This window comes from Nocardia paucivorans NBRC 100373, from assembly GCF_000308675.1.
Lineage (GTDB): Bacteria > Actinomycetota > Actinomycetes > Mycobacteriales > Mycobacteriaceae > Nocardia > Nocardia paucivorans.
This window is the reverse complement of sequence record NZ_BAGE01000040.1, coordinates 1-56,565: the sequence shown is the minus strand read 5'-3', so window position 1 is coordinate 56,565 and position 56,565 is coordinate 1. Positions and strand designations below refer to the sequence as shown.

At 65.4% G+C, this 56,565-nt stretch carries 54 protein-coding genes, 2 pseudogenes and 1 CRISPR repeat array (1 of these 57 only partly in view); of the genes and pseudogenes, 31 read left to right on the top strand and 25 right to left on the bottom strand.

Translation table 11 applies throughout. The annotated features are described in order from the left end of the window. Both ON32_RS11340 and ON32_RS11335 read left to right on the top strand, forming a co-directional pair. A protein-coding gene (locus tag ON32_RS11340) for a DJ-1/PfpI family protein (protein WP_040790820.1) crosses the window boundary here: on the top strand, positions 1-149 show its final stretch. 580 nt of this gene lie to the left of the window's left edge; the window shows 149 of its 729 coding nt (coding positions 581-729); its start codon lies off the left edge, out of view; its stop codon occupies positions 147-149. A 399-nt stretch (positions 150-548) separates the two neighbouring features. Then, a complete protein-coding gene (locus ON32_RS11335) occupies positions 549-2,066 on the top strand; it encodes an acyl-CoA synthetase (RefSeq protein ID WP_040790819.1) in 1,518 nt (505 codons plus the stop codon). Positions 2,067-2,156: 90 nt separating this feature from the next. Here ON32_RS11335 and ON32_RS11330 read toward each other — a convergent pair whose 3' ends face one another. Then, positions 2,157-2,933, bottom strand: a complete 777-nt coding sequence (locus ON32_RS11330; protein ID WP_245550960.1) for a PP2C family protein-serine/threonine phosphatase — start codon at positions 2,931-2,933, stop codon at positions 2,157-2,159. A 459-nt stretch (positions 2,934-3,392) separates the two neighbouring features. Between ON32_RS11330 and ON32_RS11325 the strand changes: the two genes are divergently transcribed. From ON32_RS11325 to ON32_RS30030, 4 genes are all read left to right on the top strand, one after another. After that, the gene (locus ON32_RS11325) at positions 3,393-4,136 is read left to right on the top strand and encodes an SDR family oxidoreductase (protein WP_040790818.1); all 744 of its coding nucleotides are present in this window, start codon (positions 3,393-3,395) and stop codon (positions 4,134-4,136) included. Between the two features lie 23 nt (positions 4,137-4,159). Then, positions 4,160-4,417, top strand: coding sequence for a hypothetical protein (locus tag ON32_RS11320; protein ID WP_040790817.1), 258 nt, complete (start codon positions 4,160-4,162; stop codon positions 4,415-4,417). A gap of 82 nt (positions 4,418-4,499) precedes the next feature. Continuing rightward, positions 4,500-5,129: a TetR-like C-terminal domain-containing protein gene (locus ON32_RS11315; protein WP_051133140.1), complete on the top strand. Its 630-nt coding sequence runs from the start codon at positions 4,500-4,502 to the stop codon at positions 5,127-5,129. A gap of 48 nt (positions 5,130-5,177) precedes the next feature. Beyond that, the gene (locus ON32_RS30030; protein WP_245550959.1) at positions 5,178-5,435 is read left to right on the top strand and encodes a nuclear transport factor 2 family protein; all 258 of its coding nucleotides are present in this window, start codon (positions 5,178-5,180) and stop codon (positions 5,433-5,435) included. On the opposite strand, the gene ON32_RS30025 is transcribed toward ON32_RS30030, so the two are convergent. Both ON32_RS30025 and ON32_RS30020 read right to left on the bottom strand, forming a co-directional pair. Next, complete coding sequence (locus ON32_RS30025) at positions 5,423-5,638, bottom strand: hypothetical protein (protein ID WP_245550975.1); 216 nt, start codon at positions 5,636-5,638, stop codon at positions 5,423-5,425. The genes ON32_RS30030 and ON32_RS30025 overlap by 13 nt on opposite strands. Positions 5,639-5,768: 130 nt before the next feature. Then, positions 5,769-6,025 (bottom strand): annotated as a pseudogene (locus ON32_RS30020) (HIT domain-containing protein); the annotation flags it as partial. Between the two features lie 271 nt (positions 6,026-6,296). Between ON32_RS30020 and ON32_RS11305 the strand changes: the two are divergent. Together ON32_RS11305 and ON32_RS11295 are read left to right on the top strand one after the other, a co-directional pair. Then, positions 6,297-7,817 (top strand): FAD-binding oxidoreductase, encoded by a 1,521-nt coding sequence (locus tag ON32_RS11305; RefSeq protein ID WP_040790880.1) that lies wholly within the window; start codon positions 6,297-6,299, stop codon positions 7,815-7,817. A gap of 622 nt (positions 7,818-8,439) precedes the next feature. Continuing rightward, a complete protein-coding gene (locus ON32_RS11295) occupies positions 8,440-10,086 on the top strand; it encodes a (2,3-dihydroxybenzoyl)adenylate synthase (protein WP_083874330.1) in 1,647 nt (548 codons plus the stop codon). A gap of 958 nt (positions 10,087-11,044) precedes the next feature. Here the strand turns inward: ON32_RS11295 and ON32_RS11285 are convergent. The 4 genes from ON32_RS11285 to ON32_RS28820 all read right to left on the bottom strand — a co-directional run bounded on the left by ON32_RS11285 (position 11,045) and on the right by ON32_RS28820 (position 15,165). Continuing rightward, the gene (locus ON32_RS11285) at positions 11,045-11,662 is read right to left on the bottom strand and encodes a DUF8020 domain-containing protein (RefSeq protein WP_040790814.1); all 618 of its coding nucleotides are present in this window, start codon (positions 11,660-11,662) and stop codon (positions 11,045-11,047) included. Between the two features lie 713 nt (positions 11,663-12,375). Beyond that, the gene (locus ON32_RS11280; protein WP_051133139.1) at positions 12,376-13,101 is read right to left on the bottom strand and encodes a class I SAM-dependent methyltransferase; all 726 of its coding nucleotides are present in this window, start codon (positions 13,099-13,101) and stop codon (positions 12,376-12,378) included. Positions 13,102-13,750: 649 nt separating this feature from the next. After that, entirely contained in the window at positions 13,751-14,992 is a 1,242-nt protein-coding gene (locus ON32_RS11275; protein WP_040790813.1) for an NADH:flavin oxidoreductase, read from the bottom strand. Between the two features lie 14 nt (positions 14,993-15,006). After that, positions 15,007-15,165, bottom strand: coding sequence for a hypothetical protein (locus ON32_RS28820; RefSeq protein WP_157224164.1), 159 nt, complete (start codon positions 15,163-15,165; stop codon positions 15,007-15,009). Between the two features lie 1,162 nt (positions 15,166-16,327). On the opposite strand from ON32_RS28820, the gene ON32_RS11270 reads away from it, so the two are divergent. The 7 genes from ON32_RS11270 (at position 16,328) to ON32_RS11240 (ending at position 23,998) form a co-directional block, all read left to right on the top strand. After that, positions 16,328-17,086: an SDR family NAD(P)-dependent oxidoreductase gene (locus ON32_RS11270; protein ID WP_040790812.1), complete on the top strand. Its 759-nt coding sequence runs from the start codon at positions 16,328-16,330 to the stop codon at positions 17,084-17,086. Positions 17,087-17,383: 297 nt separating this feature from the next. Further along, a complete protein-coding gene (locus tag ON32_RS11265) occupies positions 17,384-18,331 on the top strand; it encodes an SMP-30/gluconolactonase/LRE family protein (protein WP_040790811.1) in 948 nt (315 codons plus the stop codon). A 34-nt stretch (positions 18,332-18,365) separates the two neighbouring features. Continuing rightward, on the top strand, positions 18,366-19,271 hold the full coding sequence (locus tag ON32_RS11260; protein WP_174361621.1) for an SDR family NAD(P)-dependent oxidoreductase: 906 nt from the start codon (positions 18,366-18,368) through the stop codon (positions 19,269-19,271). Positions 19,272-19,302: 31 nt separating this feature from the next. Then, positions 19,303-20,541 carry a cytochrome P450 gene (locus ON32_RS11255; RefSeq protein WP_040790810.1) on the top strand — a complete coding sequence of 413 codons (1,239 nt, stop codon included), beginning with the start codon at positions 19,303-19,305 and terminating at the stop codon, positions 20,539-20,541. A gap of 9 nt (positions 20,542-20,550) precedes the next feature. After that, positions 20,551-20,871 carry a 2Fe-2S iron-sulfur cluster-binding protein gene (locus ON32_RS11250; protein WP_040790809.1) on the top strand — a complete coding sequence of 107 codons (321 nt, stop codon included), beginning with the start codon at positions 20,551-20,553 and terminating at the stop codon, positions 20,869-20,871. A 3-nt stretch (positions 20,872-20,874) separates the two neighbouring features. Beyond that, positions 20,875-22,155 (top strand): NAD(P)/FAD-dependent oxidoreductase, encoded by a 1,281-nt coding sequence (locus ON32_RS11245; protein ID WP_083874328.1) that lies wholly within the window; start codon positions 20,875-20,877, stop codon positions 22,153-22,155. A 373-nt stretch (positions 22,156-22,528) separates the two neighbouring features. After that, on the top strand, positions 22,529-23,998 hold the full coding sequence (locus ON32_RS11240; protein WP_051133127.1) for an FAD-dependent oxidoreductase: 1,470 nt from the start codon (positions 22,529-22,531) through the stop codon (positions 23,996-23,998). A gap of 11 nt (positions 23,999-24,009) precedes the next feature. Here ON32_RS11240 and ON32_RS11235 read toward each other — a convergent pair whose 3' ends face one another. Genes ON32_RS11235 through ON32_RS11210 form a run of 6 tightly spaced genes read right to left on the bottom strand, consistent with a single transcriptional unit; the run spans position 24,010 to position 30,026 of the window. Continuing rightward, positions 24,010-24,975: an alpha/beta hydrolase gene (locus ON32_RS11235; RefSeq protein WP_051133126.1), complete on the bottom strand. Its 966-nt coding sequence runs from the start codon at positions 24,973-24,975 to the stop codon at positions 24,010-24,012. 9 nt (positions 24,976-24,984) lie between these two features. Then, the gene (locus tag ON32_RS11230; RefSeq protein ID WP_040790808.1) at positions 24,985-25,692 is read right to left on the bottom strand and encodes a GntR family transcriptional regulator; all 708 of its coding nucleotides are present in this window, start codon (positions 25,690-25,692) and stop codon (positions 24,985-24,987) included. Further along, positions 25,689-26,963 carry a CaiB/BaiF CoA transferase family protein gene (locus tag ON32_RS11225; protein ID WP_040790807.1) on the bottom strand — a complete coding sequence of 425 codons (1,275 nt, stop codon included), beginning with the start codon at positions 26,961-26,963 and terminating at the stop codon, positions 25,689-25,691. The genes ON32_RS11230 and ON32_RS11225 overlap by 4 nt, the downstream gene beginning before the upstream one ends. Continuing rightward, complete coding sequence (locus tag ON32_RS11220) at positions 26,960-28,066, bottom strand: acyl-CoA dehydrogenase family protein (protein ID WP_040790806.1); 1,107 nt, start codon at positions 28,064-28,066, stop codon at positions 26,960-26,962. Before ON32_RS11220 ends, ON32_RS11225 begins: the two co-directional genes overlap by 4 nt. Next, entirely contained in the window at positions 28,063-29,229 is a 1,167-nt protein-coding gene (locus tag ON32_RS11215; protein ID WP_051133125.1) for an acyl-CoA dehydrogenase family protein, read from the bottom strand. Before ON32_RS11215 ends, ON32_RS11220 begins: the two co-directional genes overlap by 4 nt. After that, complete coding sequence (locus tag ON32_RS11210) at positions 29,226-30,026, bottom strand: enoyl-CoA hydratase/isomerase family protein (RefSeq protein ID WP_040790805.1); 801 nt, start codon at positions 30,024-30,026, stop codon at positions 29,226-29,228. The genes ON32_RS11215 and ON32_RS11210 overlap by 4 nt, the downstream gene beginning before the upstream one ends. A 259-nt stretch (positions 30,027-30,285) precedes the next feature. Here ON32_RS11210 and ON32_RS11205 point away from each other — a divergent pair, with 259 nt between their 5' ends. After that, positions 30,286-31,851, top strand: coding sequence for an FAD-dependent oxidoreductase (locus tag ON32_RS11205; RefSeq protein ID WP_040790872.1), 1,566 nt, complete (start codon positions 30,286-30,288; stop codon positions 31,849-31,851). A gap of 81 nt (positions 31,852-31,932) precedes the next feature. On the opposite strand, the gene ON32_RS11200 is transcribed toward ON32_RS11205, so the two are convergent. Continuing rightward, positions 31,933-32,733 carry an IclR family transcriptional regulator gene (locus tag ON32_RS11200; RefSeq protein WP_040790871.1) on the bottom strand — a complete coding sequence of 267 codons (801 nt, stop codon included), beginning with the start codon at positions 32,731-32,733 and terminating at the stop codon, positions 31,933-31,935. Positions 32,734-33,045: 312 nt separating this feature from the next. Between ON32_RS11200 and ON32_RS11195 the strand changes: the two genes are divergently transcribed. The 10 genes from ON32_RS11195 to ON32_RS11150 all read left to right on the top strand — a co-directional run bounded on the left by ON32_RS11195 (position 33,046) and on the right by ON32_RS11150 (position 44,847). Further along, the gene (locus ON32_RS11195; RefSeq protein ID WP_040790870.1) at positions 33,046-34,230 is read left to right on the top strand and encodes a 3-ketosteroid-9-alpha-monooxygenase, oxygenase component; all 1,185 of its coding nucleotides are present in this window, start codon (positions 33,046-33,048) and stop codon (positions 34,228-34,230) included. Between the two features lie 41 nt (positions 34,231-34,271). After that, a complete protein-coding gene (locus tag ON32_RS11190) occupies positions 34,272-35,456 on the top strand; it encodes an acyl-CoA dehydrogenase family protein (RefSeq protein ID WP_040790804.1) in 1,185 nt (394 codons plus the stop codon). 25 nt (positions 35,457-35,481) lie between these two features. Further along, positions 35,482-36,423, top strand: coding sequence for a VOC family protein (locus ON32_RS11185; protein ID WP_040790803.1), 942 nt, complete (start codon positions 35,482-35,484; stop codon positions 36,421-36,423). A 346-nt stretch (positions 36,424-36,769) separates the two neighbouring features. Beyond that, positions 36,770-38,392, top strand: a complete 1,623-nt coding sequence (locus ON32_RS11180; RefSeq protein WP_245550958.1) for a flavin-containing monooxygenase — start codon at positions 36,770-36,772, stop codon at positions 38,390-38,392. Positions 38,393-38,463: 71 nt separating this feature from the next. Continuing rightward, on the top strand, positions 38,464-39,444 hold the full coding sequence (gene lipP1, locus ON32_RS11175; protein WP_040790869.1) for a LipP1 family hormone-sensitive lipase: 981 nt from the start codon (positions 38,464-38,466) through the stop codon (positions 39,442-39,444). A gap of 58 nt (positions 39,445-39,502) precedes the next feature. Then, positions 39,503-40,393 (top strand): SDR family NAD(P)-dependent oxidoreductase, encoded by an 891-nt coding sequence (locus ON32_RS11170; RefSeq protein WP_040790801.1) that lies wholly within the window; start codon positions 39,503-39,505, stop codon positions 40,391-40,393. Further along, on the top strand, positions 40,393-41,274 hold the full coding sequence (locus ON32_RS11165; RefSeq protein WP_040790868.1) for an SDR family NAD(P)-dependent oxidoreductase: 882 nt from the start codon (positions 40,393-40,395) through the stop codon (positions 41,272-41,274). Before ON32_RS11170 ends, ON32_RS11165 begins: the two co-directional genes overlap by 1 nt. Next, positions 41,271-43,244 (top strand): flavin-containing monooxygenase, encoded by a 1,974-nt coding sequence (locus ON32_RS11160; protein WP_040790800.1) that lies wholly within the window; start codon positions 41,271-41,273, stop codon positions 43,242-43,244. Before ON32_RS11165 ends, ON32_RS11160 begins: the two co-directional genes overlap by 4 nt. A 315-nt stretch (positions 43,245-43,559) precedes the next feature. Further along, the gene (locus tag ON32_RS11155; protein ID WP_051133124.1) at positions 43,560-43,820 is read left to right on the top strand and encodes a hypothetical protein; all 261 of its coding nucleotides are present in this window, start codon (positions 43,560-43,562) and stop codon (positions 43,818-43,820) included. Between the two features lie 160 nt (positions 43,821-43,980). Then, on the top strand, positions 43,981-44,847 hold the full coding sequence (locus ON32_RS11150) for an alpha/beta fold hydrolase (protein ID WP_040790799.1): 867 nt from the start codon (positions 43,981-43,983) through the stop codon (positions 44,845-44,847). On the opposite strand, the gene ON32_RS11145 is transcribed toward ON32_RS11150, so the two are convergent. Both ON32_RS11145 and ON32_RS11140 read right to left on the bottom strand, forming a co-directional pair. After that, positions 44,827-45,546, bottom strand: coding sequence for a Dabb family protein (locus ON32_RS11145; protein WP_051133123.1), 720 nt, complete (start codon positions 45,544-45,546; stop codon positions 44,827-44,829). The genes ON32_RS11150 and ON32_RS11145 overlap by 21 nt on opposite strands. Further along, complete coding sequence (locus ON32_RS11140; protein ID WP_040790798.1) at positions 45,539-45,886, bottom strand: hypothetical protein; 348 nt, start codon at positions 45,884-45,886, stop codon at positions 45,539-45,541. The genes ON32_RS11145 and ON32_RS11140 overlap by 8 nt, the downstream gene beginning before the upstream one ends. Positions 45,887-45,978: 92 nt before the next feature. Here ON32_RS11140 and ON32_RS11135 point away from each other — a divergent pair, with 92 nt between their 5' ends. Continuing rightward, on the top strand, positions 45,979-46,647 hold the full coding sequence (locus tag ON32_RS11135) for a PadR family transcriptional regulator (RefSeq protein ID WP_040790797.1): 669 nt from the start codon (positions 45,979-45,981) through the stop codon (positions 46,645-46,647). A gap of 15 nt (positions 46,648-46,662) precedes the next feature. Here the strand turns inward: ON32_RS11135 and ON32_RS11130 are convergent, their stop codons facing one another. Then, positions 46,663-47,442, bottom strand: coding sequence for an IclR family transcriptional regulator (locus tag ON32_RS11130; protein ID WP_051133138.1), 780 nt, complete (start codon positions 47,440-47,442; stop codon positions 46,663-46,665). 223 nt (positions 47,443-47,665) lie between these two features. Between ON32_RS11130 and ON32_RS11125 the strand changes: the two genes are divergently transcribed. Continuing rightward, positions 47,666-49,378: a 3-ketosteroid-delta-1-dehydrogenase gene (locus ON32_RS11125; protein ID WP_245550957.1), complete on the top strand. Its 1,713-nt coding sequence runs from the start codon at positions 47,666-47,668 to the stop codon at positions 49,376-49,378. Between the two features lie 112 nt (positions 49,379-49,490). Here the strand turns inward: ON32_RS11125 and ON32_RS11120 are convergent, their stop codons facing one another. The 4 genes from ON32_RS11120 to ON32_RS28815 all read right to left on the bottom strand — a co-directional run bounded on the left by ON32_RS11120 (position 49,491) and on the right by ON32_RS28815 (position 51,295). Further along, the gene (locus ON32_RS11120; RefSeq protein ID WP_040790795.1) at positions 49,491-49,760 is read right to left on the bottom strand and encodes a hypothetical protein; all 270 of its coding nucleotides are present in this window, start codon (positions 49,758-49,760) and stop codon (positions 49,491-49,493) included. Then, positions 49,757-50,905, bottom strand: coding sequence for a 3-ketosteroid-9-alpha-monooxygenase, oxygenase component (locus tag ON32_RS11115; RefSeq protein WP_040790794.1), 1,149 nt, complete (start codon positions 50,903-50,905; stop codon positions 49,757-49,759). Before ON32_RS11115 ends, ON32_RS11120 begins: the two co-directional genes overlap by 4 nt. Before the next feature lie 109 nt (positions 50,906-51,014). Then, the gene (locus ON32_RS30520) at positions 51,015-51,140 is read right to left on the bottom strand and encodes a hypothetical protein (RefSeq protein WP_281032226.1); all 126 of its coding nucleotides are present in this window, start codon (positions 51,138-51,140) and stop codon (positions 51,015-51,017) included. After that, a complete protein-coding gene (locus tag ON32_RS28815) occupies positions 51,137-51,295 on the bottom strand; it encodes a hypothetical protein (RefSeq protein ID WP_157224163.1) in 159 nt (52 codons plus the stop codon). The genes ON32_RS30520 and ON32_RS28815 overlap by 4 nt, the downstream gene beginning before the upstream one ends. A gap of 353 nt (positions 51,296-51,648) precedes the next feature. Here ON32_RS28815 and ON32_RS11110 point away from each other — a divergent pair, with 353 nt between their 5' ends. After that, the gene (locus tag ON32_RS11110; RefSeq protein ID WP_040790793.1) at positions 51,649-51,900 is read left to right on the top strand and encodes a hypothetical protein; all 252 of its coding nucleotides are present in this window, start codon (positions 51,649-51,651) and stop codon (positions 51,898-51,900) included. A 503-nt stretch (positions 51,901-52,403) separates the two neighbouring features. Then, on the top strand, positions 52,404-52,859 hold the full coding sequence (locus ON32_RS11100) for a hypothetical protein (protein ID WP_040790792.1): 456 nt from the start codon (positions 52,404-52,406) through the stop codon (positions 52,857-52,859). A gap of 147 nt (positions 52,860-53,006) precedes the next feature. Here the strand turns inward: ON32_RS11100 and ON32_RS30015 are convergent, their stop codons facing one another. Further along, on the bottom strand, positions 53,007-53,264 hold the full coding sequence (locus ON32_RS30015; RefSeq protein WP_245550956.1) for a helix-turn-helix domain-containing protein: 258 nt from the start codon (positions 53,262-53,264) through the stop codon (positions 53,007-53,009). 55 nt (positions 53,265-53,319) lie between these two features. Further along, positions 53,320-53,655, bottom strand: a pseudogene (locus ON32_RS30830) (recombinase family protein); the annotation flags it as partial. Between the two features lie 212 nt (positions 53,656-53,867). On the opposite strand from ON32_RS30830, the gene ON32_RS11090 reads away from it, so the two are divergent. Then, positions 53,868-54,158 carry a hypothetical protein gene (locus ON32_RS11090; RefSeq protein ID WP_157224162.1) on the top strand — a complete coding sequence of 97 codons (291 nt, stop codon included), beginning with the start codon at positions 53,868-53,870 and terminating at the stop codon, positions 54,156-54,158. A gap of 53 nt (positions 54,159-54,211) precedes the next feature. Here the strand turns inward: ON32_RS11090 and ON32_RS11085 are convergent, their stop codons facing one another. Then, the gene (locus ON32_RS11085) at positions 54,212-55,258 is read right to left on the bottom strand and encodes a tyrosine-type recombinase/integrase (protein WP_051133122.1); all 1,047 of its coding nucleotides are present in this window, start codon (positions 55,256-55,258) and stop codon (positions 54,212-54,214) included. Further along, the gene (locus ON32_RS28810; protein ID WP_157224161.1) at positions 55,255-55,701 is read right to left on the bottom strand and encodes a hypothetical protein; all 447 of its coding nucleotides are present in this window, start codon (positions 55,699-55,701) and stop codon (positions 55,255-55,257) included. Before ON32_RS28810 ends, ON32_RS11085 begins: the two co-directional genes overlap by 4 nt. 521 nt (positions 55,702-56,222) lie before the next feature. Beyond that, positions 56,223-56,524: a CRISPR direct-repeat array (repeat unit 31 nt; unit sequence GTTGCCAACCCTCGTAGGGCCGATGAGGACC). Positions 56,525-56,565: the final 41 nt, after the last annotated feature.

Here is a 56,565-nt window from a genome sequence, read left to right as displayed (position 1 = left end):
ACGACGGAAACTTGGTGACAGCGGGCGGGATCACCTCCGGGCTGGAACTGGCCATCTGGCTGACCCGCCGCGAACTCGGCGCCGACGTGGTGGCCGGATTGGAGGAGATGCTCGAGTACGAGGCACGCGGAACGGTATGGGCTGCATGAACCGCCGGCGAATCCCGGCACGACACCGACCGACCATTTCGCCGGTGGGAGGGCTTCGGCCGTGAAATCGGGCAGCTCTTCTGTTCGATATCGCGGCAGGCGTACCCGAGCACCACGAATACCGTGGTCGCCTCGGAACAGGATTCCGCTTCGAAGGAATCGCCACCCTGCAGCGGTTCCGACCGAAACACTCGAGGAAGATAGGCTCCTATTGAAACCGTGGCCGATCGGCGCAATGCCCGAACGGCGGCGATCGGCCATGGAGCAGCCCCACGCAGGACCGGTGCGGATCCCGGCGGTACCGATCTGTTCCGCCTGCTCGGCCGCGGTGGACGGTATATCGACCCTGGACTATTTAACCCTGGACTATTTAGTTGGACGCCCTATAACCTGCGCTGCATGAATATCGACCCGCGGCAGAGTACCGTCGACGGAATCCTGCGCCGCACCGCGGCGCGCTATCCGAACCGGGTTGCGCTCCGGTTCGGCGACCGGCAGTTCACCTATCGAGAGCTCGACGACTCCGTCACGCGCGCTGCTGCTCATCTGCTGTCCCGTGGCCTGCGCAAAGGCGACCGCGTTGCGGCCTACGGCACCAATTCCGATGCCTACGCCATCGGATATCTCGCGGCCGCGCGTGCCGGGTTGGTGCATGTGCCGATCAACTACGCGCTGCGCGGTGAGGAACTGTCGTACCTGCTCGGTCAGTCGGCGGCGCAGGCCGTCCTGGTCGATCCGGCCCTGACGGACAACCTTCGACAGATACTGGCCGACGTGCCCGCCGAGACCGTCGTGCCCCTTCGCGACGCCGACGGGTCCCTGCTGTCGGTGGCGCGGTCCGGCGATATACCGACGCTCGACGTCCCGGTGGCCGATACCGACCTCGTGCAGCTGCTCTACACCTCGGGTACGACCTCCAGGCCCAAGGGCGCCATGATGACCCACCGCGCCCTGATCTTCGAGTACATGTCGTCGATCGAGGCGCTCGACCTGGCCGCCGACGACGATCCGCTCGTGTGTATGCCGCTGTACCACTCGGCCGCGATGCACGTCTTCCTGCTTCCCTACTTCGCGGTCGGCGCAACCGTTCGGTTGCTGCCCGCTCCCGACGTCGCCGAGATCCTCCGGTTCGTGGAGGAGGAGCGCGTCGGGTCGTTGTTCCTCGCGCCGACCGTGTGGGTGCCGCTCGCCAATCACCCGGATCTCGACACCCGCGACCTGTCGTCTCTGCGTAAGGCACAGTACGGAGCATCGATCATGCCCGTCACCGTCCTCGAACGCCTCCGGAGCCGTTATCCCGAACTCGGCTTCTACAACTGTTTCGGTCAGTCCGAGATCGGCCCGCTCGCCACGGTCCTGCGACCCGAGGAACACGACGCACGTCCCGCATCGTGCGGGCGGCCGGTGCTGTTCGTCGAGACCCGGGTCGTCGACGCCGACGGCAACGATGTTCCCGACGGCGAACCCGGCGAGATCCTCTACCGTTCGCCGCAACTGTGCCTCGGGTACTGGGACAATCAGGACGCGACCGAGGAGGCCTTCCGTGACGGATGGTTCCATTCCGGCGACCTCGTCACCCGGGACGCCGAAGGTTTCATCACCGTCGTCGACCGAATCAAGGACGTCATCAATACCGGTGGCATCCTCGTGGCCTCGCGTGAGGTCGAGGACGCGATCTACACGCACCCGGCCATCGCCGAGGTCGCTGTTATCGGAACCCCCGACGAGAAATGGATCGAGGCCGTGACGGCGGTTGTCGTACTCAAGGACGGACACGAGCTCACCCAGAGCGAGTTGATCGATCACGTCAAACAGCGCTTGGCTCCGTTCAAGGTGCCCAAGGCGGTGCGGTTCGTGGACGCCTTGCCCCGTAACCAGAGCGGCAAGCTGCTCAAGCGCGAGCTACGCGGCTCCTGAACTCCTTGCCTCGGGCCGGTGTGGTGAGCAAGGCGCGCTCCGCTCACGCGCTGTCGGCCCACCCGGCATCGCCGGGTGGGCCGAACGCATTCATCCGTGCCTTTCGAGTGAACCGCTGTCCAGGCCGGTGAGGAGCGGTCCGCCGTCCACGATCAGTGCGGTGGCATTGTCGCTTCCGCCCCTCCGCAGTGCCGTGTCCACCAGGCTGTCTGCGGCGAAGCCGGTCGACCTGTCGTCCGCGAGTATTGCTTTGATCGTGGCGATACCAAGACACCTGTGCACCCCATCGGTGCAGAGCAGTAGCCTGCCGGTGCTCGATCCCGTGGCCGCGTACCCGATGTCGAACGGGCGTGCGGTGCGTATCGATGTGGTGACCATGTGCTCCATCCGGGGTTCGGGCGAGCGCGCGCGAGCCCGCCAGAGCTCGGCGACGGTGTGGTCGGTGGTGGTCTGGTGCAGCACTCGCCCGTTCCACCGGTAGGCGCGGCAGTCGCCGACCCAGGCGATGTCGCATGGTGCGTCGGGTCGACCGGGTGCCGGAAGCACGGCGACGACCAGCACGCTGTCTGCCTCCGGTTGCGGGAATTCTCGTAGCAATTCTTGTTGTGCCGCGAGGATTCCGGCCCGTGCGCCGGTACGGGCACCGACGCGCGCGGCGACCGCGGCACAAGCACGTGCTGCGCGCGCAGCCGTCAGATGGTCGCCGACACCATCGGCCACGACGCAGGCGATGCGGCCCGTCTCCGGGTCGGTCACTGCAGCCACCGCGTCGGCATTGACCGAGCGCGCGCCACGCCTGCTCGACGAACTCCACAAGGTTCCGGTGGGCCGCAGCATCTCGCGGCGGACCGATGCCGAAGTCGTCATCGCATGCATGGCCTGAGCTCCTCGGACCGGATCGTACTCGTGCTGCCGAGCGGCAGCCGTCTTCAGTTGACTCCACCAACCCGTGTACAACCTCAGGAGTTACCTTTGTACATCCTGTGATTTCTCCTCTGGGAACGGTGTACGGAGCCCCCGGGTCCGCCTTGCGATTTCGCCGTCCACGCCGGTATTCACCGATAGGCGGAGTTCGTCATGCCGTCTGCGCGCCGCGAACTGCGGAATCTGCGGTGGGACGTTATCTCACTACATCGCCGAATACATCGCCGAACCGGCCGAGTATTCATCGGTGAGCACACCGGACGGGCAGCTTCTCCATCCACCTGCGGCGGTCTGCCGGCTGCCCGAACGATGGTGGGGAAACAATCGAAAATTTTAATGGACGCATCGTTCATATTGTGCTTATATGGACTTATCGTTCATATAAGCGGACAGGAGTGGATCATGGCCTATGTCGACAGCAGCGCCCGCGTGGCCCTCGTAACCGGTGGTACCGGAGGTATCGGCCGGGCCGTGGTCGATCGGCTCGTCGCCGACGGCTTTGTGGTCGCCGTCCACTACGCCGGCAATGCCCAAAGAGCGCGGCAGATCGTCGAGAAGATCACCACCGGCGGTGGGCGGGCACTCGCGGTCGGTGGTGACGTTGCCGACGAGTCCGCGATGGCCGAGGTCTTCGACGTGGTCGAAGCCGAATTCGGCGGGATCGACGTCATCGTCAACACCGCGGGAATCATGGTGCTCTCGACGGTCGCGACCCTGGATCTGGCCGACCTCGACCGGATGTACCGCACCAATGTCCGCGGCACCTTCGTGGTCTCCCGACTCGCCGCCAACCGGCTTCGAAACGGGGGTGCGTTGATCAACGTCTCGACCAGTCAGACCCGCCTTCAGCACCCGACATACGCCCCGTACGCGGCAACCAAGGCCGCCGTCGAGAATTTGACGCTCATCCTGGCCCGTGAACTGCGTGGAAAGGGCATCACCGTCAACGCGATCGCGCCCGGTCCGACCGCTACCTCGCTGTTTCTCGACGGCAAGGACGAACAGACCATCGAACACCTCGCCGAGCTGGCTCCACTCGAACGTCTCGGCACCCCGGAAGACATCGCCGAGGTTGCTGCTTTCCTCGCCGGCCCGGCCCGTTGGATCAACGGTCAGGTCATCTTCCCCAACGGCGGAATCGTCTGACCGCGTGCCGCCTCCGTGTCGATATGGCGCAAAAACTGAGCGATATCTTCCCCGGGGGGCATACCGTCGACGAGGTCTCCGATGCGATCGTGCGTACCGCCGACCTCCCCGATGGCGAATGCCCCTTCCGGGTGACGATCGACCCGACGAATGATGGCAGCGAGGTCGTATCCGCGGTTTACGACCATATTCGCCACGACTTCTACCACCGGATCGGCATCCAAGAGCTGCTGTCCTCCGGGTCCGGCCGCCGAACCGGTCTCGTCCTGCGAACGCGATAGGAGCTTCCCCATGACCGAACACCAACGACCCCGAACGGGACAATCGAATCGAGAACCCGGAGATCAACTGATGGAAACCCCGATGCGGATTCCGACGAGCCGTGGCCGCGGGCGTCGTCCCGCCGAAGAAGTGCGTGCCGCCGTCCTGCACACCGTCGGGTCGATCCTTCTCGGCGAAGGCAGCGCAGACCTCACCTATGAGCGGGTCTCCCGCGAGGCCGGGGTGAGCAAGACCACCCTTTACAAGTGGTGGCCCTCCATGGGCGCGCTTGCGCTCGACGGCTACTTCCATGCCGTCGAGGAGACTCTCGCATTCCCCGACACCGGTGACATCCGCGCCGATCTTCTCGGTCAGCTCCACTCGTTCCGGAAGCTCATGACCACCACACCCGGCGGTCGGACGCTCCTCGAATTGATCGGCCGGTCCCAGACCGATCCCGAACTGGCAACCGCTTTCCGGCAACTGTATTCGTCCCAACGCCGCCGTCTCGCCGGTGAACGTCTGCAACGCGCCCAGGAGGTCGGGCAGATCCGCACCGACGTCGATGTGCGGATTCTCGTGGACCAACTGTGGGGAGCCGTCTACCACCGACTCCTCATTCCCGACGAACCCGTCACAGAGCAGTTCATCGACGGACTGGTGGCCAATCTCCTCGACGGCATCGCATCATCCGAGTATCGCGACGGTGCCGAGGCCGCAGATGGCTCGTAGCGACCGACCCGCCTCATCCCTGAGCGCCATACCCCGACAAGGAGCGCCATGAGCATTATCGACGGAGTCGCGGCCGTGGAGAATTTCTGGTCGCGCGTATGGCAATCCGGTGATCCCGAAGCCGTCGACGAACTTGTGACCGAGGACTTCGTACTCGTCAACGCGGGTACCGAAATCCACGGGCGAGTCGACTTCAAGGCCTGGGTCCGACGCTTCCTCGATACCGTGCACAACCTCGAGTTCACCGTTCTCGAGACCTTCCAGAACGCCGACGGCACTCTCGGGTCTGCTCGCTATGGGAACTGACCGGACACAACAACGGCGTCGTCGGACTCGAACCCGACGGCAGACCGGTGCATCTCACCGGCACTGCCGTGTGGGACGTCCACACCGACGGTACCCTGCTGCGCAATCGCGTCGAGCGGAACGCCTTCGAACTCCACCAGCGTCTCACCGCCGAGGACCCGGCCCGGATCCACGTACGCCACGATATCGATTCCGGCCGGCATTCGTGAGTTGTGTTCCGCACTGCGGGTAGAGGCCGGTTCGAGTGTTCGGGCCGTGCATCGACACAACAGTTTCTCCAGTGGTCCGGGACGTTCTCGCCCGTGCTCGGCGACAGATCAGTGATCGTGGTGGGTTGCCTGCCGTGCCCGGTCGCCACGGCGGCACCGGCCGGTCCCTGGTCTTGTCGCGGTACGCGGCGTCGACTCCCAACTCCTTCTTCAGCGTCTCGGCGACCCGTTGCGCGGCGAGGGCCAAGCGGTCAGGTCGTCTGCGGGGATGTCGAGCAGATCCCGACTGGGCCGTTTCGGGACAACCAGGAGGTGGCCATCCGAGACCGGGTGGATACCGTGTACGGCTCTCGGCCGTGTCGGTTGCTCGATCGTGACCATTGGCGGGCCCGGGACGGATACGAGGGTGAACGGACCACCGAAACCGTCCCCAGAAGTGCAGGAGGGCAGTAACGGTCGCGACGTCATCAGCGCAATTCCCCCTGGTCGGAGCGAAATCTCAGATCACAGCGTTGAAGAAAGAAGTGTCAGGACAGCGCCCGGACACCGTTTCCGAAGAAGAACCACGTCCACGAGACATTGCCCGACGCTCGAGGGGTAGAGCTCATATGGCAGCCGGTACTGGTGTGGTCCGATGGAAAGGATGGGGACCGTGAGCGATCTTTCTCGCCGTGATCTGCTCAGGACGTCGGCGGCCGGCGTCGGAGCAGTCGTCGTCTCGGGCTTTACGGCCGCGGATACGCGGAATGGCGCGGGGGCGAGCACCCCGGCAATTGTGGCCGCGGGCCACCCGAGTAAAAGCCCGGTATGCCCGCCCGCAATGCTGACCGGACACATCGTCCGCCCCGATGACGCGTCGTATACGGAGGCGCGACTCGGCTGGGACCAGCTCTTTTCGCACTACCCGATGGTCATCGCCTTTGCACAGAACACCCGGGACGTGGTGAACGCCCTGACGTGGGCACGGCAGCACGACGTCGCGTTGCGGGTGCGCAGCGGTCGGCACGCCCTCGAAGGCTGGTCGAACGTCGATAACGGCATCGTGATCGATGTCGGTCGGTTGAAGTCGGTGGAGGTCGACCCCGGTGCTCGTACCGTGACGGTCGGTTCGGGGCTGAACCAACTGGAAGCAGTGACGACACTCGCGAAACAGAACCTTGCGGTCACCACTGGGAGCGAGGGCAGTGTGAGCCTGTGCGGTGCGACGCTCGGCGGTGGCCTCGGGCCTCTCAACCGATGGCTCGGCATGGCCTGCGACAGCCTGATGGCTGCCGAGGTCGTCGTGCCGTCGGGTCATGACTGCGCCGAGGTGATCACCGTGGACCCACAGCATCACTCGGACCTGCTCTGGGCGCTTCGTGGGGCGGGAAACGGCAACTTCGGGATCGTCACACAACTCACCTACAAGGTATATCCGCTCGACCACCTCGCCTGTGTGCAGGCGACATGGGATGGGCTCGGTGACCTGTACGGGGTCTTCGAAGCGTGGCAGCGTACGGTACCGTTCGCCGACAACCGGCTGGGGTCCGAGCTCGAGATCCGCAAGTCCCGGATCCTGCTGTCCGCGTGGCTTGCGGAGGGGGCGGCGGCGCAGGCCGGAGATATGCTCGCTCCGATCCTGTCGATCGGCACACCCGATGTCACGGTGCGGGTCGGCAACTGGGGTGACATCTTTGCGGAGGACCAGATCCCGCTCGAGCAAGAGCCCGCGAACTGGAAGTTCTTCTCGCAGTTCGCCGAAGAGTGGTTCCCGAAGAAGGCGATCGACATCATCGGCGACTTCATGCGAAATGCTCCCACAGAGGAGAGCAACTATTTCGTCGATGCCTTCGGTGGGGCGATCCGGAACGAACCCCCCGGCGGCGCGGCCTTCGCGCATCGCGACGCGCTTTTCTATGGCGAGGTCGGCGCGGCCTGGGGAACCCGTTCGACCCAACCAGGTGTCGGCGACCCGCTGACCTCGCAGGCCCAGGCCTGGACCGCCGAGTTCGGGCAGGCACTGCGGCCCTATGTGAACGGTGCCTACGTCAACGTGCCGAACGTCGGAATGCAGGAGTGGGCGACCGCCTATTGGGGGAGGCAGCGTTTCGAGCGGCTGCGCGAGATCAAGGCGAAGTACGACCCACACAATGTCTTCCAGTACGAACAGAGCATTCCGCCGATGTCCCGGTGATCATCTCGGTCCGCTCGGCGGGTTTTCTGCCGGACCACAGCGATGTTCCGATCGGCAGCTCGGTGAAACGGACACATGGACGGCGCGGGAACCGTCTCTCCGGTGAGTCCGTCGGTTGGCGATCGAAGGTGAACTCCGCCGGTGAGGCAGGCCACGCCATCACCGAACCGCGCAGCAGCAACGCATGATCGAAATTCGGATGGCGAATCTGCCGAAGACCCTCGGCCCAGGTGCTTCCGATAGGCGAGACGTGATCGACACTCGATCTCTGGATGGAATCGAAAGGCGTGATGCGCCATCCGAGGAGCGGACAGCTTGCCGAGCCGGCCGACGATCTCGCCGGTTCTCCCGGAGAGCTCGGTGTGGCCCTTTGGGTCATTGGCCGATCATCGACCCTGATCTTATGAATTGCAGTGCAGCGCAGTATATTCGGATCACATAAACGGTATCGTTCTTCCGTGGCCGTGAGTGCTTCCCGGTGCCGTGCCGACCTCACCGATACCGAATCGAACGATGTGTCCACGCGCAGGTTCTCGGCCGAAACGACCTGAGCCCGGGTTCCTTCCGTCCCAGGAAGGCTCGGCCTACATTTCAAGGGGATGAGTTGCCACACGATGGAATCATGACGCCGGACGCGACCACGATACGAGCGGCGGCGTACCGTGCCGCCGGTTGGTGGCGTCAGGAATTTCTCGACGAGTTCGTCCTACGTGGTCACCCATCGGACTCGCCGGCACTGACCGAAGGACGACTCGGGATCACCCGTGGTGAGCTGGACGACGCTGTAACCGCCTGTGCGGCTGCGCTGCGCAGGATCGGTATCGGCGTGGGCGATACCGCGGTCGTTCAACTTCCCAACAGTATCGGTCTGTTCGTATTGGTTCTCGGCTTGATCCGGATAGGTGCACGTCCCGTTCTCACAGCCCCGACGCTGCGGGAGTACGAGCTCGATCCGGTGTTCGCCGCGGCAGATCCGGCGTTGGTCGCGGTACCGGGCGCGCGGCACGGATTCGACTACCTATCGATGGCACGAAGTCTCGCGAAGAGGCATCCTTCGGTACATACCCTTGTCGTTGCGGGCGATGGGGAACGGACAGACGAAGTCGATCTCGACTCGCTGTGGGCGGACCGGGTCGATGGCGCCACGGCCGGTGTCGAAACCAGGTCTCCCTCCGATGCAGCCCTGTATCTGCTCTCGAGCGGCACCACCGGTGCGCCGAAACTGATTCCACGTACCCACGAAGCGTTCGGACACGTGATACGCCAAGCGGCCGCGGTATCCGAATTGGACGACCGAGCCGTATATCTGGCGGCGCTCCACGCGACGCACAGCTTCACATTCGGTTGTCCGGGCGTGCTCGGAACGCTCGCCACCGGTGGCCGAGTCGTGCTGGCGGACCCTGCGAATCCCGAGGCCGCACTGCGACTCGTGGCAAGAGAACGGGTTACGCATTGCGCTCTTTCCCCGGCTGTTCTGCGGCAATGGTTGCAGATTGCCGAAGGCGGCGAGTACGACACCTCGAGCTTGCGCGTCCTCCAGGTCGGCGGTGCGCGACTCGACGAAACGACCGCCGGACGGGCACAGGCCGTTCTCGGCGGCCGGATACAACAGGTATACGGGATGAGCGAAGGACTGCTCAATTTCACTCGTCTCGACGATCCGCCCGAGGTGATTTTCGGAACACAGGGCAGGCCGTCGTCTCCCGGTGACGAAACTCTGATCGTGGATACGAATGGAAAACCGGTACCGGCGGGCGAAACCGGTGAACTGCTCGCTCGCGGCCCCGGGGTGATCAGCGGCTACCACGCAAGAGTCGCGGCCGAATCGTTCGACACGGCCGGTTTCTATCACACCGGCGACCTGGTGCGTACCGACGCAGCAGGCAATTTCGTGGTGATGGGTCGAGTCAAGGACGTAATCAACCGGGGCGGCAACAAAATTTCGGCCGACGAACTGGAAGCCTTGGTGCTCCGACATCCCGGAATCCGGGAAGCAGCAGCCGTGTCCATGCCGCACGCCGTATTCGGTGAGGTCGTCTGCCTGTACATCGTGTCGTCACGCAATGGTGACGTGGGATTGCACGAAATACGCCGATTCCTCGACGGTCACGGAGTGGCGCGGTTCAAACTGCCGGAACGGGTCGTCGAAGTGGATGCGTTACCCCGTATAGGGGTGGGAAAAGTGAACAAGAAGGCGCTCCGCGCCGACATCATCGCCCGGTTGGACCGCGAGTCCGAACTCGATTATGGCGGTGGCGAGGCCGAATAGACCATCGGTCCTTTGCAATCCGTGCGGTCATGAGTCCGTCACCGATCGTGTGCATCTGTGGATCGCCGAATATCTCGTGGAGCTCCTCGGCGTCGTACTGCCCGCACGGTCGCAGCACCAACTGGGGGTGTCGATCGTCAGGAGCTGCGTCGAGGCCGTCGTCACCGGTCCGGTCGGCGAAGAACTTCGCTGCGAAGTGGCGATAGAGCACATACTCCGACGCACCGGTCCATTTGGTGTGTTCTGTCGTCGTCAGGAACGCCTCCCAGAACGGCCGTTGATGTCGATCCTCCACCCGTCGCATCAGATCCGCGAGGATTTGCCTGTCGAAAACCATGTGGTGCTGCGTTCCACTGTATGGGTCGACCGGACGCCACTCGGCGAGCAGCCGGGTTGCCGCGATGATCGCGGAATGGCGGTCGGGATCGTGTGCCGACGGGTGTCGAGGCGTCATTGCAGCGGGTACCCGAGTGCCGGACAGGATCTACCGTCGTTGTCGACGAACACGACCCCGTCGACGAACGCGTAATCCGCGTCGAGTACAGGATGTGCCGCCCCGCACCGGGCAGGATGCGGAAGTGCCATCGCCTCACCACCTGCGGGTGAAATCTGTGCAGTGTGCGGATGCCGAGTAGTGGTCATCGGTTCTGGCGCCGCCGCGATCCGATGGAGATTCTCACGGCCTTCGCTGTGGTTCGGGTGTCGAGCTGCGTTATGGAACGGTGGTAACCGACTTCACGCCTGTCGATGGGCGGGCCTGGACTCGTGCATCACAACGGGGAAACCACCACGATCACCGATGAGTTGATCATCGTGGCGGATGAAGTGGCGGATGAAATCGAGATGCTCCCATGGTACTCGCCGAAAATTGGGCGGATACCGGAGCAACAGCGGTTGAGGATGCGATCGGTCGTGGCGCCGGTCCGAAGAGGTGTCACCGATTATCCACCGCCCGTGATCACGGTTGACCGGTGGCGAACGCCTGTACAGCGTCGAGGAACTCTGGACCGCCCTGGAGGTACCCGCCGACAATTCCGCCGATCACCATACCCGCGGGAATGGTGATCCAGAATATCAAGGAGGGAACCGCCCCGAGGATGCCGCCCACAATGGCGCCACCGACGACGCCGGGCAGATTCTTGTTGATTTGCTCCTGCAAGCGGTCGTAGGAACTGGTGTCCTGCAGTTGCGCAATATCTTCTGCTGTCGGGGTCGGTGTCGACGTCAGGGTGCGGCCGTCGGCACCGATGTGCTGCGCAATCGCGATCGAACGACTCGCGACGGTGTACCGTTGCGGCACTTCGGCCACCTTCGCTCCACCGTAGGACTCGAGCACCACCGCACCGTTGCGCGCGATCTCGAACTTGCCGTTCTCGACGGTGGTGACAACAGTCCTGTCGACCGGCGAAACGGTGATCTGATAGTTGATTCCATGCTCCACACCGGAAGTTGTGTACCCCATGGCCACCGTAGTCGGCTGCTCGGTTACGGCCGGCTTTGCATGGGCGGTCGCCGCCGGGATACCCACGGCCGCGACGGCCGTGAAAACGGCAGCAGTGATTTTCTCGAACTTCATTATTCGAATCCCTCCACTCGGCTGCCCCTGATGGGCGGACCGAGTCAGACCTTAGGCGTCGAATTCAATGGGGTGTGGTAGCCACACACAGTGCGAAGTCACTGCACCTCTGTTTCCCGTGTGACCGGCCGGAGGGCATGCCGATAATCCGACGAAGTTCGGCATATCCCCGGGGAGGTATCCATTGGTGGCGCCTCTTCGGCTCGGGCGGCACGACTTGTAGCAGGTGACGCCGTGACCGTGTGGGGTCCGGTAGGAGCGGTTGGGTGAATTTCGGTTCGTCGTCCGCTCGAGGCGGAACGAACCGGCGCGGTTCGGCGGCGCTCTCGAACCGGCTTCGCGGCTCGGCCGCCGCAGGGCGCCATGGCGCGGGTCTCGATACGGCCCTGCGCGTCGGCCGTGCGCCGGATCGCCGCGCCACCCGCCCCGGCCGCTGCTGCGGCAACCGGCTACCCGGGTGTGACACTTCCCGACCGGTCGTCGGTGGTATCAAGGCAACTCCGGTCCCGCTGCGCCCATTGGGCGAGCGGGCTCGGACTGCCGAGAGCGATGTGTGCTGTCGCCGGCGGTTGGGGCCGGCCGTTCGGGCTCGGTGGCGAGTTCGGCAAGCCGGCGTTTGCGGAATTCTCGCGGTGTTTCGCCATAGCGGGCCGTGGATGCCCGCGACAACCAGGAAAGTGTGAAACCGCCGCACGCGGCCACTTCCCCGATTGTCAGGGTTTGTCCCTGTTGTTCGAGCATGCTGCGGGCGGTGCCGGTGCTCGGTCCCGGCCGTGGACCTCTTTGGTGGCCGTTCCCACGATCAGCGGGCGAACGATCGGTGGCATGCCTCGCCACGAGGTCTCCTGTACGTCGCCCAACTCCAGTCCGCACGCCCGGATCAGGCCGAGAGTATCCCGGTTGCAGTGGCAACCTTCCGCGAACCGGCGCCAGGGACCGGCGAGATGGTCCTGCCAACGGGACAGTCGCGGCGAGCGGGATCGCACATGTTCCAGGAACAACAGCCGGCCACCGGGCTGCAGTACCCGCTCGACCTCCCGCAAGACCGGGCCGGGGTCGTCCACGGTGCACAACACCAGGGTCGAAACGACGGTGTCCACAGTGGCGTCCGCGAACGGCAGTCGTTCCGCGGGCGCATCGAGGACACGCGCTCGACTTCCTTCGCGCCGCAGCCGCCGAGCCAGCCGGGTGCGCATCGCGGCTTCCGGTTCGGTCAAGGTCAACTCGTCGAGCTCCCCCGGGTAGTGCCGCAGGTTGAGGCCGGTGCCGCTGCCGAGTTCGACTGTCCGCCCCCTGGCGCGGCCGACCAGTTCCTGCCGCCGAGTGGCCATACCCAACCGTTCACCCAGCCAGAGCAGAGGGTCGTAGAGGGCTGCGAATACCCGTGCCCACGGGCTCGAGCCCTTTTCCGCTGCCGTCGGTGCGGCACCACTGCTCACGGTTTCGACCGTACGCCGGTGTTCGTCGCTGTGCACGCGAGGTGCCGGGCGAGTTCCCCCACCAGTGCCTGGACGGTGCTGATTCCTGCGCTCCCGTATCGACCACCATGTCGAGAACCGGTCGTCCTTCGGGGTCCTGTAGTCGTCCGATGGACACGACCAGGGCGCGATCGCGGCGGTCGTCGTTCGCATCTCGCCGATCGGAGTATCCCCGGGGCGCACCGGCCGCAGGAACCTGATGTCTCGATGACCGCAATCGACGAAAACCTCTGTCGGTGTGGAACTCGAGCACATCACACGAACGGTTTCGGTCGAGACCAACCCACCATTTCCGTGTGGCCCGGGCTGGGCGCCGGTCGAGGTTCGGCGAATGGCCGCATCGGTCCACTGGCCGATAGGAGATGAACCTGGGACTGCCCTCGACCGTCCCGGTGCCATACCGGCGACGTGCCGCCGGGAAATTCCGTCGGTCGGCCGTAGCGATGGACCGGCTGTGGTCTCCGGCCCGTTGTACTCGGAGGTCATACCGCAAAAATCCCCATGCCGGCAGCCGTCATCCGTACAGCGTCGTCCGGTGCGGGATGTCGGGTGGGTAGCAGCTTTCCGGTGGATGATGCCGAGTCCATCGCCGCGGAGTCGGTGGGTGTGGTTACCCGACCGGATCGGCCGACCGAGACGATACGGGGCTCTTCGGACCGGAGGCACGCGCCAGTGGGCAGCGGGTGCCGGTGAAGATGCTCGCCGCACAGAGGTTGCAGTGGATGCACAGCGATTCCGTCGACGCCTCCGCCCGGATGCGGTTGATCAGGTCGGGTTCCCGCAGCAGTGCGCGCGCCATCGCGACGAACTCGAACCCGTCGCCCATCGCGGCATTCATACCGGCGAGGTCGGTGATTCCGCCGAGCAGCACCAGTGGGAGGTTCACCGCGTCACGGAACTGGCGAGCATAGTCGCGGAAGTAGAGCGGTTCGTAGGGATAGTGCGAGAACACCAGGCGGCCGAACAGCTTCATGCCCAACTTGACGATGCCGTTTTGGGTTTCGGCCATTTCCCGAATCGGGACGTCGCCGCGGAACAGATACATCGGGTTGAGCAGCGAGGAGCCGCCGGTCAGCACGAGTGCGTCGACATGGCCGTCGCGTTCGAGCATCTGCGCGAAGAGCAGCGATTCGTCGAGCCACAATCCACCGGGCACACCATCGGCCATGTTCATCTTCGCCAGCACCGCGATCCGCCCGTCGGCGGCCTCGCCCACGGCTTGCAGAATGCGCCGGGCGAACTCCGCGCGGCGCTCCAGAGATCCGCCCCACGAGTCCTTGCGGTGGTTGATCTTCGGGCTCAAGAACGAGCTGGCCAGATAGTTGTGCCCCAGATGCACCTCGACCGCGTCGAAACCCACCTCGATCGCGTGCCGCGTCGCCCGAGCGTGGTCGTCGATGATTCGCCGGATATCGGCCTCGGAAGCCGCGCGATCCCAACTCATCGACAGTGGATTGGGCCTGGTCGACGGGGACAGCGACGGCAGGCCGTTCGAGCGCGAGTTGGCGACCGGGCCGGCGTGCCCGATCTGTGCCGAGACAGCGGCACCGGTGTCGTGTACCGCTTCGGTGAGCCGGCGCAGTCCCGGGAGCACTTCGGGCCGCCAGTAGATCTGGTCGCGTTCGGTACGCCCCTCGGGTGATACCGCCAGATAAGCGACGGTCGTCATACCGGCACCGCCGGCGCCGACCGCGACGTGGAAGTCGATCAGTGCGTCGGTGACCAGCGCGTCGGTGGTCACTCCTTCGAATGTCGCGGATTTGATCACGCGGTTGCGCAACCGAATCGGGCCGAGGTCGGCCGGTGCCAGCGGGTCCGGGCGAGTGGTCGGTGAAATGTGGGAGGCGGTCATGGTGGAGCTCCTTGTCAGGCCGACGGGTGGGAGAACATCGGGTTTGCGCAGGTGGGCGACGGGGTGTGGATATCCATCCAGCGCGACATCTCGTCGACCATGTTGTCGTGGTCGCCATGCGCGCCGGTCTCGGCCGCTTCGACGAGAGCGGCGAAGGTTGCCGCGCACACCATTCGAGTTCGGCCGTGCCGGGTGCGCCCGATTCCGTCGCCTGTCCGATCGCGGAGGACGCGAGTTCGGTGAATTCGGCGGAATCCTCGACGTCCTCCCCTTCGGAGAACTCTTCGTTTCCGGCGTAGGTGAGGATGTCGATGTTGTTCGTCCCCATTCGGGCGCCGCCTTCCGGGACCACGCATCAGGTTGTCCGGCGTCACCACGATCACACCGTCGACGTCGTCGATCAGGTGCCGATGGACGGGGAATGAGGTTCTCGCCGCTCCGGGGAATTGGGCGGTGGTCGGTTCCGCCCGTGCTCGGATGGCGTCGTGTTTTCTCAGCACGCCGACCATCTGCTCGTGGTACTCGGCGTCGAGTGTGAACAGATCGACGAATCACGCCGGCCACCTTTGCCGACGGCGGCCCGCGCGGCCGTTGTCTGCCCCGTTCGGAATGCCGCTTCGAGGTCCTCTCCAGGCCATGTGTTACTCATACGCGGACGTTAGCGAGGTGCAGGAACGAGAAGCTCCGGCTTTGCCCGCTCAGTGGAATCTCCGCCCAGGGAGGCTGTCGGTGCGGGCCTGCTCGCGCCGGGCCGTGATCTCGGGAACGAGAGGTCGACAGACGCACCTGGTCTCGGCCGATCACTATTGGGATCGGCTCGGTGCGTTGGTCGAAACCCGTACTCGTGAATTCGCGGAGGCCATGTAAGACCGAGCTCGAACGATCCTGGAGCCCGGGTGTGGTGGTGCCTTTTCGCCGCGGTATGTGAGCACCGGAGCGCCTCCCGTTCATCGGGATTGGCGGGACGGATCCTAACTGCCGCGCCTCTACGATCCGATCGTGACTTTTCGTCCGATTCCGCACGCCATGGGCGGCCGAAATCGGATCGGCCTCTGCCACATGGGTCGTCGTCATCGAGACAACGTTCGTATCGCTCGTATCGCTATTGCTGCCGGCGTGGACTGCCCCTCGTGGATCGGCGACCGAGGGCCGAGCCGGCGGCGACGGCCGCGACCGGCCAGAGGCTCCCACTCGGCGGGAACGTGAGGTTCGCAGCGACGTCCAGGCCCTACCCTTCCGCCTACCGATGTCCGTGTCCGCCCATTCGGGAAGGGATGTGCGTACGGGCAGGACGCCACCCTGTGGATCCGGTGGCGAAATCGAGAAAGGGAACTCGTGTTCGAGCTGGATGGACATATCGCCCTGGTCACCGGGGCGGGCCAGAGTGTGGGCGAAGGAATCGCGACAGTGCTCGCCCGTCAAGGGGCGACAGTGGTGGTGAACGATCTGTACGCCGAGCGTGCGGAGCGGGTCGCCGCAGGAATCGTGGCGGACGGGAACAAAGCCGTCGCCCGGGCGTTCGACGTGACGGACTACCAGGCAACCGTCGATGCCGTGCGGTCGGTCGAAACCGAACTCGGCAGTCATATCGATATCCTGGTGAACAACGCGGGGATCGCCGAGGATCGGGTCATCAAACCCTTCCGGGAACTGACTCCCGACCAGTGGCCGCCTTCCATCGACCTGAATATCTACGGCGCGATGAACTGCATCAAAGCGGTCATCGACGGTATGTGCGACAACGGTTGGGGCCGGGTCGTGCAGATATCGTCGGGGGCGGCGCGCACCGGGCAGAACATCAACTACTCGATGTACGCGACCGGGAAGAGCGGTATCGAGGGATTCATTCGTCATCTGGCCGCCGAAACCGGTCGGTACGGTGTCACCGCCAATATCGTCGCGCTGGGTTTGCAGGCCAACCTGGCACACAAGATGTCACCGGAACGGATCGAGCAATTGGTCGCGGGTATCCCGATCGGGCGGCTCGGTGATCCGCTCGAGGTCGGCGCGTTCTGCGCGTATCTGGCCTCGAACGAGGCCGGCGGAATGACCGGGCAGACATTGGACTTCAACGGCGGCTCGCAGACCAGATGAGTGTGCGCACCGGCGGCGAGGCACCTTCTGTGAGGGTGTCCCGGTGGTGTGATCGGTTGGTCCGACTGGGCGCCGCGGAAACCGGAAACCGTCCTGTGGGCGGTGCGTGGTCTCCGATCGAGGTGACCGTTCCCGCTGAATGGGAGGACGGCGTCGATGCCTCGGATGGGGCCTTATCGTCCTGACAGACCCAGTCCTTGTGATCCAGTTCACGCGAGGCTCCTGCGCTCGCGCAGTCCGGTATTCCGCCGTATGTGGAACCGGCGAGAGTTCGAAGTTCCCTGGAAGGCCCCTACCATGACCAACCCCGTCGAGACCGTCGCAGCCGCCGTCACCGCCGCCGGCGCCACAACTTTCGAGGCCCGCAAAATCTCGAGTGGATACTCCTGGCCGGAGTGTCCGCGATGGCACGACGGCACGTTCTGGTTCTCCGATATGTACACCGGCACACTGAAAACGCTGGATGCCGACGGCAATGCGACGGTGGTGGTGGACGCGACCGCGCGCGCCGCCACCACCGATGCGCCGATCGTGCTGGGTGGATTCGGCCGGCTCCCGGACGGCCGGTTGATCGTGGTATCGATGCACGAGAAGCTCGTGCTGGTGCACGGTGGTGGCGCGCCGGACGATCTGAGCGTGTACGCCGATATCTCGCAGTACTGCCCGGCAGCAGCCAACGACATGGTGGTCGATGCCGATGGCCGGGCCTACATCACCCAGCTCGGCTTCGACATCTTCAAGGGCGACGAGCCGGTGGCCTCGCCGCTGATCGTGGTGGATCCGGACGGTGCGGTCTCGACGCCGGAGAAGGTGGACCCGCTGATGTGCGCGAACGGTATCGCCATCAGCGATGACGGCACCAAGGTCTACACGGCAGAAGTAATGGCTTCCAAGATCACCGTGATGGATCGCGCCGCGGACGGCACGCTGTCGAACGCGCGTGAGTTCGCCACCTGCCCATTCATGCCCGACGGGATCGGTCTCGACGCGGACGGTGGTGTGTGGGCCGCCATGCCCGGCGGCGGCTACGTCGCGCGTTTCACCGACCAGGGGCTCACCCAGGCGGTATCGCTGCCGCTGGAGTACGGTATCGCCTCCGCCTGCCTGCTCGGCGGCCCGGACCGCAAAACCCTTTACATGACAGTCGGATTCGAGGTTTTCGATTTCGCGAAATCGGCTCGGGAAGCGCAGGGGACCATCTGGGTGGCCGATGTCGAACACTCCGGTGGCGCCACCCGCCCCTGACCTGTCCGCACCATACCGAAGCTCTGAGGAAATCATGGCAACACTGGACTTCTCCGACCGCGTCGTCATCGTCACCGGCGCCGGCCGCGGTATCGGCCGCGCTCACGCCCTGCTGCTCGCCTCGCGCGGCGCCTCGGTCGTGGTCGGCGACCTCGGCTCCCGTATCGACGGCTCCGGGCTCGATGGCGACGACCCGGCCGCCGACGTCGTCGCGGAGATCACCGCAGCCGGCGGAAAGGCCGTCGCCTGCACCGGCGACGTGTCCACCGAAGAAGGCGCTCGTGCGTTGGTCGATACGGCGGTCTCCACCTTCGGCGGGCTCACCTCGGTCGTCAACAATGCCGGGATCGTGCGGGCGGCTCCGTTCGCCGAGGTTCCGGACGAGGAGTATCAGCGACATCTCGACGTCCACTACTTCGGGTCCCTGCGGGTCATCCGTGCCGCCTGGCCGCATCTATTGGCGGCGGAGTCGCCGCGGATCGTGAACACCATCTCCCAGGCGATGCTCGGGAATCCCGGGATGGCGCACTACGGGGGTTCCAAAGGTGCGCTGTTCGGGCTCACCCGCAACCTGGCGCTCGAGGGCCTGGAGGCCGGTGTCAAGGTCAATGCGATCGCGCCCGGTGCCGGTACCCGGATGGCCGAGGCCGCCGCGGACACACTGTCGCCGGAGGTCATGGAGTACATGCGCACGGCGTTGCTGCCCGAGCATGTGGCGCCGGTGGTCGCCTACCTGCTGCATCCGTCCTGCGAGGTCACCGGAGAGGTGTTCAACGTGGCGGGGGGAATTGTGAACCGCTTGGCCCTGGTGAACACCGTGGGTATCCACGATCCCGAGCTCACCGTGGAAACCGTGGCAGACCGGTTCGACACGATCATGGCGATTACGCCGGAGGCGATTCCGCAGCTGGTCGCGCCCACACGGTTACCGGCCTCCTGACCCACCCCCGAAGCCCCATTGGAGTGAGCCGATGAGTACAACCGAGACGGCCGGTAACGCCGTGAGCACCGAATATCCCTTCCCGCCGGTGCCGCCGGACGAAGCGGTGGACCGCTACCACGCCATCGCCGCCGACCGGCCGATGACCAAGATGGCGATGCCGTTCGGCGGCGAGGTTTGGGTGATCCACCGCAACGCCGCCGCCCGGGAAATGTTGAGCGACGGCCGGTTCGTCCGCGAACCGTTCCGGACCGGCGAGCGGGTGGTGCCGTACTTCGTCGAGTTCCCGGACTTCCTCAAGACCACCCTGCAATTCGAGGATCCGCCGCATCACACCAAGCTGCGGAAGTTGGTGCAGCGCTCGATTTCCCCTAAGCGGGTCAAGGCGATGCGCGATTCCGCGGTGGAATTCGCCAACCACCTCATCGACGAAATGATCGCCAAGGGCGCTCCGGCCAACCTTGTGCACGACTACGCGGTGGCACTGCCGATCCAGATGCTGGCCAATCTGCTCGGTGTGCCGCCGGAGGACCGGCCGAAGTTCCAGAAGTGGAGTTCCTCGACGCTCGCGGTGGCGAATATGCCCGAGGAAGAGGTCGTGGCGAATATGACCGAACTCGTCGTCTACATGATGGGCCTGATCGAGGAACGACGCAGAGCACCGCGCGAAGACCTGCTCAGCAGTCTGGCCAATGCCCGTGACAAGGACGACAGCCTCACCGACGGTGAGATCCTGCCGATTGCATTGGTGCTGATCATCGGCGGATTCGACAATACCGCGAACTTCATCTGCGCGGGCGTGCACGCACTGCTGAAGAACCCCGATCAGCTCGAGCTCTTCCTCGCCGATCCCGACGGTGTGGCCCCGACCGCGGTGGAGGAAATCCTGCGGCACGGACGGATGGCCGTCGGATCCACCGTCGCCGGCGGTGGTGGACTGGTGCCGTTCGTAGCGACCGAGGACGTGGAGCTGGACGGGCACACCATCGCGAAAGGCGAGGCCGTACTGGTCGATCCGGCCGCGGTCAACCACGACGGTGTGGTGGTGGAGAACGACGGGGTGTTCGATATCCGCCGGGAGAACAACCCGCATCTCACCCTGAGCTACGGGCTGCATCACTGTCTCGGGGCTCCGCTGGCCCGGATGGAGATGCAGGTCGGACTCGCCGAACTGTTCAAACGCCTGCCGAATCTGCGGCTCGAGGGTGAGGCCGTGATCGATATGGACAACCTGACGCAGGCGGTCACCGACCTGCCCGTGTCCTGGTAGGAGCGCCGGATGCCGAAAGTTTTCTATACCCAGCCCGATGGGACGGTGAAGGTGATCGACGGTGCCGTGGGTGATTCCGTGATGTCCACGGCCGTGCGCAACGGTGTGAAAGGCATTGTCGGTCAATGCGGCGGAACGCTGTCGTGCGCGACCTGCCATGTGTATGTCGACCGGGCCGAGCTGGGTAATTTTCCCGATCCCGGTGAGGACGAGGACGACATGCTCGACTGCACCGCCTCCGACCGTGCGGACAATTCCCGCTTGTCCTGTCAGTTGACCTTGGCCGAGGGGGTCGATCTGCACGTAACCGTTCCGGACGAGCAGGTCTGACCGGTGCTCGACTCGGAAACCGCGCCGGGCACCGGGACACCACCGCGCCGCATCGTAGTGGTGGGTGCCTCGCATGCCGCCGTTCATCTCGCGGATCGTCTGCGTGATACGGGCTACGACGGTGCGATCACCCTCGTCTCCCACGAGCCGCGGCTTCCGTATCAACGGCCGCCGTTGTCCAAGGCGTGGTTGAAAGGGAAGGCGACCACCGAATCGCTGCTGCTCCGCGAACCGGCGCACTATGCGGACCAGGAGATCGAACTACTCACCGGTGTACGGGTCGAACGGGTGGCCCGGACATCGGCGGGTGTCCGGATCGATTTCGCCGGCGGGGGCGGTTTACACCCGAGGGAATTCGACCGGTTGGTCTTGGCCACCGGAGCGCGAGCCCGGACTCTGTCTCTGCCCGGATCCGATCATCCCGATGTGGTGCGATTGCGGGATCTCGACCATGCCTCCGTATTGGCCGATCGGGTCGGTAAAGGCCCGATCGCGGTGATCGGTGGTGGCTTCGTCGGCCTCGAGGTGGCCGCCACCGCGCGGACATTGGGTGCGGAAGTGACCGTGATCGAGTCCGGGGCGCGGCTTTTGGGGCGCGTGGTGGGTGAGATCACCGCGACGGAGCTGCTTGCGGCGCATCGGGCGATGCAGACCGAAATCGTTCTGGATGCGCAGCCGACGGAGATCACGGCCACCGATGACGGTGTTCACGGTGTCCGGTTGACCGACGGCCGGGAGATCCGGGCCGCGACGGTCCTGGTTGCGATCGGGGCCGAGCCCCGCATCGAACTGGCTGCCCAACTCGGCCTGCGCTGTGCGGGTGGTGTGGTGGTCGACGACCGGTGTGCGACCTCCGACGGTTGGACGCTGGCCATCGGTGACTGCACCACCCGCGTCTCATCCACCGGTCGCCACTACCGGCTGGAATCGGTGGACAACGCCACCACACAGGCCGAGGTCGCGGCGGCGGTACTGGTGGGGAGTACCGCACCGCCCTCGACCGCGCCGTGGTTCTGGTCCGATCAGGGTGATCAGAAACTTCAGATCGTCGGCCTCAGCGATGATCACACGTCGGTGGTGGTCCGCAGCGATCCCGACAAGCCGCGACGCAAGGTTGCCCTGTACTTCGGCGACGAGGGCCTGGTCGCTGCGGAATGCCTGAATGCGCCGGCGGATTTCGTGGCGTTGCGAGCCGCATTGAGCCGTGGCCACCGGCCTGGGCCGGAAGTGTTGTCCGACAGCAATATTCCACTCGGGAAACTGCTGACACGGGTCCGTGGTTGACCCGGCTGCGTGTCGACGGCCTCCCCGCGCCCGGAGTTTCGATATCGGCGTTGTCGGCGCGTGGGGTACCGGCGCGCCACGTAGGCGAAGCTCTGGGGACCGGTCGGCGCGGTTCCCGCCGCCGGCACCTTCGTGAACCCGGCCGGACAGGAGAGACCGTCTCGACCACGCGCACAGGTCGATACCTGGGAGACACGATCTTCTCGGTGAGCGGGATTTCCCGGAACCGGATCGGTGACGACCGCCGACACTGGATCCACCGGGACGGCAGACACACGACCGAACAGACCTGTCGGCTCCACTCTCTGCCGGTCGGTGCGGCACGACCGACTGCTCCCTCGAATCGGTCCGACCTCATGGAACAGGAGAACCAATGCCGGATGTGGGTGTTCATCCCGAGCGGCTCGCCGAGAGCACCGAATGGGACTATGAAGCCGATGTCGTCATAGTCGGTTACGGGGTCGCGGGTGCGAGTGCGGCGATCGAGGCCGCTCGGGCGGGTGCCGATGTGCTCGTGCTCGAGCGCACCGGGGGCTGGGGCGGCGCGGCCGCGCTTTCCGGTGGATTCATCTATCTCGGCGGCGGCACCGCGCTCCAGAAAGCCCTCGGCTTCGAGGACACGCCCGAGAACATGGAACGCTTCTTGATGGCAGCGCTCGGTCCGGGCGCCGACGAGGCCAAAATCCACGATTACTGCCAGGGCAGTGTGGAGCATTTCGACTGGCTCGTGGCGCAAGGTGTTCCGTTCAAAGAGGAATTCTGGGGTGAACCGGGTTGGGAACCGCCGGCCGATCAAGGCCTGATGTTCTCCGGTGGTGAGAACGCCGCGCCGTACAACATCCTCGCGACTCCGGTGCCGCGTGGTCATCTCCCGCAGATGGTCGACAAACACACAAGCGAGAAGGGTGGCGGGTTCATGTTGATGAAACCCCTCACCGATACCGCGGAGGCGCTGGGCGTCCGCGCCGAATACGATGTGCGGCTGCAACGCTTGATCGTCGACGACTTCGGCCGTGTCGCGGGTGTGGTGGCCAAACGTTACGGCACATACGTGTATGTCCGCGCGCTCCGCGGCGTGGTGCTGGCAACCGGTAGTTTCGCCTTCAACCGGCAGATGGTGGCGGCATATACCCCGTTGCTGATCGATCGGCCCGCGGCCGCCATCGAGGAACACGACGGAATCGGCATCCTGGTGGCCCAGGCTCTGGGCGCCCAACTGGCGCATATGGATGCCATCGAGGTCGCGATCTTCGCCGATCCGCAGATGATCGCGCGCGGAATCCTCGTCAACGGGCGCGGCCAGCGCTACATCCCCGAGGATTCGTACCCCGGTCATATCGGGCAGTCGACGCTGATCCGCCAGAACAACGAAGCCTTCCTCATTCTCGACGAATCCGCTCTCGAGGAGGCGAACAAGAGCGTCTCCAGCAGCGCGGCGATGCGTGGTGAGCCACCCACCTGGGTCGCGGAATCGGTGGCGGAATTGGAGTCGGATATCGGATTTCCCGCCGGGGTCCTGCAGGCCACCGTCGAGGTCTACAACCGGCACGCGAAGGATGGCGCAGATCCCGTGCTGGGCAAGAAAACCGAGTGGGTGAAACCGATCGGCACACCACTGGCAGCCTACGATCTACGCAATCGCACGGGTGGGTTCACGCTCGGCGGCCTGCGCACCGACCTCGACTCCCGGGTGATACATGTCTCCGGCGAACCGATTCCCGGTCTCTTCGCCGCGGGACGCTGTACCTCCGGAATCAGCGCCGGCGGCTATGTCAGTGGCGCATCCCTGGGCGACGGTAGCTTCTACGGCCGCCGCGCCGGGCGGGCCGCCGCCGGATCCTGACGCCCGAAGCGCTACCGGAACCGCGCCGCCGCGAGTGCCCCGACTTCGGATATCGCCGCCCGCGCCCGCGCCACCGATGGCGCCTGCATGGCGAACCCATGGCCCACGCCCGGGTAGCGCAACTGAGCGGTGGGGACGCCGGCCGCGCGGAGCCGGTCGCCATAGGCTTCCACGGCGTCGCGTAGCGGGTCACAGTATCCGACGGCGAGGATCGCCGGGGGGAGACCCTCGAGGGAGTCGGCGAGTGCCGGGACACCGTAGGCGTCATCGGCCGCCGGGTCGTCGCCGAGGTAGAGGTTCTTCATCCAGTCGATATCCTCGGCGGTGAGGAACGGGGAATCACCGAATTCGCGCATGGAGGGGCGGTCGGTGCGGCGTTCGATACCGGGATAGAACAGGATCTGCTGGGCTATGGCCGGACCGTTCTCGTCGCGGCTGCGCAGGGTGGTCGCGGTGGCGAGGCTGCCGCCGGCGCTGTCACCGCCGACGCCGATCCGGGCGGGATCCACACCCCAGTCGGTGGCGTTGTCGGCGAGCCACAGCAGGGCTGCGTAGGCCTCGTCATTGGCGACGGGGTATCGGTGTTCGGGGGCGAGGCGGTAGTCGACATTGCAGACGACGGCGCCGGTGGCGTCGGCGATATCGCGGGCCAGGCGATCGAACGAGCGCAGTGACCCCATGATCATGCCGCCGCCGTGGAACCAGACCAGGGCCGGTGCTTTCTCCGACGGGGCGACGATCGGCCGGTAGATACGGACCGGGATCGGACCGTGTGGGCCGGCGACGGTGGCGTCGTGTACCGACTGCATCTGCGGGCCGGCCGGACGTTCGATCGACTCGAGCGCCCGGCGGGCGGCCTCGACTCCGAGCCGGTGCAGCGGACCGGTCCGGTGTGCCCGCGCCCGCTCGACGATCACGGCCACATCCGGATCCCAGATCGCCTGTGGTGCGGCGGTGTTGTCGGTGGGTGTGGCCATGGTGTTCTCCTAGGGGGCGGCAGGGTCGGGCGGCCTGGTGGCGCGCAGCATCATGCCGGCGCCGGTTTCACCGCCCCGGCGGTGCAGATTCATCAGTTCGTCGAGGCGGTCGTTGTCGTATTCGGCGAGGGCCGCGATCATCTGCTCGTGTTCGGCGAGAACCCGCGCGCGGGCGGCCGGGTCGTACAGGTAGGTCGCGTGATAGGGCATCGCCAGCGTCCACAGACGCCGCACCTCATCGACCACGAGATTCAGCGGGGACTGTTCGAAGACGGCGAAGTGGAAGGCCTGGTTGTGCAGCCGCATCGCCAACAGATCACCGCGGTCGGCGGCCTCGGCCACCAGATCGCCGAGTCGCCGGATCTCGGTCAGCATATCGTCGGTGAACCGGGGCAGCGTGGCGATGATCTCCCGTTCGAGCGCGGCCCGCATCAGATAGATCTGATCGAAATCCGATTGTCGCAGCCGCGCGACGGTGTAACCCACATTGTGTTCGTGGTCGACCAGGCCGGCGGCGGCGAGCTGGCGTAATGCCTCCCGGACGGGGAGGCGGCTGACACCGAGTCGTTCGGCCATCGACACCTGACGGATCGGCTGCCCGGGCAGCAGTTCACCGGTGACGATGAGTCGTTCGAGCTCTTCGACGACCCGTGCCGCCGCTCGTTCGCGGTCACGCCCGCGGTCTGCGGGCGCGGAGTCTGCGCTGGGTCTGCTCACGGGTTTCCGAAGATACCAGCCGCGCGCAGTTCCTCGATGCGATCGGTGCTGTATCCCATCGCGGCGAGGACGGCGGTGGTGTCGGAGCCCAGGGGCCCCGCGGGACGTGGGCGGCGGTGCCCGGATCGGCTCAGGGCGATCGGGACACCGATACCGCGGTAATCGTCGTCCTCGATGAACAGACCGCGGTGTCGCACCTGTGCGGACTGCAATGCTTCGTCGACGGTGTGCACCGGGCTCGCGGGTACGCCGGCCTCTTCGAGGCGGCGCCCCAGGTCCGCGCGCGAATATCGGGCGATACGCTCACCCAGCAGTGCGACGAGTTCTTCCCGGTGGGCGTAGCGATCGCCGTTGGAGACGAACCGCGGATCGTCGGCGAGTCCGGGCAGCCCGAGAATTTCGGTGAGCGAACGAAACTGCCGATTGTTGGCGGCGCTGACGAAGAAATCGCCGTCGGCGGCCCGGAATACCTGGTACGGCGCCACCGTGGGATGAAAATCCCCGGTCCGTTGTGGCACTGTGCCGTCGGTAATCCAGTTCGCCGCGTGCGGGTGCAGGATGGAAATGACAGCGTCGAGCAGCGTGATATCGATCAGCTGGCCCCGACCGCTGCGGCCGCGTTCCAGCATCGCCAGCAGGATGCCGCTCACGGCCATATTGGCGGCGACGATATCGACGATGGGGACCCCGACCCGCAGTGGGTTGCCGTCGGGATGGCCGTTGACGCTCATCAGGCCGCCGAAGGACTGGAGCACGGCGTCGTAGCCGGGCAATCCGCCCATCGGGCCGTCCACGCCGAAACCGGTGATCCGGCAGTAGATCATCGCCGGATGGCGTTCGCCGAGCACGGATTCGTAGTCGAAACCCCAGCGCGCCATGGTGCCCGCCTTGAAGTTCTCTATCACGATATCGGCGCCGGCCAGCAGGTGCGCGAGGATCTCCCGGCCGGTATCGGTGCGCAGATCCAGGCAGATGTTGTCCTTGCTGTGGTTGAGGCCCGCGTAGTAGGCGCTGCTCGCACCGGATTCGAGGAAAGGCGGACCCCAGCTGCGGGTTTCATCACCGGCGGGGGCTTCCACCTTGATGACCTCGGCGCCGTGATCGGCCAGGATCTGAGCGGTATAGGGACCGGCCAGTACGCGGCTCAGGTCCAGCACCCGCACTCCGGTGAGCACACCGTTGTCGGTGGCGGTGTCCGCGGTCCGCCATGCGGCGCGACCGTCGATGACGGGCGTGGTCGGATGGTGTTCGGTCCTGGGGGTGACGGTCATCGATCGTTCCTTTCGGTCGCCGCCCCGCCGGTTCCGTCCTCGAAGCCGGTCACGAGATCCCAGACATCGACGCCGCCTTCGAGGATCCGGCCGGCCAGGACACCTGCCCAGTAGCGCTCCGAGCCGTATCGTTCCCGCCAGGCCAGCAGGGCGGTGGTGGATCGGCCGAGTGGATGTTCTGCGGTGAAGCCGATCGCGCCATGGAGCTGGTGGCCGGCGGAGGCGATCTCCCGTGCCGAGGAGGAAGTCACCGCTTTCGCGGCGGCGATGGCGGTTCGGGCCCTGCCGGTGCTCGTGCCGGCGTTCTCGGCCACGGCGGCTTCGGTGGCCGTTTCCATGAGGCCGGTGAGCGCGGCCATTCCGGCGAGCCGCTGTTGTACGGCCTGGAATTTGCTCAGCGGCCGGCCGAATTGGGTGCGCTGTCCCGCGTATTCGACCGTCCGGTCGCAGACCGCGCGTGCTGCGGCGGCCAGCGCGACCGCGTAGGCAAGCGCGCCTCGTTCTCGGAGTTCGGTTTCGCCGACGGGGGATACGGCATACGCCTCGACCGCGACGGCATCGAAGTCGTAGTCGGTCACGGCGGCGCCGAGGAGATCGGTACCGGGCCGGGCGTTCACACCGGTACCGGTGGGGGAGAGGACCGCGACCGTCGGACCGTGGCTCGCGGCGCCCGGGTCGAGCAGGACGACCAGGCGATCGACGTCGGCTCCGTGCACCACCGCCCGCGCCGAACCGTGCAGAACCCACCCACCGTCTCCGGTTTCGCGTACCTCGGTATCGGGCTCCGCGTAGGCGATCGTCGCGGTCCGGGTGCCGAGGGGGATACCGCAGCGCGCCGCCAGCCGCCCGGCGAGCACCGTGTGTTCGATGAGCATGGTGAGGGCACCGCCGGTGACTGTGGTCGAGACCACGGCCAGCACCTCGGTGAGAGTGCCACCGCTGCCGTCGTGGTCCTCGGGGATACCGATTCCGGTGAACCCGGCCTCGGTGAGTGCCGACCAGACGGCGCTGTCGATACCTGTGGCGGGAGTAGTGGTGTCGACACCCACCCGTTCGATCATCGCCCGGGTCGCCGAACGTAGTTCGGAATTCCTGCCTGTCATCGCAATCCCATTCCGCGAGCGACGATTCCGCGAAGGATCTCGTTCGTCCCGCCCCGTAGTGTGAATGCCGGAACATGCAGCATGCCGTTGGCCAGTAGGCGGGCGAACGGATCGCCGCCGGTGCGCCGGGGATCGGTATCGCAGGCCGCCCGCACCGCTTCCACGAGATCGCCTTCGAACGTCGAGCCGAGGTCTTTCACCATCGCCGCCTGCACATCGGGACGGCGGCCTGCGGCCAGTTCCGCGGCCACCGACAGCGACATCCGGCGCAACGCCCAGGCCCGTGCCGTGAGCGCACCGAGGGTGACCCGCTGTTCCTCGGTCGCACCCGAACGACGCAGTTCGTCGGCCCACGCGCGTAACAGGGGCATCGTGGACAGATAGCGTTCGGGTCCCGAGCGTTCGTACGCGAGTTCGCTCATCACCTGTGCCCAGCCGGCGCCGCGCCGGCCGAGCAGGGCCTCCGGCCCGACATGCGCGTCGTGGAAGATCACCTCGTTGAAATGCGCCGCGCCGTCGATACTGCGCAGTGGCCGCACCTCGATATCGGGGTGGGGTAGGTCCACCAGGAACTGGGAGAGCCCGGTCTGCCGGTCGCCGGCTTCGCCGTCGCTGCGGGCGAGCAGCACCATGGCATGTGCCAGATGTGCACCCGTGGTCCACACCTTGGTGCCACTGATGGTCCAGGAACCGTCGTCGTGGGCCACGGCCCGGGTACGGACGGCGGCGAGATCCGAGCCGGCGTCGGGTTCGCTCATTCCGATCGCGAAGAACAGCGTTCCGGCCGCTATTCCGGGAAGATAGCGCTGCTTCTGTTCCTCGGTTCCGTTGGCGAGGATGCCCGGCGCCATCTGCCGGTCCGAGATCCAGTGCGCGGCAACGGGTGCGCCGTGCGCGAGCAGTTCTTCGGTGACCACGAAACGTTCGACCGGGGACCGGCCGTGGCCACCGTATGCCGTCGGCAGCGTCATCCCCACCCAGCCGCGCTCTCCGAGCCGGGCGCTGAATTCGGGATCGAATCCGCTCATCCAATTGTCCACGGCCGGAACAAAAGTCCCTGCCTCGAGCTGTTCGGCCAGAAAGGCGCGGACCTCGATCCGCAGGGCATGCAGGTCCGCGCTCTCGGTCACCGGCGTACCGGTTTCGCCGGCGGTCGTCGTCATCGGCCCGGGCCTCGCGAGGACCAGGACGCCTGGCCCTTACGCGACATCGACCACATCTGCACGCCACGCTCGATTTCGAGCGCCGACGACCAGCTCACCGCCGGTGGCCCGAGCTCCAGTCGAGCACTGGTCATGATCCGCCGGCCGAGTTCGGGATCGGCGGCAGGAGTCGTGGTCAGCTCGGTGATGAGCGAATCGAGATCGGCTTCTGGGACGGCGGCATAGGCGAGGCCGCAGTCGGCGGCCTCGGCGCCTGTCATGGGGCGTCCGCAGGCGGCGAGTGCCACGGTGCGTGACCAGCCGACAGCGCGACCGAGTAGTGCGAGGTGGCCGCCGCCCGGATGAATATTGCGAGCGAGAAATCCGCTGTCGAGTGTCGACTCCGGGGTCACCACCATGATGTCGGCGGCCAGCGCCAGGTTCATTCCCGCCCCGACGGCGCCGCCGACAACCCTGGCGATGGTGGGCACCGGCAGGGAGCCGAGGCGTACGAAGGCGCCGTAGACCGCCGAGGTCCGTCGCACTGCCTCGGGCGAGGCCGGATCGGCGGAGGAGGCCGCGAGATCTCGGGTATCCGCACCGCTGCAGAAGTAGGCGCCGGCGGAGCGCACGACGACAGCGCCGATACCGGGGTCGCTTTCCACTCGATCACAGAATTCGTCGATGAGCGCGGCCATCTCGAGCGTGATCGCGTTCTTGCGGCGGGGGTTGTTGAGGGTCAGCTGCGCAACACCTCCGGTGAACTCGGTCAGAACCGAGGCTTCCGGCAGAGCGCCGACCGAATCGTCGGGCGTCATGAAGCAGACCGTAGCAGATTGGATCCAAAATAAGATCCAATATTGAATAAGATCCAATACTGATTGCCGATTTGTGGTGGCTCGCCCGGAGATCTTTTCGACCATCCCGATCGACCGGCTCGGCGATCCGATCGAGGTGGGCGCTTTCTGCGCGATAAACGGTGTGACCACTGAGCGGGAGCTGTCCCGCTTGCCGCCACGCCGCTCCTTTAACGTCGCGGCGTCTCACCCGGAACGAATACAGGGAGTGCAGTCGACGATGACCTGGGACAAAACCTATGACGTAGTAGTGGTGGGCTCCGGTGGCGCCGCACTCGCCGGCGCGTTGGCCGCGGCCCACCGCGGTCTGTCGACCTGCGTGCTCGAGAAAACGGACCGCTTCGGCGGGACCTCGGCCTATTCGGGTGGCAGTGTATGGCTGCCGGGAAACCACGTGCTGGCCCGGCAGGGCGTGGACGACTCCGTCGAGAAGGGATTGACCTACTTCCGTGCCGTGGTCGGCGACCGGACGCAGCCACAGGTACAGCAGGCATACCTGGAAACCGGTCCGGCGGTCGCCGAGTTCCTCGAGAACACCGTGGGCATCCCGCTGGAGCACCGGCCGTTCCCGGACTATTTCGACGCCCCGGGGCGTAGTGATAACGGCCGCAGTATTTTCGCCGAGCCCATCGCCGCCGACGAGGTCGGCGGCCGGCTGTCCGATGTGCGGCCGACGGTTGCCGCCGACCAGTTCGGCGCCGCCGTCGATCGGTCCATGCTGGACGGCGGTCAGGCCTGGATCGCGCGGATGGTGCTCGCGCTGGATGCCATCGGCCACGCCGATCTGCTGTTGTCGACCGGTGTCGCCCGCCTGACGCAGAACGAATCCGGTGACGTGACGGGCGTCGTGGCCATCGCACCCGACGGCACGGAAACGCGGATCCGGGCGCGCGCGGGGGTTCTGCTCGCCGCGGGCGGGTTCGAACGTTCGGCACAGTTGCGCAAACGCTGGCAGAACATGCCGACCGCCGACTGGTCGTCGTCGCATCCCGGCACCGGGTCCGGGGACGCGATCGCGATGCTGGAAACTGTCGGTGCCGCACTCGATCTGCTGGATCAGTCGTGGTGGTGCCCCGCGACCTTGTTCCCCAACGGGCACGCTGTCTTCACCCTCGGCATTCGCTCCGGGATCATCGTCGACGGGACCGGCCGCCGATTCGCCAACGAGATGCTGCCCTACGACCAATTGGGGCGTGCGATGCGCGCGCAGATGGAAACCGGTAGCGAGGAATTCTGGTTCGTCTTCGACGACAGCTCCGACGGCCGGTTTCCGGCCATCTGCGTGCCCGGACCCGACCGCGCGGAGATGACGGCAGCCGGCCTGTGGCATACCGCCGAGACCGTCGCGGATCTCGCCCGGTCGTTGGCTGTCGAGCCGGCCGCATTGGCGGCGACTGTCGGCCGATTCAACGAACTGGCCGAGCGTGGTGCGGACGAGGATTTCCACCGTGGTGCGGATCCGTTCGGCCGGTTCTTCGTCGGCGCGAGCGAGCCGGCGCAATGTCTGCGACCGCTCAATGGTGCTCGGCTGCACGCGGTGCGGCTGGTTCTCGGCGATCTCGGCACGAAAGGCGGTGCGGTGATCGATCGCGACGGTGTGGTGCAGCGACCGGACGGGTCGGCGATCACCGGTCTGTATGCGGCCGGTAACTCTTCCGCCTCGATCTCCGGTGAGGTCTACCCCGGCCCTGGCGTACCGCTGGGTTCCGGGATGGTGATGGCCTACCGAGCGGTGGCCGATATGGCAGCGCGTCTCGGTGAGACGAAGACTGTAGCGACCTCCTGACCCGGAGAATTCGACTGTGGGCAGCGGTGTCGGATCGGTGCCGCTGCCCAGGCCCCGCCGCAGCGGCGGGTGGTGCCGGGGTCAATGGGAGGCGAGGTCCGCCGCCACGCATCGATCCCAGATCTCGCGGGCCGCCACCCGCACCTGGCCTACCATCGTGCGGTAGTCGAGCGAGGTCACCGGCGCGCACACGGAGATCCCGGCCAGATTTCCGTAGATGTGGTCGGGCGGCCCCAGGGAGACACCCACACAACCGAGGCCGGTGAATGCCTCGCCACGATCGAACGCCGCGCCCCGATCGCGGACCGCCGCCAGATCGTCTGCCAGCTGGACTTCGCTTGTCATGCTCTGCGGAGTCCGCCGTACCAGCGCGCCGTCGGCGGTTCGCCGGAGTTCGGCGAAGACCGATTGCCGGCCCGACAGGTCGGCGAATGCCAGCTGTGCCTTACCCACCGCGGTGAGGTGTCCGGGTACCCGCTGCCCGACAGCGGTCGGGGTGGGTCCGGACGAGCGACCGTTGACCTTGGCCAGGTAGACGGTATCGCCGCGGCTGAGGACGGCGAGCTGGATGGTGAAGCCGGTTCGATGCGCGAACGCCTGCATGATCGGCCGCGCGCCGCGTAACAGGCGGTTCTGATTCAGTGCGGCCTGGCCCATCTCGTAGGCCTTGACTCCCAGTTCGTAGGTCTGATCGGGAGATCGTGCGAGCCAGCCCGTATTCGTGAGCTGCTCCAGCAGCCGATGGACCGACGAGCGGGGCAGGCCGGTGCGGGCGGTGACGTGAGCGAGGGTGAGAGGCCCGGACCCGTTGAAAGTCTCCAGAACGAGAGTTATCCGCTCGACCACCGATACCGGCACCCCGGCGGGGCTTGACGTTCTCATTCGGCCTCCCAGCACGCATCACAACTCTGTGACAGGAATCACGGTACTACCCGTGTGGGTGCATCCCATAGGACCGTGTCCGGCGTCTTCACCGACGATGACATCCAACCCCCCGCGCTGCCGAGCGAATCTCCCGATCAGCGAGACGTCGGCCCGAACTTCCGGGATTCGGGCCGTATCCTGCCGGACACCCGATCTCGACCGGAAAAGATCCCACTCAGCAGGAGATCCGCGTCACACCGGGTCTTCGGCTGCGAAGGTGGACATACTGCGACGAGTTTCGCGGTCGCACTCATCCGACCAGGAGGTATCGTGAGCCCCACGACCGACACCGGCAAAGAAGTCCGTGTCATCGACACCGGCGCGCCGCCCACGCGCTACGCGCGGGGCTGGCACTGCCTGGGGCTGACCCGTGATTTCGCCGACGGCCGGCCCCATCAGATCGCCGCGTTCGGAACCGAACTCGTCGTCTTCCGCGGCGAAGACGGAAACATCAACGTTCTCAACGCGTTCTGTCCGCATATGGGCGGTAACCTCGCCCACGGCACCGTGAAGGGCAACGATATCGCCTGCCCCTTCCACGACTGGCGGTGGCGTGGGGACGGCAAATGCGCCGCCATTCCGTATGCCCGACGGGTTCCCCCGCTCGCCCGGACCAAGTCCTGGCCGACCATGGAAGTCAGCGGGCAGCTGTTCGTCTGGAACGATCCGCAGGGGAGTAAACCGCCCGCCGAACTGGCCATCCCGGAGATTCCCGCCTACGGCGATCCCGGGTGGACGGACTGGGTGTGGAATTCGATCGACGTCGAGGGCTCGCACTGCCGCGAGATCGTGGACAACGTCGTCGATATGGCGCATTTCTTCTACGTCCACTACGGCATGCCGACCTATTTCCGGAATGTCTTCGAGGGGCACACCGCCACCCAGATCATGCGGTCCCGCCCGCGTGCCGATGCGGTCGGAGTCAGTACCAGTACGAACTACAGCGTCGAAAGCCAGTCCGATGCCACGTATTTCGGACCTTCCTACATGGTGGACAAACTCTGGAGCGGCGGACGTGCCGGGGCGGGGGAGCCGAATATCTACCTGATCAACTGCCATTATCCGATCACCCCGACCTCGTTCCGGCTGCAGTACGGCGTGATGGTGGAAAAGCCCACCGGCCTGGACGATGCCGCGGCCGAGCAGGTCGCCGCCGCCGTGGCGAAGGGCGTTGCGATCGGCTTCGAACAAGACGTCGAGATCTGGAAGAACAAATCGCGGATCGACAATCCGCTGTTGTGCGAGGAAGACGGTCCGGTGTACCAGCTGCGCCGTTGGTACGAACAGTTCTATGTCGATGTCGAGGACATCAAGCCGGAAATGGTCAACCGGTTCGAGTTCGAGATCGATACCGAACGTGCCCTGCAGAACTGGCAGGCCGAGGTCGACGCGAACCTGGCGGCCGGGCGCAGCGCCATTCCGGCACACCGTCAGGCCGCGTCCGCGACCTCCTGACCACTCCTTCATCCCTTCGGCAACCCGGACCAGGAGTCCCGATGTCCTACGAAGTACTCGACAAGATCGTCGCACTCGCCGACGACCTCCGGGCCGGCGCCGAGGAGGGAGAAACCCTCGGTCGCCTGCCCGATGATATGGCCAAAGGTCTCCGGGATGCCGGGATCATCCGACTGTTGCAACGCAAGAAGTACAACGGTTACGAAGCGCATCCGCGGGAATTCGCCGAAACCGTCATGAAGACCGCGAGTATCTACGGGTCCGCCGGTTGGGTCGGCGGCATCGTAGGGGTGCATCCGTGGCAGCTCGCCTTCGCCGACCCCAGGGTGCAGGAAGAGATCCTCGGTGAGGACAGCGATACCTGGCAGGCCTCACCGTACATGCCCGGCGGGGTTGCGGTGCCGACCGACGGCGGCTATGCGATGAACGGTCGCTGGCAGTTCTCCTCCGGTACCGACCACTGCGATTGGATCTTCCTCGGCGCGATGGTGGGCGGCGCGGACGGCAAACCGCTGATGCCGCCGCGGGGGCTGCACGTGATCCTGCCCCGCTCCGATTACCGGATCGTGGCGGACTCCTGGGACGTCGTGGGTCTGCGTGGAACCGGAAGCAAGGACATCATCGTCGAGAACGCCTTCATTCCCGAGTACCGGGTGATGGATTCGGCGAAGGTGATGGACGGGACGGCCGCCAAGGAATACGGCGTGACCGAAACCCTGTACAAGATGCCCTGGTCCACCATGTTCCCGCTGGGCATCACCGCCGCGACCATCGGCATCTGCGAAGGTGTGCTCGCGGCCGGTATCGACTATCAGCGCAACCGCGTGGGCGCCACCGGCACCCTTGTCAAGGACGATCCGTATGTGCTGCACGCGCTCGGGGAGGCGGCATCGGAGATCGACTCGGCGCGCCGGCAGTTGCTGGCCAATGTCGACCGCATCTTCGACCTGGTCGACCGGGGCGAGGAGATCGACTTCGAAATGCGTGCCGCGGTTCGCCGGGATCAGGCCCGCGCCGCATGGCGGGCGGTGCGCGCCGCCGACGAGATCTTCGACCGCGCCGGTGGCAATGCGCTGCGGATGGACAAGCCGTTACAGCGGTTCTGGCGCGACGCGCACGCCGGTCTGCACCACGCCATCCACGTCACCGGCACCACCTATCACGCGGCCGCCATGGCCTCTCTGGGTGTCGAGGTCCCACAGGGACCGTTGCGCGTGATGATCTGACGGCTCGGAAGGAAGACCCACAACGATGACGGAAATCAAAGCGCTCGGCTATGTACGAGTGCAGGCTACGGATATGAACCGTTGGCGCGAGCTCGGTTTCGACGTGCTGGGTTTCGCGCCGGGTTTCGGTGACGAAACCGACGCCCTGCACTTTCGAATGGACGAGCGACCGTCGCGTATCACCGTCGAACACGGTGACGCCGACCGGGTGACCGCGGTCGGCTGGGAGGTCCGGGACGCGCCCGCTCTGCGGCGACTGACCGCCACGTTGGACGAGGCCGGTGTCGCGTACACGCCGATGCCCCAGGACCTGGCCGACCGACGCAAGGTGGAGGCCGGTATCTGCCTGAAGGATCCCGGCGGCACCCCCCTGGAAGTCTTCTACGGGCCGGTGCTCGAGCACAGCCCGGTGATCACCAAGTACGGCCAGAAGTTCGTCACGGGCGATCAGGGCCTGGGACATGTGGTGATGCCGACGACCAACTTCGACGAATCGTTCGCCTTCTACACCGGGACGCTGGGCTTCCTGTCCCGGGGCGCCTTCCGGATGCCGGCCCCACCGGAAGCGGGACCGCTGAGGATCCGGTTCATGGGCGTCAATCGACGTCACCATAGTTTGGCGATCATGCCCGACATGGAAGGCCGCGATCCGGGACTGATCCACGTGATGGTCGAAGTGGATGAGCTCGACGCGGTGGGCCGCGCCTACGACCAGGTGATGGCGCGGGACTTCCCTGTGTCCTCGACACTGGGCCGGCATACGAACGACAAGATGATCTCGTTCTATGTTCGGGTGCCCGGCGGCTGGGATATCGAATACGGCACCGGCGGTGTGCCGGTCGACGAGACGTATTACACGGCGGAAGAGATAACCGCCGACAGTTACTGGGGTCACGAATGGATGTGGGCACGGCAGATGAAGGAAGCGCAGCGGGCCGCGGAAGCGGGTAACGGGGAGCCGGCCTGAAAACCAGCGGTGCCACACCGGCCGCAGGAGTTGGCGGTGACCGCAGCAGTGCACAGCCGCACCACAGGTGCCCGGACATGGTCGGTCACCGGATCTCGGCGAGGCGGTCTCACAGTGTGGCAGAAGGCGACCCGGCCCATCGGGTCGCGACCGTCGAATGTCGACGCCTGGTTGCACGGCTGTCACAGCCCTGATGCGGGCCACGCGGGGAATACGACCGGCGGGTACCCCGCCACGGCAGGACTCGAATTGGTGGACCGCTGGGTGGGAACACGCGCTCGACTCATGCCGCCGGCCCCTTAGTTTGACTTCGAGCACAGGCACCTCAGCGAGGGAAGTGAATGTTGTGACAACCCAGGACAGCGATTTCGACGCCGTTGTCGTCGGTGCCGGGATCTCCGGCCTGTATGCGGTGTACAAGTTCCGTAAGCGCGGGATGCGAGTACACGGCTTCGAATCGGCCGAGGGCGTCGGTGGCACCTGGTATCACAACCGGTACCCCGGAGCCCGGTGTGATGTCGAGAGCATCGACTACTCCTACTCGTTCGACGAAGAGTTGCAGCAGGAATGGACCTGGACCGAACGGTTCGCCACCCAAGCCGAGATTCTGCGCTACCTCGAGCATGTGGCGGATCGTCACGATCTGCGGTCGGCCTACGATTTCCTGACCCGGGTGACCGCGGCCGTCTACGACGAAGCGGCGGGCCGGTGGTCCGTCACCACCGATACCGGGAAATCCGTCACGGCCCGTTTCTGCATTATGGCGACGGGCGTGCTGTCGGCCACCAACAAACCGGATATCCCCGGCCGCGACACTTTCGCGGGCGAGACCTATCACACCGGTGAGTGGCCGCATGATCCGGTGGATTTCACCGGTAAACGCGTAGGCGTCATAGGCACCGGATCTTCCGGTATCCAAGCCATTCCGATCATCGCGGAAGAAGCCGATCGGCTCGTCGTCTTCCAACGCAGCCCCAATTATTCGATCCCCGCGGGCAACCGGCGGTTGACCGACGAGTTCCTGGCCGAGGTGAAGGCCAATTACGCCGAGCGGCGCCGGTTGTCCCGGATCAGCGGCGGCGGTACACCGAACCGCCCGCACCCCAAAGGCGCCATGGAGGTCGACGAGGCCGAGCGCACCCGGGTCTACGACGAATGGTGGCAGCGCGGCGGATATCTGTTCACCAAGGCGTTCCCGGACCAGATGGTGAGCAAGGCGGCCAACGACACGGCGCGGAAATACGTCGAAGCCAAGATCCGGGAGATGGTCGACGATCCGGAGGTCGCGGATCAGTTGATCCCCACCGACCATCCCATCGGAACCAAGCGCATCGTCACCGATACCGGATACTTCCAGACCTACAACCGTGACAACGTGACCCTGGTGAATTTGCGGCGTACGCCGATCACGGAGATCACCGCCTCCGGTGTGCGGACCGACAAAGCGTTCTACGACCTGGACATTATCGTTTTCGCCACCGGTTTCGATGCGATGACCGGTTCGCTCGCGCGAATCGATATTCGCGGGCGGGCCGGCCGTGATCTGGCAACCGAGTGGTCGGCGGGGCCGCGGACCTATCTCGGACTGGCCGTCGACGGCTTTCCGAACATGTTCATCCTCGCCGGGCCGGGTAGTCCCAGTGTGCTCGCGAACATGGTGTTGATGGCCGAGCAACACGTCGACTGGATCGCGGACTGCTTGGATCACCTGGATTCGCACGATATCGCCACGATCGAAGCGACCCGGGAAGCGGCCGACGAATGGGTGGCCGAATGTAACGCCAAAGCCGCGGGAACCTTGTTTCCGTCCGCGAACTCCTGGTATATGGGCGCGAACATCCCCGGTAAACCACGCGTATTCATGCCCTATATCGGGGGCTTCGGACATTACAACACCATTTGCGCCGAGGTGGCGGCGGCCGGATACAAGGGTTTCGCGCTCGACGGCCGGGTGGCGGCGGACAACTGAGCGATCCGCACCGAATTCTGCGGCGCGCGAGCGCGCCTTTCGGGATACGACGAAGTGAGGACGTGGTCGAGATGGGCGGACAACGAAGGTCCGACCTGCATCCGGATGTCGAAGCGATGCTGGCGGCATTGGAATCGTTTCCGGATGTCACCCGGCACACGGCGGCGGAGCTACGCGAGATCATCGCGTCGCGGCGCGCACCGTTGACCCGCGAGCCGCAGATGCGGGTCGCGCGGGACCGAACGATCGACGGACCGGGTGGCGACCTGACCGTTCGGATCTACGTACCGCACGGCAGCAACGGTCCCCGACCGGTGGTGGTATTCGCCCACGGCGGTGGCTTCGTCTTCTGTGATCTCGACAGTCACGACGAGTTCTGCCGGTCGATGGCCGCGGCGGTCGATGTTGTGGTCGTTTCGGTCGATTACCGGCGGGCGCCCGAGCATCCCGGACCGGCGGCACTGGAGGATATGTACGCCGCGGTGCGCTGGACGGCCGAACACGCTGTGGAGTTCGGCGGCGACCCGGCCCGGCTGGTGGTGGCCGGTGACAGTGCCGGCGGCAATCTCGCGGCGACGGTGAGCCTGGCCGCCCGCGATCGGGGTGGCCCGGCGATCACGGCGCAGGTGTTGCTCTACCCGGTGATCGACGACGATTTCACCACCGAGTCCTATCGGCTCTACGGTGAGAACTACTACAACACCGCCAAGGCGATGCGGTGGTACTGGCAGCAGTACGCGCCGGAGGGAACCGACAGCCCGTATCTGGTCCCGACCCGCGCCGAATCATTGGCCGGACTGCCCCGCGCGATTGTCGCGACCGCCGAACTCGATCCGCCGTGCTCGGCCGGTGACGACTACGCCCGGCGGCTCGCGGATGCCGGGGTTCCGGTCACCGCGCACCGATTCGATGGTCTGTTCCACGGTTTTCTGACTTTCCCTTCCTTGTCGCTCACCGGACAGGCGCGGCAAGAGCTGTGGCAGATGATGCGGGATGCGTTGGTGGAGCCCGAGAACTCGCCGTCCGCCGATCCGATCGACGCGGCCGGGTGATGACCACCGGTCGGCGGTTACCGAAGTGGACGCGGAACCAGTGAGCACGGAGAGGGATATGACGCAGCGATTGGTGGGCCGGACAGCCCTGGTGACCGGCAGCAGCCGTGGAATAGGCCGCGCGATTGCGCAGCGATTGGCGGCAGAGGGTGCGACGGTCGTGGTCACCGCCCGGTCGGCCGAGGCGCCCACACCGTCGATCCGGAACGGCCGGACCCATCTGCTGTCCGGTTCGCTGAGCGAAACGGTACAGGTGATCGAGAGCATCGGCGGTGAAGCGATCGCCATTCCCGCCGACCTCGAGGACGCCGAGCAGCGTGCCGGGCTGATCGGCAAGGTCGTCGAGGCGGCCGGCGGTATCGATATCCTGGTCAACAACGCGGGATTCGCCGACTACAGCGCGATCGCCGAGATGAGCGATGAGACCTTCGATCGCACGATCGAACACTATCTGAAGGTTCCGTTCGTACTCGGCCGCGCGGCGATCCCGCATATGCGCCGGCGGGGTGCGGGCTGGATCGTCAATATCGGATCCTCGACCGGTCTCGACCCGATCCGGCCGTTCCGGGAGTACAACAAGACCTCCGGCGATGTCGTCTACGCGTCCGCGAAAGCCGGTCTGCACCGGCTGACCCAGGGGCTGGCCGCGGAAGTGCTCGACGACGGTATCGCGGTCAACGCGGTGGGGCCGTCGACGGCGATCATGACACCGGGCGCGGCGGCACTGCTGCCGGATGGTTACGAAACGGAACCTGTCGAGTACCTCGCGCAGACGGTGTTGGAAATGTGCACGGTATCGGCGGCCGAACGCACCGGGCTGGTCGCGTTCAGCCTGCACTACCCGTACGCGACGAATACCCCGGTCATGTCGTTGGACGGACGTACCGAACTGCCGCGGCGGGAGCCACCGGCGTGGGCGAACCCGAACATCAGGCCGGAGGGCATCTGATGACCACCGCGAAGGAACGATTTGCGGCAGGGACCGCCGTGGTCACCGGTGCCGCGGCGGGGATCGGAAAAGGGCTGGTGCAGCGGCTCGGCGAGTACGGGATGTCGGTTGTCGTCGCCGATATCGACACCGGACGCGCCGCGGAGGTTGCGACGGAGATCATCGAAAAGGGCGGCCGTGCGGAAGGATTCGGCGTCGATGTCGCCGACGCAGCCCAGGTCGAGGCACTGGCGGCGACCGTCTTCGAGCGTTACGGCAGCGTGCAGCTGCTGATCAACAATGCCGGTATCGAATCACCCGGTCTGCTGTGGGAAATCGACCCACGGCGGTGGCAACGAGTGATGCAGGTCAATGTGGACGGTGTCTTCTACTGCCTGAAATCGTTCGTGCCGCGGATGATCGACGTCGGTACGCCGGCCTGCATCGCCAACCTCTCCTCGGTCGGCGGGCTCAACACCGTCGCGGTGCAATCGCCCTATATCGTCAGCAAATTCGCGGTACAGGCGATGACCGAATGCCTGCACCAGGATCTGACCATCGTGAATGCGCCGATCCAGGTCAGCGTGGTCGTACCACATTCCATCCGCAGTGAGATCTTCCTCGCCGCCCAGCGCGAGGCACCCACGACCAACCCCATCGCCAACGCCGTTTTCGCGGCCATGCAACGCGATAACGTCGAGAAGGGGCTGGACCCGCTCGATGCGGCCGCTCATATGCTCGAACAGATTGCCCGCGGGGATTTCTGGGTCTTCTCCGACGACGAGATGTGCACCGCGGCGACAACCCGGCGCGGCCGGCAGCTCATCGATCGGAACCCGCCCGCGAACCCACGCGATATGCTCGCCCGGATGGGCGTGCCGTTTCCGGAAGGCAGCTCATGACAGACATCATCGATGCCGGTATCGACGCCACCGTCGATCCGGAAACACTGCTGCACAACGCAATAGCGGTAGCCGACCCCGCGCCGTTGTTGATGTCGCTGGTGCACGCGACCGGTGATACCGGTCTGCTCGAGGAATTCGGTGCGCGGCTGACGATCACCGAACCCGGTAACCATTACCGCACCGGCACCCGCCCGACCACGCCGCCCGGGACCTACCCCGAAGACGTTGTGGCCGACATCCGGGCCCGCGCCCGCGAACTCCTCACTCCCGGGCTCGAACCGAAGCTGGGGGTGCCGGACGAGGAACTGTTCGGCCGGATGGCCACCGTGTGCACCTCGGAACGAGTGGACGCCGAGTTCCTCCCGCTACTGCTGGAACAGGCGGGCTTCGTGAAGGACCGGCGCCATGTGCCGGTGACCACCGCACCGCCCGCCGATTTCGAGGTCATCGTGATCGGTGCCGGAATGGTCGGTATCAACGCCGGAATCAAACTGGGCGAAGCCGGGTTCGGGTTCACCATCTTCGAGGAACGCGACGATATCGGCGGGACCTGGCACCGCAATACCTATCCCGGCGCGGCCGTCGATACTCCCAGCCACTACTACTCGTACTCGTTCGAACTGAATCCGCACTGGTCGAAGTACTATCCGACCGGTGTCGAATACCAGAATTATCTGCTCGACGTGGTCGAGAAGTACCGGTTGCGGGAGAACATCCGGTTCGGCACGCGAGTGCGGTCGGCCACATGGTCGAACGAGGAGAACCGGTGGGAGGTGGTGACCGAGGACCGAGCCGGCACGGTGCGTCACCATCGGGCCTGTGCGGTCGTCACCGCGCTCGGCATGCTCAACGCCCCGAATATCCCCGATGTACCCGGTATGGACACGTTCGCCGGCACGATCACCCACACCGCCGAATGGGATACCGATCTCGATCTGAGTGGCAAGCGTGTTGTCGTCCTGGGAACCGGCTGCACCGCGGTGCAGGTGGTGGCCGGTATCGTGGATCAGGTCGAATCGCTGGACGTGGTCGTCCGTAGCCCGCATTGGCTCGTCCCGGAGAAGACCGTCGGCGGGGAGGTGCCCGAGGGCGAGAAGTGGGCGATGGCCAACCTGCCCTTCTACGACCGGTGGTTCCGGCTCCGCACCTATTGGTTCGCCTCGGACAACCTGTACATGCTGCCCCGTATCGACAAAGAATGGGCCGCCACTCACGTATCGGCCTCACCTGCCAACGATATGGTGCTGAACACGGCACTGGAATACTTGCAGAAGAGTTTTCCGGATCGCCCCGACCTGATAGAGAAGCTCACCCCGGATTTCCGGCCGTACTCGAAACGGATCGTGAAAGACCCCGGGTTCTTCGCGGCACTGAACCGGGAGCATGTGAATCTGCACCGGGCCGCATTCCGGGAGATCACCCCGGACGGTGTGGTCACGACGGACGCAACGTTCATCCCCGCGGATGTGATCGTGCTCGCCACCGGGTTTCGGCTCCAGTTCACCACCGCGATCGATATCACCGGTCGGGACGGACGTACCCTGGCCGAGCTCTGGAAGGGCGGCGAGGACCCGAGGGCCTATCGAGGCGTGCAGGTATCGGGTTTCCCGAATCTGTTCATCACCGCCGGACCCAACTCGGCTCCGAACCACGGGGCCGGCCATAACATCACCGGTGAGGAACAGGTCCACTACATCATCGAATGCCTGCAGTACCTACTGGAGAACGAGTACGCCGCCATGGACGTGACCCAGTCGGCGCAAGACGAATACAACCGGCGAGTCGACGAAGCACTCGACGAGACCGTATGGGTGCATCCCGGCGCGGAGACCAACGGGTACTACCGCAACAGCGCCGGCCGAGCCGTCGTGCCCTGCCCGTGGCGCCTGGTCGACTACTGGACCCTGATGCGGGAACCGAATCCGGAAGACCTGACATTCATCTCGAACGGCAGCGCCGGAGAATGAACATGTGGAAGGTCGCCGGCCTGCTCCGGAGATCCTTCTCAGCGGATCGGAACATATTCGTCCGGGGACCCGGTCCGCGACGAGCTCGTCGCGTTCCCGCCCAACGGGCTTCGGCCGTCTCGGGCCGGCGGTTCTTGCCCGCGGCTCGGTGGCTCCCCTCGCCGCGGCTTCGCCGGTGTAATCGAATCGGCCGTTCCGGCCATCGGGAGGTACACGCCTTACCGGCGGGGGAGCCGATACGGTCGCATGCGAGAGCATGCCGAGTGGCAGGAGCGCTCATATGACAGGTGAACCCGGTGAACAGGGGTGGAAGCGATGACCATGCGACCGCTTGCCTGCGACAGGTGTGGCAACCGAGTGCTGGCGGAAAAGTTCAGCCCCGCCCATACCGCGGTGCAATGGATTTCCGATCCCCGGGAATGCCCGGTGATCACGGCCCGCGGCATGGGTATCGGCGACCGGGAACGTGGATGCGAGGACCTGCATCGCAGTATCGATCGCGCCGTGCGCGAGCACGTACTGCCCGAATCGCGGCTCGAGCTGCCACACGGTGAAGCAATTCCCAGACTGCACTGACCTGCCCCGACCTGCCCCGACCTGCACTGTCGCGAACTCCTGGCCCTGTGGTTCGTCGCCGCGGTAGTACCGAGAACATCGTGGCCGACCGGGACTTGCTGTGCCGCTCATCGGGAGTCTGCGCCGACCCGGCCCCACGCCGGTGGCAGGCTCGGTAGCCATGAGTACCCCAGCCGATACCCGAACTGTTCCCGACTTGCGCGAGCTGCCCACCGAGCGTGGCGTCCTACGCTATCGCGAGGCCGGTGACGGCCCGCCCCTGCTGCTGTTGCACGGGTCCGGACCCGGTGTCACCGGGTGGCGCAATTTCGGTGGTAACTTCGCCACCTTCGCCGAGCACTATCGGACATTGGTGCTGGAACTGCCGGGATTCGGTGTCAGCGATGATTTCGGGGCGCTGCATCCGATGATGTCGGCCCGGCAGGCGGTCGCCGCATTCCTCGACGGGCTCGGGCTCGACCGGGTTCGCATCATCGGTAACTCGATGGGTGGTTTCGTGGCCACCGAGTTCGCGCTCGCCTCTCCGGATCGGGTGGAGCGGCTGGTCACGGTCGGTGGGATCGGCACACCGGTGCTCGGTCCACAGCCGGGGGAGGGGATCATTCGGCTCAGCGAGTTCGTCGACAACCCCACCCGTGAAGCGTTGGTGGCATGGTTGCGTTCGATGGTGTTCGACCAGGCACTGGTAACCGAGGAACTGATCGAGGAACGCTGGAAACAGGCCACCGATCCCGCGACGCTGGAGAACTCGCGCCGGATGTACAGCAGCGCGGCGCTGGCGCGGATGGCCGCGGCCGCCCGCAATGTGGATACCACACCGACCTGGGCCAAACTGGGCGGACTCTCGGTGCCGACCCTGGTCACGTGGGGACGTGACGATCGGGTCAGCCCTGTCGATATGGCGTTGCTACCGATGCGCACCCTCCGCAACGGCGAGGTGCACATCTTTCCCAACTGCGGCCATTGGGTGATGATCGAGCAGAAGGAAGCCTGGGAGGCCACCGTCCTAGCCTTCCTCCGCCGCTGACGCGGGATCGCCGGCCACTGACGACGCCGATTCCGGTGCCGGTGCTATCACCGGCTCCGGAATCGCGCAGAAGCTGTGACAGATACGATCTTTGACGATTTGATCGGGGCTTTCAGGGTCGAACCACCGGTCCACCAGAGCCCAGTGCACGGGATGGTTCATATAGGGGCCGAGCAGGCCCTCCACATCGGCGAATTCCTGCTCCCAGACATGCGTCCATCGGGAGGTGCCCGCGGCGCGCTCGACGCGGCTGAGTTGCCACGCCTGGATGGCCGGTACATGGTGCGGCATTTGCAGGGTCGCGTGTTCGAACCGGGCGATTTCCGCCGGTGTGGCCGCGTCGTCCACACGCAATAACAAGGTCCGGTAGACCGTCGACGGGTTCGCGTCGCGGCGGCGGCCGGTGCGGCCGTCGCCGACACGGCCACCGGGGTATTCGACGGAGTCGATGTGGTCGATGGCCGGGCAGACCATGGTCTCGTGTACCGCCTCGCGACCGGACAGCCAGTCGGCTTTCGAGGTGAACCGGAAATGCGCCAGCAGGTCGCCGCCGTTGCGTACTCCCGGCAGCGTCCGGGCGACCAGCGGACGCTGCGCTCCCACCGCTTCCGCCGCCGCGGTGATGCGTTTGACGATCATCTCCGTGGTCATGGTGTCGGCGGGGTCCGCAAGACGTAGCAGACAGGTCACCTTATACATCGCACAGTCCTTCCACATCCTCGGCGCGGCTCGCCATTGACCGGGTTCGTTCGACGATCATCGGTGCCATCGATTCCCACCACCGGGCCGGTTCGGGGTCGTGACGAGCGCCGACCGCTGCCACCCACCAGGCTCTCGGGCCCGGGACCGTCCAGGTGGCGGTGACGGTGTTGCATTCACCGTCTATCCAGGCCGGTGGGCTTACCAGAATCCGATCGAGCGTCAGCCCCCGTTCGCGGGCTCGCGGTACATAGCCGCTGAGATAGGCGTCGATGAAGGCGCGTGCGCTACCGGGCGTGAGCACGATCCGATCGATGATGAAGATGGTGCGGTCGTCCATGTTCCGAACCTAAGCGCTACCGTCCGGGCCGGTGCCGGTGTCTCCCGGTGGTCGGGAGTTCCGCCGCGGGATGCCTTGTAGGCTGCACGATCATGGCCGCCGACCCCGATTCCTACCCCAATCTGCCCGCGACCAGTTGGGCCGTCCTGGGCATGTTGTCCTTCGGCGAGGAGCTGACCGGCAACGATCTGAAGAAATGGGCGGATTGGAGTATCGGATTCTTCTATTGGAGCCCGTCGGTGAGCCAGGTGTACGGCGCGTTGGAAAAACTCGAGGAGCTCGAGTTGGTGCAGTCCCATGTGGTCGCCGATGAGGGAGCGCGCGGCCGGCGGCTCTACCGGATCACCGACCGCGGCCTGCGCGCATTGCGGAACTGGTCGCGTGATGCCGAGGTCGATATGCCGGTGCTCAAACACGGTGTGATGCTTCGGCTTTGGATGGGCCATCTGCACGACCCCGACCAGTTGAAGTCGATCGTGCGCAGGCATATCGAGAATCTGCGCGAGCGGGCCCAGCGGGCGCAGGTACACGCCGACCACTCCGAGCCGGAACCCGGCTGGGCCTTTACCCAGATGAGCCTGCGCTGGTCGGAGCGGTACTTCGCGGCAGAAATACAACTGGCCGAGCAGCTGCTGGCCGAGATCGATGAGGTGGCCGCCCGGTATCGCGAATCGGCGGTGCGCGACGAGAACGATATGCCGATACCGCGGCAACCGGGTAGATGGCGCACGGTCGGCGAGGGTTCTTCCACCGACTCGTGACGACCGTGCGACGGTTCATCCCTCGGCGAGGACGCTCGGCGCGGTGGGTAATGCCCGCAGCATGTTGCGGCGCTGAAGTGTCGGAGTGACGCGTACCCCGGAGGAGGCGCTGCGCCAGATCGCGTTGGCGGCAAGTTGGACGGGGCTGGTCATTCGGCTGTCGAAGGTCAGCTTCGTCAAAGGCCCGCAGATCGACACCGCGGTCGTCGCTTCGCCGATCGGGCCGATAGGCGAAGCGATGCACCCGAAGCCGGGTACGACGGCGGTGCGATCGGTGGCGTAGCCGAGCTCGCGGATACGCGCATGTTCCGGACCGCTGCCGCCGTTGCAGGCCAGTAGCGCCTTGCCGAGCGCTGTGCGCGCGGCCGGCAGCCGGCCGCCCACCCGCGTCGGCACATGCGCGGCGAGCCTGCCCCCGATCTTGTCGAGGTACACGACATCGTTTCCATCGAGGACGGCGAGATGCACAACCATGCCGGTGGCTCGGTAGAGGTGGTGGAGGTGTTCGGCGGACGCGGCATGAATTCGGTCCTGGTGCACGGCGAGTGAACCGAGCTCGACCAGTCGGATGCCGAGACTGTAGCTGCGGCCTTCGCGACGTAACCAGCGCAACTGGACGAGTCGATCCAGCATTCGATGGGCGGAGGACCGGGGCAGGCCGGTGCGGAGGACCACTTCCGCCAGTCCGAGGCTCCCTTGGCCGTCGAAGGCGTCCAGTACGAGTGAGATGCGGTCGAGGATGGCGCTGGGGGTCGCGGCCGTACCGGTGTGCGTCTCCTGGGCGGTGATTGTCATGCTGGCTCCCTTGCCTACCTGCGCCATAGCTCTGACATGGCTATTTCTATTAGGAATGGTGCCATGGACCCGGTGGTATGTGAAGCAGATCACGAAGATTCGAGGTCGGGCGAGCTTCCCGCTCAATGGAAAGCCCGGCCGAGGCCCAGGGTTGGGCGGCTTACGTTTACCTGCACTTGTCGTCTCGATCGCACTGTGGAGCCCGGACCAGATGGTGAAGAGAATGCCCCCGCCAGTACCTGCCCACGACACGATCGTCGACCTTCTCGTCATCGGTTCGGGCACCGGTATGTCGGCCGCGCTCGCCGCGCACGAACTGGGATTGTCGGTGGTGATCGCCGAGAAGACGGCCTATGTCGGTGGGTCGACCGCGCGGTCGGGCGGGGCCTTCTGGATTCCGGGAAATTCGATCCTGCCGGAGCCGCGGGAACAAGGCGTGGCGGACGCCGGAACCTACTTGCGCGCTGTTGTCGGAGAGTCGGCCCCGGCCGAACGCGGCACCGCCTTCCTCGCACACGGCGCCGACACAGTGGCGATGCTGGAGCGGACCACGCCGATGCGGTTCTTCTGGGCCGAAGGCTATTCCGACTACCACCCCGAGAAACCCGGTGGCCGGGCCGAAGGCCGCACCTGTGAATGCCGCCCGTTCAACGCCTCGATACTCGGTGATCAGCGCCCGCGGCTGCGGCCGGGCGTGATGGAGGCGCCGATGCCGATACCCGTGACGGGCGCGGACTACAAATGGATGAATCTCGTGGCACGCAAACCGCTGAAGGCCCTGCCGCGCATTCTGCGCCGGGCCGCGGTCGGTATAGGCGGCATGCTCATCGGACGGGAATATCTGGCCGGCGGGCAGGCACTGGCGGCGGGTCTGTTCGCGGGTGTCCTGCGCGCGGGGGTGCCGATATGGACCGAGACGAGCCTGATGCGGCTGCTACGCGACGGGAGTCGGGTCGTGGGCGCCGTACTACGACAGGGCGAACGTGAGGTCGCGGTGTGGGCCCGTCGCGGTGTCGTACTGGCCGCCGGCGGTTTCGACCACGATATCGACGCCCGACACAAGTACCAGTCCCCGGCGCTCATCCCGCACGCGAGCCTCGGCTCCGAAGGCAATACCGGTGACGCCATCGACGCGGCGCAGGAACTCGGCGCCGGGACCGTCTCCATGGACCAGGCCTGGTGGTTCCCCGCATTCGCACCTCTGCCCGGCGGGGCGCCGGCCGTGATGCTCGCAGAACGCTCACTACCGGGTTCGTTCATCGTGGATCAGACCGGCCGGCGGTTCATCGACGAAGCCACCGACTACATGACCTTCGGACAGCAAGTCCTGGCCCGCGAACGGTCCGGGAATCCGGTGACGGAGATGTGGCTGGTCTTCGACCAGCGCTACCGCAACAGCTACATCATGGCCGGCGGTATCTTTCCCCGGCAGCCGATCCCGACGTCCTGGTTCGAGGCGGGGATCGCCCACCGCGCCGACGACCCGGCCGCACTCGCCCGAGCCATCGGTGTGCCGGTCGATACGTTCACCGCCACATTCACTCGGTTCAACGACTGTTCCGAGACCGGGTCCGACCCCGACTTCCAGCGTGGCGCAAGTGCTTACGACCGCTATTACGGTGATCCCACGGTGCGGCCGAACCCGAACCTGTCCGCCCTGCGAAAGCCACCGTACTACGCGGTGAAGATGGTTCTCAGCGACCTCGGGACCTGCGGCGGTGTCATCGCCGACGAGCATGCTCGGGTACTCCGGGAGGACAACAGCCCCATCGATGGTCTGTACGCCATCGGTAACACGGCGGGCAACGCCTTCGGTGCGACCTATCCCGGTGCCGGAGCCACCATCGGACAAGGTCTGGTCTACGGCTACATCGCCGCCCGGCATGCCGCGGCACGTGCCGCCGCGTGCGCCGGAACATCCACACCCGACAAGTAGTCGGCCGTTGCAGGACCGAGGGCGTGCTGCTCCGATCCGCCCGCGCCCAGTGCGGAGACGCGCCGGGTGACCACGTCGGGCACATCGACGGCCGGCGTGCCCGACGGTGTGGTCAGGCCGGGGTGTGCCCCACGACCGGCAGAGCGCCGGAGATGGTGGCATCCCGGATCGTCTCCTGCAACTGTGAGCACCCCGCCAGGGCCGGCCCCGACCTCGGCGCCGCGCCCAACTCCCGGCAGGTCGCCAGCGCCTCGGCATTCCACTGCACGCTGGTCTGGTGCCAACTGCTTTTGCGAACCAGCAGTTCGGCAGCGCACGCCCGGCACCGCAATGGCTGCATGGGGGTATCGAGCAGACGGTTGTCGATGCGGGCGGCGGTCATGATGCCGAACTCGTCGCATCGGCCTGCCGCGCGAGATTCTCCTCGATCTCCCGATTCCATGCCTCCAGTGGACGGGTGGTGTCGAGTTCGAACTCGAAACGGTCCACCATTTCGGGCCGGATATCGGCAACATCGACGTAGAACTGTTCGTACCAGCGCCGAAGCTGATACACGGGACCGTCCTCCTCGCACAGCAACGGATTGTCGATACGCGTCTTGTTCTTCCAGATCTCGACATCCTGCTCGAAACCGATCTTCACCCAATCGCCGAGTGCCACGGCGGCGCGCATCGCCTCCTCGTCGGGCAGCCCCGCGGATTTCTCGACGATGATGCCGTACTGCAGCACGAACGATTCGGAGTCGATCGGGTAGTGGCAGTTGAGTAGAACGGTCCGCTGGTCACCCTGTTCGTAGTGGTAGGTGAGATCGTCGATCATGAACGAGGGGCCGTAATAGGAGGCCACCGACGAGGTGCCGAGTATCTTCGGCTGTCCCTCGGGTGCCGGGAAGTCCGCCCGCGAGCCGCTCTTGAAGTACTGCGTGGCGATCGGACCTTCGAAAACGTTCTTGAAATACGTCGGCAGCGACCCGTGAATATAGAAGAAATGGGCCATATCGACGACATTATCGATGATCTCGCGGCAGTTCGTGTTCACCACCGTGGTGTACCAATGCCAGTCGGTCCACCCGTCGCTGCCCGCGCCCTCGATACGTGGAATGGCGGCGTCTTCGGTCGGCGGTTTGCCCTCCGGGTCGTTCCAGACGAACAGCATGCCGTCCTGTTCGAGCGTGGTCCACGCCCGGGTACGAGCCAACGGCGGGACCCGGCGGGCATAGGGAATCCGCTTACAGCGGCCGTCCCCGCCCCAGCGCCAATCGTGGAACGGGCACGCGATCTCGTCGCCCTTGACCTCGCCCTGGCCGAGATCACCGCCCATATGCCGGCAGTACGCATCGAGGACGTTGAGTGTGCCGTCGGTGCCGCGGAAGATGACGAGCTTGGTCCCGAAGGCCTGGAGAGTGTGCGGTTTTCCGGCAGTGAAGTCACGAAGCAGACCCAGACAGTGCCAGCCGCGGGCGAACCGCGTGGGCACGGCCCCGGCTTCGATTTGTCGAACGTCTCGATCCGGTTGTGTCGTTGTCATATCGGACTCTCCTCGAGCAATTGTGAAAGCGGGCTGGGGCACGGCGGAACGGCGGCTTTCACTACTTCTCGGTTGTATCAACTGCCGAAGCGGTGAACAGGGTCGCATTTCACTGACCGGACACTTCTTTCTGCGCAGGTGTCTCGGGAACGGGACGGTGGCCCGCCATCGCGACGCCGGTCACGCGGATGAGCAGTGCCCATTCCACGGCGGCATTGCGCTGCCGGCGCATCATCCTGCCATCGCCCGCCGCGGTATCGACGACTCCACCCGCCTGGGCGGCATCGTTGAAAGATCGAACGCGCCTTCGTCCGGCTCACCGGCTACCAGCACCTGGCCATCCGCCACGAACACCTGTTCGCGCTCTTTGCCGACCTTGCTGCCGCGCATCTGCTACGAGAGGCTCGCCGCATGAGAGATCGCCCAAATGCCGACCCGCCGTAGTGGATGCAGTGTCGACCGAACGCTCGGACGGGCGGGAGTTTCCGTGATACTCATGTCGCCACCCATCCGAAGCAGACGGAATTCGTCCTGTCCGGCCCCCAATCACGGATACCTTTGAGCACCTTCGTATCTCCGTGTAAGACCACTTCGACCGCCGTGCCTGGCGAAACAGGGGGTTTCCTCGAACCCGTACGCCCGTTGGGCATGCGCTGGATATGGCTCGTGCCACCGGGGTCGGTGATCTTCTTGTTGCTCGTGCTGTTGTGAGCCTCTTCCCGGATCGGGGATCACCAGAACTCATGGGCTCGCCCAAACAGATCGAGTGGGCCATCACGGTGCGTGCGGACAAGATCCGTGAAATGGAGAACAGCGCCATGCGGAGTATCGACCATGACTGGTGCCGCGAGATGATGCTGCGCGAGACCTCCGCCGGCACCTGGATCGACAGCCTCCGCCGGCCCCGGCGGGCCCGGTTCATCGGCAGCCTCACTCACGAGGAGCTGGAAGCGCTGAAAGCCACAGCCGTGCAGGACGCCGCCTTGGCGGAGTGAGCCGGCCGGGGCGATCCCTCTCCCCACACTCGATCGCCGAAGGTATCGGCCCGACCCGCGGCCCGTACGCGAACGCGCCGAACAAAAAGCTCGCGCGGTGCCGGAGAGACCGACTCTGTTCGACTTCGCGGTCTGAACGGACCGGTTCGGCGGCGGTCGGTGCTGCGCGCATGGCTCGATACCCGAAAAGCGTTGTGGCGGGAGTTCGGGATTCCGGTCACCAAGGAACTTCACACCACCGAGTACGTGAACGGGCGTGGCCGGATATCGAAGAATATCCCCGAGCGGCATATCCATGATGGCCACTAGTACTGGAAGGACTTCGGCCGGGAGGTGGCCCACAATTTTCTGGAGAAGCTGCGATGCACTGAAGGCCGGTCGTCGGCTCGGTGTACCGCAAGGGAAAACCGAAGCAACCGACATCAACCTTTGCAGAGCGTGGGTGGAAGGTGAAGCACTGCCATCCCGAGAAGGTGTGGAAGAAGTGACGGAGAGGTCTGTACGTGGACGACGATGACCGCCAGGTCTGGCAGATCACCGTGGGGCTCGGTGTTCCCGACGCGACGGAGAGAGAAAGCGAGGGAATCCATCCCGTGGCGCTGGCCCTCGAGGAGAGCGTCCACCGGATCCGGGGCGTGAACCGAATCCCCTGCTACACCGAGTTCGGGCCGGTCATGGATGTGATGATGTTCGCGCAGCGAGCGTTGGGCGACGACTACGACCCGGCCACAGCGCCGGTGGAGTGTTCGGTTGCGGTCTATGCGACCGATGAAGAACTCGACGAACTGGTCCGAGCGGTGGTGCAAGACCTCGGCGTCGACAAGGAGGGGTACTCCTCAACCGCAGGCCGGGCGGTGAGGTTGGGGCTGCGTCCTATCTCGCTGGAAGATCCGGCCAACAGCTTCTATCGGCATCTTGTCGACCAGTACGAGGATCAGGCTCGAGGAAGCCGGGGCTGAGCAAGGCCGGTTCGACATGCGGCGAACAATCCCGGCCGCAGAAAGGCCCCGGCGAGTAACCGTCGCCGGGGTCTTTTCGTATTCTTGTGCGAGTCTTGCCGGCTCTCGTTCTCGTTTCGCCGGCGGTTCTTGTGCCCTGCTCATGCCTCACCGGTCGAGAGGTGTGTTGCCTCCGCTCTTCTGAGTGAGCTCAGGGACGTACTTGTACGGCGTGGTTCGCGAGACCCCCAACAGTCGTGCGACCGAGGACACCGACTCATCGGGACGAGTCGGCAGCGTGCGGGCCTGTCGGATCTGCTCGGTGGACATGGTCGGTGGCCTGCCCAGCCGTTGTCCGCGGGCGCGTGCGGCGGCCAGGTCCTCGTAGGTGCCGTCGACGATCAGTTTCCGGATGAACTCGGCCAAGGCGACGAAGACCGGCCACGATCGTGATCAGGTCTTGCAGGCTGCGGCCGAGCCGGTCCGGGGAGGTGACCATGAGGGTGTCGCCGGCGCGTATGTAGTTCAGGCAGGCGGCGAGTTCTTCGCGTTCGGCGTTCTTCCCGGATTTCTTGTCGGCGAAGGTTTTCTTGTATCCGGCTGTCTTCAGGGCGTGAGGCCGGCGGTCGAGGTTCTGGTCCCGGGTCGATATGCGGGCGTATCCGATCAGTGCTCCTCCCCGGTCGATCGGGTCCAGGGCATCGCCGTCGAGGGAGAGCGGTTCGAGTGCATCGGTGTCCGTCACCCGCTCATCGTGCAGAAAAGAGTGTTTCGTTATTAGGGTGAACCTGCGCGAAGACGTCGTCACCAATCGCATCGATGCCTGGTTGGTCGGTTTGTTCGACCATAAGCATTGCAAGACCGCCATTGCCACGGTGCTCGACGCCACAACGATGAGGACACCGATTCCGGCAGCAGATGCCGAGCCGTCGTGTCCGACCGTCGTGTCCTCGATGTCGAGGCTCGCCTGTCCCGGCACCTGTCCGTCGTCGAGGTGCGGCCGGTCTGCAAGCGCTGGTGGCGCGATGAATGATGAATATCGCCCAGGCCGACAAGGTTGCCGCCGAAGCCGAACTCGATCGACTACCCAAGGCCCACCGATTCACCGAAACTGAGATCCGCAAACTCGTCGACGCCCTCGGTGACATCAGAGCGGCCCTCGCCGCGGGCCATCCAACAGATAAGGCCCAGCTCTATCAGAGTCTGGGCCTTCGGGCGCGCTACCAACGCTCACGCAATCGTTCGCTCACGCAATCGTTGGTGCCAACCCCTGTGGGGTTAGCGCTGGTGTCCGGAGGGGGACCAGAACACTGGAATTGAGGCAGTTTTGCACACATTTGGTGTGCATGTCGTCACCATACACGATCCAGCGGCTACTCCTTGTCTCCAATGCCAATACTCCTGTCCTTGGGTTCGGTGCGAGCGAGGGGGTGTGGTTGCCCGGTGACTGCTACCAGCGCGTCGGCGCATTCGACCAGGGACGCCTTGGTATAGATCGGTGTGGCGGTCGTCCCGGGATCTCGGTGCGCCGCGTATCGACGCGCGACCGCTTCGCCGTAGAGGCGTTCGACGAAGGTCAGGGTCGTGTGCCGCAGCCAGTGCACGGTCACCCCTTTCGCCTCGGCCCAGGCGAGGTGACGGTGGAAGCGATTGTGCAGGTTGTCGTAGCGCCGATCGGTGATCGGGTTACCGGAGCGGGTCCGCAGAACCCGGTGCCCGGCCGCGCTTTCGGCACCGCCTCGGTTCCTCACGTGTTCGATCAACCGCTGCATGAGCAGGGGAGTGATCGGATGCCAGGTCTGCACCCCACCCTTGTGATGCAGCAGAACCGTGCAGTCCTCGGGACTGAGATCGTCCACCCGCAGCCGGATCGCCGCCTGTCGCCGGCACGCGGTCTCGATGTGCAATCGCACGATGAGCGCATCCAGCTCGACGTCATTACCCGTTTGAGAGGCGACGCGACCCAGCTCGGAGACCTGTTCGGCAGTCAGCGCGTGACGGGTGCTTTCCAGCTTGCGGGGCATGGGGACCTTGAGCGCGGGGTTTGCCGACGGGGCGATCAAATCGTCCATCTCGGCCAACCGATACAAACGCCTCACCCCGTGCAGGAAGTTCCGCGCCGCGGCGCTGCCCCCGCGCCAGTTCGACCTGACCACGGCCCCGGCCTGGTAGCGGTTCATCAGCTGGAGAATCTCTGTCGGGGTCGGCTCGTCCACACGGCGAGCACCCCACTCCTGAGCGATAACCTGCCAGTACCTGCTATAGCTTTCTCGCTGCAGAGGTGACACGGTGGCCAGCACACGCGGGACGAACTCACCGAACGTGGGCGTTGCGTCGAGTGATGCCGAATTACTGGGAGTGATAGTCAACCCCAACCTGGAGATGGTCCGGAGTAGCTCGGCGACTTCCTCGTCCTTCATCGCCGTATCCGCCAGACTTCTGGGCGGTAGGACCACAACGCCGCAGCCAACGCTCGTGGCGGATACATCACCAGGAGCTCGTCGTCGACAGAGGCGGCGAGGAACACCCGGTCGCCCGCATACAGCCGGCACCGGTTCCGGATGTCGGCCGCCAGGAAGAGGAAACCGTGTTGCTGCAAGGGTCGGCCTTCGCGTGATCGTCGAACTGTGACCACATCGCCTTCCACAGTTGTCGAAAGCGGTAGCCCTACTGTCCATCCCAGTGCCCGGATCACGGATCTGGCGGCAAGACGTCCGCGACCATCGATGGTGGTGGCTGCAAAGCGCAGGTTCCCTGCCGCTCCTACCTCGGTCGTGGCGGGGAAGGCGAAGCCGGACGCCGGCACCTCTGCGGCGGATGGATGCAAGTCCGCAGGCCGGTACAAGCCTTCGAACAGCTGCACGGAGGACATAGGCATGAACGGGCATTGCGGCATTCCGGGTTCATCAGTGGCCGATGGACCCTCATTTCCCGGAGCTTGGCCGGTCACCAGGGGGCTCCAGAAGGGATCGCAACAGCCGGATACGAGACGGTGCGCCTCTCGCTGACCCGATAATTCCGTCGTATCGGCCCGTATGCAGCCGCCGATAGGGTGGTGCGTTGACGGCGCCTGATACTTGAGGTCTCATGCTCTGGCCGAGCTGAGCTTACTGCCAGAGCGTCGGGGCTAAACCGATGATCGAGGAGATGGGGCATAGGACACCGCCTTCAGGTCCTGCCTGCTGATTCTCCCTATAACCATGAAACCGCAACACCGGTCCACGCGCCACCTTTGATGGGTCTATCTCGGTAACGAATCCTCTCTGTATCAATCCTGTGTATAAAACTGACGGAGATGCTTGGCACTCGGAACCATTGAACCGTAGGGAGATTCGGGTGAGCGAGCCGATGAGGACCCCGGACTCGGGTCCGAAGGTCCGGACTGTTGCCAACCCTCGTAGGGCCGATGAGGACCGCAGCAGTTCGTCGCGGATGCGAGTGAGCACTCCGGTCGTTGCCAACCCTCGTAGGGCCGATGAGGACCCCACCGCCATCGGTGCCCGGGTCCGGCTGACCATCCTGTTGCCAACCCTCGTAGGGCCGATGAGGACGGGTCTCCACATGGAACGCGCGCTGGTGCGCCTGGTGTTGCCAACCCTCGTAGGGCCGATGAGGACCCGTCACAAACGAAAGAGGTACAGCAGATGAGCACCAGGTTGCCAACCCTCGTAGGGCCGATGAGGACCAATCCCCGGACTGCCCCAACCACACGGCAAAGCCAGGTTGC

Excerpts from the sequence above, each read along its gene's own strand:
- ON32_RS11335 (WP_040790819.1), top strand. The coding sequence starts at position 549 with ATGAATATCGACCCGCGGCAGAGTACCGTCGACGGAATCCTGCGCCGC.
- ON32_RS11330 (WP_245550960.1), bottom strand. The coding sequence starts at position 2,933 with ATGACGACTTCGGCATCGGTCCGCCGCGAGATGCTGCGGCCCACCGGA.
- ON32_RS11325 (WP_040790818.1), top strand. The coding sequence starts at position 3,393 with ATGGCCTATGTCGACAGCAGCGCCCGCGTGGCCCTCGTAACCGGTGGT.
- ON32_RS11320 (WP_040790817.1), top strand. The coding sequence starts at position 4,160 with ATGGCGCAAAAACTGAGCGATATCTTCCCCGGGGGGCATACCGTCGAC.
- ON32_RS11315 (WP_051133140.1), top strand. The coding sequence starts at position 4,500 with ATGCGGATTCCGACGAGCCGTGGCCGCGGGCGTCGTCCCGCCGAAGAA.
- ON32_RS30030 (WP_245550959.1), top strand. The coding sequence starts at position 5,178 with ATGAGCATTATCGACGGAGTCGCGGCCGTGGAGAATTTCTGGTCGCGC.
- ON32_RS30025 (WP_245550975.1), bottom strand. The coding sequence starts at position 5,638 with ATGCCGGCCGGAATCGATATCGTGGCGTACGTGGATCCGGGCCGGGTC.
- ON32_RS11295 (WP_083874330.1), top strand. The coding sequence starts at position 8,440 with ATGACGCCGGACGCGACCACGATACGAGCGGCGGCGTACCGTGCCGCC.
- ON32_RS11285 (WP_040790814.1), bottom strand. The coding sequence starts at position 11,662 with ATGAAGTTCGAGAAAATCACTGCTGCCGTTTTCACGGCCGTCGCGGCC.
- ON32_RS11275 (WP_040790813.1), bottom strand. The coding sequence starts at position 14,992 with ATGACCGCCTCCCACATTTCACCGACCACTCGCCCGGACCCGCTGGCA.
- ON32_RS28820 (WP_157224164.1), bottom strand. The coding sequence starts at position 15,165 with ATGGTGTGCGCGGCAACCTTCGCCGCTCTCGTCGAAGCGGCCGAGACC.
- ON32_RS11265 (WP_040790811.1), top strand. The coding sequence starts at position 17,384 with ATGACCAACCCCGTCGAGACCGTCGCAGCCGCCGTCACCGCCGCCGGC.
- ON32_RS11260 (WP_174361621.1), top strand. The coding sequence starts at position 18,366 with ATGGCAACACTGGACTTCTCCGACCGCGTCGTCATCGTCACCGGCGCC.
- ON32_RS11255 (WP_040790810.1), top strand. The coding sequence starts at position 19,303 with ATGAGTACAACCGAGACGGCCGGTAACGCCGTGAGCACCGAATATCCC.
- ON32_RS11250 (WP_040790809.1), top strand. The coding sequence starts at position 20,551 with ATGCCGAAAGTTTTCTATACCCAGCCCGATGGGACGGTGAAGGTGATC.
- ON32_RS11240 (WP_051133127.1), top strand. The coding sequence starts at position 22,529 with ATGCCGGATGTGGGTGTTCATCCCGAGCGGCTCGCCGAGAGCACCGAA.
- ON32_RS11235 (WP_051133126.1), bottom strand. The coding sequence starts at position 24,975 with ATGGCCACACCCACCGACAACACCGCCGCACCACAGGCGATCTGGGAT.
- ON32_RS11225 (WP_040790807.1), bottom strand. The coding sequence starts at position 26,963 with ATGACCGTCACCCCCAGGACCGAACACCATCCGACCACGCCCGTCATC.
- ON32_RS11220 (WP_040790806.1), bottom strand. The coding sequence starts at position 28,066 with ATGACAGGCAGGAATTCCGAACTACGTTCGGCGACCCGGGCGATGATC.
- ON32_RS11215 (WP_051133125.1), bottom strand. The coding sequence starts at position 29,229 with ATGACGACGACCGCCGGCGAAACCGGTACGCCGGTGACCGAGAGCGCG.
- ON32_RS11210 (WP_040790805.1), bottom strand. The coding sequence starts at position 30,026 with ATGACGCCCGACGATTCGGTCGGCGCTCTGCCGGAAGCCTCGGTTCTG.
- ON32_RS11205 (WP_040790872.1), top strand. The coding sequence starts at position 30,286 with ATGACCTGGGACAAAACCTATGACGTAGTAGTGGTGGGCTCCGGTGGC.
- ON32_RS11200 (WP_040790871.1), bottom strand. The coding sequence starts at position 32,733 with ATGAGAACGTCAAGCCCCGCCGGGGTGCCGGTATCGGTGGTCGAGCGG.
- ON32_RS11190 (WP_040790804.1), top strand. The coding sequence starts at position 34,272 with ATGTCCTACGAAGTACTCGACAAGATCGTCGCACTCGCCGACGACCTC.
- ON32_RS11185 (WP_040790803.1), top strand. The coding sequence starts at position 35,482 with ATGACGGAAATCAAAGCGCTCGGCTATGTACGAGTGCAGGCTACGGAT.
- lipP1 (WP_040790869.1), top strand. The coding sequence starts at position 38,464 with ATGGGCGGACAACGAAGGTCCGACCTGCATCCGGATGTCGAAGCGATG.
- ON32_RS11170 (WP_040790801.1), top strand. The coding sequence starts at position 39,503 with ATGACGCAGCGATTGGTGGGCCGGACAGCCCTGGTGACCGGCAGCAGC.
- ON32_RS11165 (WP_040790868.1), top strand. The coding sequence starts at position 40,393 with ATGACCACCGCGAAGGAACGATTTGCGGCAGGGACCGCCGTGGTCACC.
- ON32_RS11160 (WP_040790800.1), top strand. The coding sequence starts at position 41,271 with ATGACAGACATCATCGATGCCGGTATCGACGCCACCGTCGATCCGGAA.
- ON32_RS11155 (WP_051133124.1), top strand. The coding sequence starts at position 43,560 with ATGACCATGCGACCGCTTGCCTGCGACAGGTGTGGCAACCGAGTGCTG.
- ON32_RS11150 (WP_040790799.1), top strand. The coding sequence starts at position 43,981 with ATGAGTACCCCAGCCGATACCCGAACTGTTCCCGACTTGCGCGAGCTG.
- ON32_RS11145 (WP_051133123.1), bottom strand. The coding sequence starts at position 45,546 with ATGTATAAGGTGACCTGTCTGCTACGTCTTGCGGACCCCGCCGACACC.
- ON32_RS11140 (WP_040790798.1), bottom strand. The coding sequence starts at position 45,886 with ATGGACGACCGCACCATCTTCATCATCGATCGGATCGTGCTCACGCCC.
- ON32_RS11135 (WP_040790797.1), top strand. The coding sequence starts at position 45,979 with ATGGCCGCCGACCCCGATTCCTACCCCAATCTGCCCGCGACCAGTTGG.
- ON32_RS11130 (WP_051133138.1), bottom strand. The coding sequence starts at position 47,442 with ATGACAATCACCGCCCAGGAGACGCACACCGGTACGGCCGCGACCCCC.
- ON32_RS11125 (WP_245550957.1), top strand. The coding sequence starts at position 47,666 with ATGCCCCCGCCAGTACCTGCCCACGACACGATCGTCGACCTTCTCGTC.
- ON32_RS11120 (WP_040790795.1), bottom strand. The coding sequence starts at position 49,760 with ATGACCGCCGCCCGCATCGACAACCGTCTGCTCGATACCCCCATGCAG.
- ON32_RS11115 (WP_040790794.1), bottom strand. The coding sequence starts at position 50,905 with ATGACAACGACACAACCGGATCGAGACGTTCGACAAATCGAAGCCGGG.
- ON32_RS30520 (WP_281032226.1), bottom strand. The coding sequence starts at position 51,140 with ATGATGCGCCGGCAGCGCAATGCCGCCGTGGAATGGGCACTGCTCATC.
- ON32_RS28815 (WP_157224163.1), bottom strand. The coding sequence starts at position 51,295 with ATGCGCGGCAGCAAGGTCGGCAAAGAGCGCGAACAGGTGTTCGTGGCG.
- ON32_RS11110 (WP_040790793.1), top strand. The coding sequence starts at position 51,649 with ATGGGCTCGCCCAAACAGATCGAGTGGGCCATCACGGTGCGTGCGGAC.
- ON32_RS11090 (WP_157224162.1), top strand. The coding sequence starts at position 53,868 with ATGATGAATATCGCCCAGGCCGACAAGGTTGCCGCCGAAGCCGAACTC.
- ON32_RS11085 (WP_051133122.1), bottom strand. The coding sequence starts at position 55,258 with ATGAAGGACGAGGAAGTCGCCGAGCTACTCCGGACCATCTCCAGGTTG.